The following is a 57,671-nucleotide window of genomic DNA, read 5'->3' as shown; positions in this document are numbered from 1 at the left end:
GTTGCAAAACGCCTTGATGTCGTTCTGCGCCACCTCGCGATCGTAGGTGTCGGTGGGCTTGTTGCGGCGTGCTCGGGCACCACTGAGGATGTCTCGGGCCAGCGCACAACGCGAGGCATTCGTGCCATGGTCGATGCCGTCCGAAACCGCCTTGGGTCCCTTGCGTTCGGGTGGGCCAGGGGGCCAAGGCGACTGCGTCGACGTGGGGAGGCCGGACCGGTCACGTGGGCGCCAGTCACTTGTGGGCGGCGTGAAGGTATTCGACGTGTCGGGTGGCGGGGAGACTTTCAGTTCCTCGGTCCTGGCGTCCCCTGCATCGGCCTTGCGCTCGGTGTAATGCGTCTGGCCTTTGGCGTCGACCCACTTGTAGATCTCGGCATGCCCCGGCGATGAGAGCAGCACGCACGTGAGCGTCGCAAGCACAGCGCGAACCAGATTTGAAATCTTCATGCGTTGCCCACTGTCAGGGGATGGGTCGAAAGGAGAAACGGATGCCAGGGCCAGTCGATGCAAGAGTGGCAATCGGTGCGACATGCGAAGAATCCTAACCCGCGCCTCACTCCGGCGTCTGCAATTCCGCCCACGCCGTCAACATCTTCACCTGCGTGCGCAGCCAGCTCGTCGGCATCGACTGCGTGCCCCACACCGCGATGCGGCCCGCGTGTTCGCCCATGAGCCAGAACTGCCGCACGGCCATGAAGGCGGCGATGGCGTCGACATCTGCCGAAGGCAACGGACGCGCGCTGCGGTAGCCCGCCAGGTAGCTGCGCCAGCGCGCCAGCGACGTCGCGTCGAGCGATCCGTCCACGGTGCGCGGGTGCATCGCCCACAGGTACACGCACAGGTCGTAGGCCAGCCAGCCGGGGCCTGCATCGTCGAAGTCGAAGAACGAGGCGACACGCACGCCCTCAAGACCCTCCGTCACGAAGTTGTTCATGCCGTGGCAATCGCCGTGCCCGTGAACGCGCGTCAGGGCCGGCATCGCGGCGATGCGGGCTTCGAGCGCGCGTGCGATGGCGCTGAACTCCGGGCGCAGCGCATCGGTCATGGTGGGCGCGGCGTGCAGGCGCTCCAGCGACGCGTGCAGCAGGTCGGACAGTTCCAGGGTGTAGCGGCTGGCGGGGCCGTGGTAGTCCTGGGCGGCTTCGTGCAGCAGCGCCAGGCCGCGGCCGGTGGCTTCGACGTCGGGCAGCACGTCGCCGGGCACGTCGCCGTCGAGGTGCTCGAACAGGATCAGCGGACGCTCGCCCTCGGGCAGGTCCATTGCGACAGCATGTGCGCCATTGCGTGCCGCCAGCGCGCCGGCCACCGGCACGCCCCTGGCTTTCAGGTGCACGAGCAGCGCCGTTTCGTAGCCGATGTTGGGGGCGCCGCGCGGGCGGTCGGCGCTCAGGCGCGCGACGGCGTGGCGGCCGTCGGCAAACTGCAGGCCGTAGACATGGTTGAAGCTGCGTCGCAGCAGCTCGCACGACCGGACCTCGCCGAAGTCGTAGGCCTGCGCCACCTTCTCTGCGATGGCGGCGCCCGTGGGCGTGGTCTGTGCGATCTGGGCAGAGCGGGCGGGCGTCGTCACGGGTGCGGCCTTTCGGGAGCGTGGGGCGCGCGATTCTGCCCTACCCTCCGCCGCCTCGCCGCATGCCCTCAACGCTCCAGATCGCGATCGAGCAAGGCGCCCCCGTCCCCCACCTGCCGCCACGCAGGCGCCAGCGCCTTGCGCGCCGCATTGAGCTCGGCCATCGAGATGTGCAGCTCCGCCATGGTCTGCACCAGCAGCTCGAGCAGCGCGGCGCGCTGGCGCAGCCGCACGGTCTCGGCGCGGCGCGCGCGTTGGGCCTGGCGCGCCGCGGCCTGGATGGCGCGGCCCGTGGGCGAGTCGTGCGAGGGATGGTGGTGGTCGTCCACGGACAGGCCGGATGCGGCGCGCATGGGCAGTGGCATCACGCGGCGGCGGGCACACCCTGGACGGCGGCGGTGGCAGCTGCAGCAGCGTCGGCATTCGCCGCATCGCCGCGCGTCTCGGCGGCGGGGCCGTAGTTGCGCAGGTGCAGGAAGAACTCGCCCATCATCTGCATCCACAGACGCACGGCGAAGGCCAGGTAGGCGGGGCTCACGCCGCCGGCCACGACCACGTCCATCTCGAGCACGACGAAGTCGCCGTGCTGCGCCACGCGCGCAAAGCGCTTGCTGCGGTGCCAGGCGGCGAGCACGGCCTCGGGCAGCGTGCCGCCCTGCACGCGCAGCGGGCAGCTCAGGGTGAAGTCGGTGTACTGGGTGGTGGTGACGGCGTTGCCCCACAGCACCTGGAAGCCGATGCCGTGGCTGGCGCTGTGCAGGCGCACCACGCCATCCTGTTCGATGGCGGTGACGGCGCCGCCGGCGGCCTTGATGGCGTCCGACACCTGGTCGGGCGTGACGGCGTCGAGCATGTCGAAGGGCACCGGCGTGGCGGCCTGGTCGTCGGCTTGCGGGGTCGTGGCGGTGGTGTTCATGGTGTGGTTGTTCTTTCAGGAAAAAGGGGGAATGGGTTCAGTTGGTTTTCTTGAGCGCGGCGTCGAGCGCGGCGCTGTCGATGCTCAGTTGCGCCGGCGGTGCCAGCTGGGCCATGTAGGCCTGCACGAGTTGCTGCTGCCGCTGCTGGCGCAGCGCGGCCTGCAGTTGCGGCTTCATCTCCTCGAGGCTGGCGGTGCGCGCGGGCTGGGTGTCGAGCAGCTTGACGATGTGAAAGCCGGCCTCGGCCTGCACCGGTTCGCTGACCTGGCCCTGCTTGAGCCTGGCCACGGTGTCGCGCAGCTCGGGCAGGATGCGCGCGAGCGGCAGCGTGTCGACCTCGCCGCCGCGTTCGGCACTGCGGCGGTCCTGCGAGCTGGCGCGCGCCACGGCGGCGAAGTCGCCGCTGCGGGCCTGCTTGGCGAGGCGGTTGGCTTCGTCGCGCACCTTGGCGATGGCGGCCGGGTCGCGCTCGGGCGTGGCCAGGTAGATCTGCGCCACGCGGTAGGCGGCCGGCAGGTTGAAGCCGGTCTTGCCCTGGTCGTAGGCGGCCTTCACCTCGGCGTCCGACGGGAAGCCCGCGGGCACCTGGCTCACGGATTCGAGGTAGCTGGTGGCGACGATGCGCGCGGTGATCTCGCGCGTGGCGGCGTCGATCTTGGCCTTCACGTCGGGCCGGTCGGCCCAGCCCTTGGCGCGGGCGTCGCGCAGCAGCGCTTCGCTCACGAGGCGCTGGCGCAGCCAGCCGTCGAGGCTCGCGCGGTCGGCCTTGACGGCGGCGCGTTCGGTCTCGGGCAAGGTCTGCAGCAGCTTCTCGATCTCGTCCTGGCCAATGGTCACTTCGCCGATGCGCGCGACCACGGCGGGGCCGGGCGCGGCGGGTTGCTGCGCGGCGGTCACGCCGACCGACGAGACGAGCAGCACGCCGGCTGCCGCGCGCAGGCGGCGGCCGAGCCCGGCTGCGGGGGTGGCTTGTGCGGGGTTCATTGGGGCTTTCCTTCCGTGGCGGATGCAGCAGCCGCAGGCGCCGGCGCGCTCACGGCGCGCACGTCGAAGCGGCTCTCGTAGAGCTTGTCGCCGTACTGCTGCGCGATCTGTTCGTACTTGACGCGGCTTTGCGCCGCGAAGGGCTGGCGCGAGGCGAGCACGCTGCCCACGTCCATGGTTTCGTAGGCGCGCAGCACTTCCTGCCCGACGGCATACAGCTGCGTGTTCTTCGCCTCGCACTGCGTGAGCGCGGTGCGCTGCAGCGCAGCCTCGCCGGCCAGGCGCTGGCGCTCGGCCTCGGAGGCGCGCGCCATCTTCAGCAGCTCGTCGTAGGCGCCGCGGAACTGCGCGATCTGCGCGCCCGCCTTCTCGCTCGCGGCCTGGGCCTGCTCGCGCAGCTGCGCGTTGCCGGCGCTGGCCTGGCCGCGCGCGTGGCGCTCGGACGCGAGCTGGGCCTGGCTGGCGGCCAGTTCCTTCTTCAGCGTCTCGAGCTCGGACGCGGGGGGCGCCGCGCCGGGTGCCGCGGGCGCCTTGCCCGCGGGCTGGCCGGCCTTGAGCGCGGCCAGCTCGTTCTGCGCCTGCTGCAGCTGGGTGGTGGTGGTGCGCAGCTGCGCGCGCAGCCGCTCCTCCATGCTCTGGCCCTGCGGCTGCTGGGCCTGCGCGACGCCGGCCGTGGCGGCCAGCGCGGCCAGGGCCAGCGCCGGGAAGATCGTTCGGGACACGGCGGACTCCTTCTTCTTAGAAACGCGCATTGAATTCGAGCTGCAGGGTGTCGATCGACAGCGGCGGGCCGTAGACCTCCTTGGTCGAGATCCAGCGGCCGGTGAACCACATGTTCTTGTCGATCGCGTACGAGCCGCCCAGGAAGTAGCCGCGCGCATTGGTGCCGCCGCCGTGGAAGCTCGAATCGTTGTAGCCGTCGGGCATGGCGTCGGGCTCGATGCGCTTGTAGCCCGCGAGCACGTTCCAGTCGCCGCGCGCGGCCGGTGCCGGCTTGCCGTAGGTGGCCTGCAGCATGTAGGCGTTGCCGCCGCTCTTGAAGTCGGACTGGGTGGTGCCGCCGGTCGGGCCGAAGTTGTTCACGATGGCGCCGCGGATGCCGCCGCGCTTCCAGATGTCGTTGGCGTCGTAGGCGGTATTGCGCACGAAGTTGGCATCCAGGCGCAGGTTGTTGCCGGCCACCTGGGTGTCCCAGCGCAGGTTCAGGTCGATCAGGCGGAACTTGGAGGCCAGGCCCACGTACTGCGGCTGCGGCGTGCCGGCCGGGTTGAGCGGGTCGAGCGAGATGTCGCGCAGCAGCATGAGCGTGTTGCCCTTCTGCATGAAGGCCGGGCGCGACCAGTCGGTGCTGCAGCCGTCGGCGCCCGCGTACAGCGCGCAGGGCTCGGAGACCTGGCCGCTGACGTTGCGGAAGTTGTAGTACGCCAGCGCGCCGCGCACGCGGTTGTCTTCGTTGATCTTCCAGTCGGCGCCCACCTGCGCGCCGAGCAGCCACTTGTTCTCGCTCTTCATCTTGCGCTGGCTGCGCGTGGGCGAACCGTCCGCCGAGTATTCGAGCGGAATGAGGCCCAAGGTGCCGAACAGCGACAGGTCGCGGTTCGAAGCGAGCTTCTTGTCGAACTGCGCGGCAATGCCGTCGAAGTTCAGGTCACTCGAATACAGCAGGTCGGTCGACATGAAGGGGTTGCCGAAGCGGCCGCCGGTCACGGTGAGCCAGTCGGTCGGCTTGTGCGAGATCCACATCTGGTCGAGCCACACGCTCTTCTTGCCCAGGCCGCCGCCCAGCGTGGTGGTGGTCGAGACGGGGCTCTCGTCGCTGCCCGAGGCCAGGCGCACGCCGGCCTTGGTGTTCTCCGACAGGTCGGCCAGCAGGCCCACGCGTGCGCGGGCGCGGAACAGGTTGCGGCGGTCCTGGCGCGTGTTCAGGATCGACGGCAGCGACAGGTTGGTGTTCGGGTTGACGTCGTAGCCGGCGCCCTGGTTGAGCGAGGGCCAGTTGATCTCGATGTCGCTGTTGTTGCCGGCGTAGCTGCGCGACTCGTTGCGCACGCGCACGTCGCCTTCGAAGCGGATGCGCTTGCTCCACTCGGGCGTCTCGTTGGGCGCGGCCCAGCCTTCGTCCTTGGCCTGGGCCATGACCTGTGCCTTGACCTCGTCGCGGATCTGGTCGCGCACGGTCTGCGAGATGTAGGGCACGCGCACGTCACCCGCTTCGAGGCGCATGCCGCCCGCGACGGTGGCCGATGCGGCGGTGGCCGAGGCCGTCGCCTGGCGCTGCGCCTGCTGCGCGGCGATGGCTTCGGTCTGGGCCTGGGCCAGCAGCGCTTCGCCCACGTCCTTGGCGAGCGTGCCGCTTTGAATGAGGCCGCGGATCAGCTTGACCATGGCCGATTCGCCCGCGGGCGCGGCGGCGGTCTGGGCCATGGCGGTGCCGGCCGACAGCACGAAGGCGGAGGCCACGGCCGCCGCGAGCGCGCACTGGCGCAGGGCCGGCATCGCGCCCCGGCGCGGGAGGGTGTTGTGCAGGGTGTTCATCGCTTCGTTCACTGGAGGAAAGGAGTCGGGCCGGGCATCGGCCGTACAGGTGTGGAAAGTCATGGCCGGCGGCCTCTCATCGACACGCGCATCGGAAAGCGCATCGAGGCCGGCGGACGTTCGTCGACGCGATCGAGCCCGCGCACCAGCGCCAGCACGGCCTCGTCGATGTCCTCGGTGCCGGTGCCGCGCACCAGCTGGGCGCGCGTGGTCTTGCCGTCGGCGCCGAGCCACAGGTCGATCTGGATGTCGTCGAACACCAGCTGGCGCGTGCGCGGATCGCGCGACAGCGCCTGCTGCAACATGCTCGACACGTAGCGCGCGTACGAGCCGCTGCCCAGGCCGCCGCCGGCGCCGGTGCCGCTCATGCCGCCGCCGCTGCCGGCCTGGATGCCGAAGGCGTCGTTGCCGGCCTGGCCGGCGCTGTCCATGGTCACCGGGTCGCCCAGGTCTTTCGAGGGGCTGGGCGGCGCGTCGTCCTTCGGCGCTTCCAGCGGCTCGACCGGCTTGGGCTCGGGCTCGACCACTTCGGGCTTGATCTTTTCCGGCTCGGGCTCGGGCAGCTTCTCGGGTTCGGGCGGCGGTGGCGGGGGCGGCGGCAGCATCAGCGTGGGCGCGTCGGCCACCACGCGCTTCTGGCTCGCGGTGTCGGACAGGAGCCGCCACACGAGCAGCGCCAGCGCCACGACGATCGCCAGGCCGATGACCACCCCGCCCCAGCGGCGCCACAGCGCGGCCGTTCCACCCGTGCCGCTGGAGCGCGGCGCGGGCGAGGCAGAAGAAATCGGGTCGCGAGGGTTCACGCTCCGGTCCTCACTTCTGCTTGCCGGTCACGAGGCCGATCTGGTTCAGCTCGATGCGGCGCAGCAGGTCGAGCACGTCGACCACCTTCGCGTACTGCACGCTGGCATCGCCGCGCACGATCACGGGAAAGTCGGGCGACAGCGCCTTCTCGGTGCGCAGGCGCTCCTCGAGCTCGGGCAGCGTGACCGGGTAGGCGTCCAGGAACACGTTGCCGGCGTTGTCGATCGTGATGGCCTTGGTCTTGGGCTTTTCCAGCGCCACCGAGGCGCTGGCCTTGGGCAGGTCGACCTTGATGCCCGGGATGCTGGCGTTGCTGGTGAGGATGAAGATCACCAGCACCACCAGCAGCACGTCGACGAAGGGCGTGATGTTGATGCCGCCCGTGCGCTTGCGCACGGCGAACTTCGCGGCTGTGTTTGCCATGGTGCGCGGTCCTCAGGCGCGGCGCGCCTGCACGGCCACCGGCAGCGAGCGGCCCTCGCCCTGCTCTTCGGCCAGGCGCGTGACGAACTCGTCGACGAACACGGCCATGTCGGCGCCGATGGCGTCCGAGCGCGAGGCCAGCCAGTTGTAGCCGAACAGCGCGGGGATCGCGACGCCCAGGCCGGCGGCGGTACACAGCAGCGCGGCAGCCATGCCGGGCGCCACCGAGTTGATGTCCACGGCGCCGGCCATGGCCGCCACCACGAACACCAGCATGATGCCGATCACGGTGCCGAACAGGCCCACGTACGGCGCGCCTTCGATGGTGGTCGACAGCCAGTTCATGCGCTTGGACATGCGCTCGGTCTCGCGCACCATCACGCCGTCCATCGCGGCGCGGATGGCGCCGATGGTGGAGGCCGACACCGCGTTCAGGTCGTAGCCGCGGTCATGGCGACGGCGCATCTCCTCGATGGCCACTTCGTACAGGCGCCACAGCGAGGAATCGGCACGCACCTCCTGCGGCACCGTGTTGTTGGTGGCCAGGCGGTCCAGCGGTGCGCCCGCGGCTTCGCGGAAGTGCTCGATGAAGGTGGCGTTGGCGCGCGAGGTGGCGCCGAAGTTGCGGCCCTTGCCGATCATGATGGCCCACGACAGCGCCATCATCAGGCCCAGCAGGCCGACCACGATCCACGCGTCCAGCGGCATCGCGGCCAGGATGAAGCCGAAGTGGCTCTTGCCGGCCTGCTGCTCGTCGGGGCCGAAAGCGGCCAGGCGCGACTCGGCGCCTTGCGACACGGCATCGGCCAGCAGCAGTGCGTCGGGGCGTGCGACCTTCGACAGGCGCACTTCGTCGATCGCGCCGGTGAATGGCGCAAAGCCGGCGACGGGTGCTGCACCCGGTGCAGCGGGTGCGGTGGTCGGTGCATCGGCACCGAGCGCGGCCGCGGTGTTCAGCGCGGGCAGCTTCGCGGCCAGCGACACGGCCGGACGGCCGCCCACATACAGCGCGACGCTGTCGCCCTCGGCCTTCACCGCCAGGTGCGACCACTGGCCGGCCTGCACCGGCTGGCCGGGCGTGCTGCGCTGGCCGTTCACCTGCACGAAAGGCACGCCCTGGTCGATGCCGACCACGAGCTCGCCGGCGCCGTCGCGGCGCGCATAGATCGCCTGGCGCGCGCCGAGCGAATCGGGCTTGATCCAGGCCGAGAAGGTCAGCGTGCCGCCGGCCGTCACGGCCAGCGAGGGCGTGGCGGGCAGCATCAGCGCGCCGTTGCCGAGCTGGGCGCCCTTGCCGATGACCGTGCCTTCGACGGGCACCGCCGCGGTCTGGCCGTTGTTGCCGTAGGCGGTGGTGTCGCGCGGCGGCACCGCGCCTTCGGCGAAGTGGTAGACCAGCGTGTAGTCGGGGTCGAAGCTGCGCTGGCCGTTGCCCGAGGCCGGGGCCTTGGGGTTGCCGTAGTACATCCAGAGCTTTTGCGGCGTGCCGGCCGAGACGTTGGGCACGTCGACCCAGATCAGCGCGATGCCCAGCAGCGGATCGAACTGCTCGATCTGGTGGTTGAGCACGGTCTTGTCGTCGCCCGCGACAAAGCGCAGGTCGGCGCCGGTCTCGCTCACGCCCTCGAACTTGAAGTTGCCCGTGTGCAGGCGCACCAGCACCGGCACGCGGCCGGCATCGCTGCCGATGGCGCCGGCCTGCGGGCCGCCGTCGATGGTGACGGGTTTGCGGTAGGCCCATTCGGCCTGCCACCAGGCATGGGCCAGGCCCGGCAGGAGCGTGCTCAGCAGCGTGAGCGCGATGAAAAGAAGTCGTCGCATGACAGGGTTCTCCGGAAAGCTCGTGGAATGAGAAAAAAATCGAAAAGAGGAATGGCTGTTGCCGTCGGTCGTTCGTTCGGTCAGTAGCTCGCGGTGATGCTGAAATTCACCTGCGTGTCGTGCTTCTTGGTGCGCGGCCCGTCGACCAGCGGATAGCCGATGTCGACGCGGCCCGAGAAATACGTGCCCACCTTGAAGGTCGTGCCCACGCCCACCGAATACAGCGAGAAGCGCTCGGCCTGCTCGGGCAGCGGGCTCTTCAGGCGCAGCCGCGCGGCGTCGGCGAAGGCGTACACGCGCCAGTTCTCGACGGTGCTGCCCAGGAAGGCGAGCGGCTTGCTGCGCAGCTCGACCGAGCCGACCACGCCGTAGTCGCCGGTGGCCTCGGCCGAGAGGTAGCCGCGCACCGAGTTCATGCCGCCCGCGGCGATCTGCTCGCTCGAGACGAGCGGCGAATCGGTCATCTGCGCGTTGACGCGGAAGGCCACCTGCGTGCCACCCTCGAAGCTGTGCGCGCCGTTGAGGTCGGTCTTGAGCACCATGAAGCTGGGCGAGGCCTTGTAGCGCTTGTAGTCGAAGGCCGCCCAGTCGCTGCCGTACTTGAACGAACTGCTCGTGCCCGCCACCAGCGACACGCCCACGCCGTACTGGCTCTTGTCGGTCTGGCGGAAGCCCGAGTACGACAGCGTGATCGGCGCGTACTTGAGCGGCACGGTGTCGCCGCTGCCCTTGAGCGTCAGCGCTTCCTTGTTGTTCTTGAAGTCGACGCCGACGCTGAAGGCATGCCACCAGTTGCCGGTGTTGGGCACGGTGTAGGTGGCCTTCAGGCCGATCGAGTGGCCCTTGCCCAGCACGGTGGTGCCGCCCACGGTGGCCACGTTGCTGTCGGACACGAAGGCGTTGGCCTCCAGGCTCCAGTTCGTGCCCTTGAGCGGCGCGTTGTACGAGGCCGAGAACACCTGCGTCTGATTCAGGTCCTGCGGCGCGCCGAAGAAGCTGATGGAGGCGCTGTGGCCCATCTGCCAGAGGTTGTCGTGGCCCAGCGAGGCGCTGGCGCGCAGCTTGCGCGTGTCGGCGCTGTAGTCGTTGTTCAGGCCCACGCTGGCGCGCCACGGGCTCTGGTCCTCGACCTTCAGGTCGACGTCCATCGTGCCCGGCATCGCACCCGGTCGCACCAGCGGCATCACCTGGCGCTTGGGGCTGCGGTTGAGCGCGGTGAGCTCGGCCTGGGCCTTGTTGAAGTCGGGCACGCCGCCCTCCTTCAGCGCCGGCACCTGGTCGCGCACGTCGAGCGGCGAGTTGTACTCGGCGCCCACCACGCGCACGCGGCCCACGCGGGTCTCGTTGACCTGCAGGAACACCACGCCCTGCGTGACCTGCTGTTCGGGCAGGTCGACATACACCGACTGGTAGCCCGCCGCCTGGTAGGCCGCGAGCAGCGCGTCGCGCGCGCCCTCCACGTCCTTGAGCGTGCGCTCGGGGCCGAGGAAGGGCGTGACCGCCTTCTCGATGGCGCGGGCGTCCAGCACGGTGTTGCCGCGCACGATGTATTCGGCGATGTCGACCTTGCGGGCCGGTTCGGTGGCCGCGGGCGCGGCCGGTGGGGTGGCCGAGGTCGCGGCCGGCGTGGAGACAGCGGCAGGTGCTTGTGCGAACGCTGCCGCCGGGGCACCGATCGCCATCACCGCCAGCCACACCGCTCTCCAGCAGGTCGGTGGGGCGTTCTTCTTCATGTCATGCATTTACAGCTCGGTTCTCAAGGATGAAGCTCGCGTGGCAGCGGCTCATGGTGGAGAGCCTTCATGTCGCTGCTGCGTACCGATACCTAGACGCACGGCGTGCGCGGCGACTGTCGTTTGTCACGAAAACTTCATCAAGAAATCGGCACGAGGTCCGGCGCGGCGGGTTTCGCGCACATAAGAAGAAGGGCCTCCGCATGGGAGGCCCTTCTGTTTTTTCCGCCTGCGCGGGTAGCGCAAAGGTTCAGCCGCTCAGCGTTTCAGCCCCCGCTGCTCGCCCGGCGTGAGCGACTGCATCTGCGCGGTGGTGAGCGCGCCCGCGCCGAGCACCTGCACCACGCCCTTGGGGTCGTAGGCCGCGCCAGTGCGCTCGCGGCCGGCACCGGCGCCACCGCCCTCGCCGCCCGCGGGTTCGTTGCCGAAGCCGAGCACGCGCACGGTGAACACCGAGGGCAGTGCCTGGCGCTGGGCCGCGCGGTCGCGCTGCACGGCGTCCTGCGCCGCGGTGGCGGCCTGCGAGGCGGCGGCGCTGGCGTTGGTGAGCGCGCCCACGTTCACCGCCGCCACCACCGGGACGCCGGTGGACTTGCCCTGCACCTGGATGTTCTCGGCATTGGCCACGCGCAGCGCCGCCAGGTTCACGTTGCCCGACACGCGGATGCCCGCCTCGCCCGCGTCGATGGTGCCCAGCGGCGCGATCAGGTCGATGTCGCCCGGCGGCACCTCGGGGATCGGGTTCAGCGTGGCGATGCCGGCGCCGGTGTTGGGCGTGGTCGGCGACAGGCTGACGTTGCCGGCGTCGTCGTACAGGCGCCGCTGCGGCGTGTAGACCACGGTCGACTTGGAGCCGCGACCGGCGTTGATGTCGCCCTGCGCCGACCAGGCCAGGATGCCACCGCCGAAGGTGGTGAAGATGCGGCTCTGGCCCAGCAGGATGCTGTCCAGCGAGTAGATCTGCACCTCGCCCGCGCCCTGCGTCAGCACGCCCGAGCCCTCGCCCGGCACGAAGCCGCCGTCCACCCCCACCAGCGTGCGCCCGCCCGGCACGAGGATGTTCACGTTGCCGCCGAAGTTGGTGTGGATGCCGGCATCGAGCGCGTCGTACACGCCGATGTCGCTGGGCCGGCCGGCGGCCGTCCAGGCGTCGCGCCGCAGGTAGCTCTTGCCGGCCTGCGGGCGCTTGGTGAACGGGTCCGAGCTGCTCGCGTAGTAGTTGGCGCTGCTGAACATGGTCAGGTCGCCCTGGTAGCGGCGCGCGCTGCCGTCGGTGCCCTGCGCGGGGAACAGCGTGGCGATGGCCTCGCGCCCGCGCAGGTAGCTGCCCCGGCGCGGACCGCCCTCTTCGTTGTACTCGCGCCCGCCGGCGCGCAGCTCGGCGAAGTACACGTTGCGCAGGTACACCTGCTGCTGCTCGGGCGGCAGCGCGGCGAAGAAGGCCTGCGCGTCCATGGTGGCGGCGTCGAAGTGGCGGCCCTGGCTGTTGCTGCCGCCGAAGCGCTCGCGCAGCCAGTTCACCAGGTGCAGGCCTTCGGCCAGGCCGAACTCGCGCACCAGGTCGCGGCGCGTGCTGCCGCCGCCTTCGCTGCGCTGGCCGTCGATCTCGGCCTGCTTGCGCTTCAGGTAGGCATCGGCGCCGGCCTCGTCGCCGCCGTAGCCGAACTGCTGCGACAGCCAGCCGGCCAGCGTGAGTTCGCCGCCATAGCTGTACAGCGCGGTGCCGGGCTGGTCGGCGAAGGGCTGGCCGCTCGCGGCGCGGCGCTTGGGGTCGAGGTAGCGCGCGGCGAAGCCGGCCCAGTCCGGCCCGTCGCGGCCCACGCCCACCGCCACCGAGATGCCGGCGCCGCTGCTGCGGTCGCCTGGCTTCACGTTGACGATGGCGCCCAGGCTCTTGAGCTCGCCCTTGTCGGCCATGTACAGCTCGCGCCCGGCGCTCAGTACCAGCTCGCCGGGGCCGGCGATGTGGAAGCTGCTGTTGCGGATGTCGCGCCCGGCCTCCACCACCGACACGTCGTCGGCGTGGCGGTGCACGATCAGGTTGCCGCGCGCCGAGGCGGCGTTCAGCGTCTGCGGCTGCGGCGGCAGTTCCGGTCGGCCGGGAAAATCGCGCCCGCGCCAGCCCGCGCCCTCCGACGGCACGAGATCGACCTCGCCCAGCGCGGTGCCGGCACCGACGATGTCGCGCCCGGCGCGGATCGCCACCGGGCCCGCCCCTTCGTACCAGAGCCCGTTCGGCGTCGCCACGCCGGTGTTGGAGCCGCGGTAGACGATCGAGCCGGTGCGCAGGCCCACGATGTCGCCCTCCAGCGCATAAAAGCGCGACGGCGGCTGGCCCGCCGGCGCCACGTCGGCCACGCTGGGCGAGGTGAGCGTGAACAGCGGAAAGCGCAGCCACGAATTCTGGCCGTCCAGTGCAATGGAGGGCAGCAGCGCGTCGGCGGCCGTGTTGTGGATCAGCTCGCGGCCGTACCAGAGTTCGCCGCCCAGCGCGGCGAAGCCCGGCTGGAACGGGTCCACCAGCCGCGACGGATCGGCGCCCGAGGGCGTGATGGTGTAGCCCGCCGCGTGAATGGAGTCGCGCGCCAGCAGCTCCAGCTGCGCGGTGCGCTTCACCGCGTACTGCGGGCCGACCGGCGACGGCGCCAGCGTGAGGCTCCAGGGCGACAGCACCGGCCCGTTGCTCGATTCGTCGCGCACGCCCGAGCTCGCGCTGCCGTAGTACAGGCTGCCGCTGGCCGCCAGCGCGCGCAGCACCGCCGGGTAGACGAAGCGGCCGTCGGTCGCCTGGTGGTTGGTGCGATCGCCCAGGTCGGTCCAGCCCAGCGTCGGCGTGAGGTTGCCGCCGGCGCTGAACAGGTCGATCGCGGTCGACGGCGTCCATAGCGAGAACCAGGTCCAGCCCTCGCCCGGGTGCTGCGTGCCGTTGGCGCTGAAGGGCGTGCCGTGCGTGAGCGTGGGCACGCGCCCCGGATCGGCCACGCCGCCGAGCACCAGGTCGCCGCGCGCGTCGAGCCGCACGCCGGCATCGCCGGGGATCAGCACCGGGCCGCCCGAGGCGATCGACGAGCCGGCGACGTAGGGGCTGAGCGCGCGCGAGTCCTTCGGGCCGGGCGTGCCGAAGTCCAGCTCGATGCCACCCACCGCGCCGCTTTCCAGCCGCAGCGCACCGCGCAGGTTGGCGAAGACCCCGTTCAGGTCCAGCCGCATGCGGTCGTAGCGCTGAAGGCTGCCGGCCTGCCAGGTGGTGCTGGCGGGCACTGCGCGCACCTCGGGCGCCGGGTTCAGCGTGCCGCCGATGCGCACGTCCAGGTCGCCGCCGCCGGTCAGCAGCAGCTCGCCCGCGCGCGTCACGCGGCCGGTGCTGCCCACGGCGAGATGCAGGCCCTGGCTGCGCGCCACGTAGGTGGCGCTGTGGTCGCCCATCTGCTCCATCATCCCGGCGTTGCCGCCGGTCTCGAACACCAGGTTGCCGCCGCCCAGCGTGCCGATGCCGGTGAAGCCGACCAGGTAGGGCCAGAGGCCGCCGAGGTCGTAGGTCGTGCCCTCGTGGCCCGCGACGTAGCTGCCGAAGTTGATCCACCACGCGGTGGGCACGCCCTCGGCGCCCGGCACCACGCTGCCGGTGCCCTGGCGCCACAGCCAGTTGCCGAGCATGGCGCTGGGCATCTGCTTGCGGAAGATGCCCAGTTCGTCGGTCGTGCGGCGCATGTTGCCGCGCACGCCGATGGTGTCGCCGCGCGCATCGCCCTGCACGCGCATGCGCAGGTTGCCGCCGTGGTCGGGGTACCAGGCGCGGTACAGGCTCTGGCTGTCGACGAACTGCTCGAAGATGTCGTAGCCGCCGTTGAGCACCGTGCCTTGCGGGCCCTTGGCGCGCGGCAGGTGGAAGTCGGCGTCGTCCGCGCGCGCCGCGGCGCGCGTGCCGGCGGTGTAGATGCCGTAGGGCGAGCGCTGCGTGAAGTCGTTGCCGGCCAGCAGGTCCAGGTCGCCGGTGCCGGTGCGCACCACGCTGAACAGCGGCTGGCGCACGGGGTAGGACTTGAAGTCCCAGACCTCGGGGGTCTCGGAAACCAGGTCGCAGTAGCCGATGTCGCACATGCCCCAGGACACCTCCTCCGGCGTGACGATGCTGCCCAAGCTGCCCCAGCCTTCGTCGGCCGCCTGCTGGTTCCAGGCCCACACCTTGCCGCCGGAGACCAGCTCCTTCGTGAAGGCGTTGCCGTAGTGCGTGTCGGCCAGCAGCAGGTCGCGCTGCGGCCCGCGCGGCTGCAGCGCGCGGCTGTCGGCGGCCTGCGTGTCGGCGCCGGCCACCAGGCGCATCGACCACGACTGCGAGCCCTCGGCCAGCATCGGCGCGATGGCGAAGTTGCGGCCCTGGTTGCCGTCGCCATCGGCCAGGCGCAGCCGGACCGACGCCGCGCCGCCGGGCAGCACGACCACCGTCTCGGCCGGGATGACGGCGCCGCGCTGCAGCGGCACCTCGCGCGCCAGCACTGGGCCGTTGTAGCGGTAGAACGGCGGCTGGTTGACGTCCAGCACGGCACCGTCGGGGAACGGCAGCGGCACGCCGACCGGCCACAGCATCGGGCCGACCTTGGCCGCGCCCGCCAGCCGCACGCCGGGGTCCAGCTGCATGTTCGCGCCCAGCACGAGCGGCTGCGCCAGCACGGTGCCGGCCGCATGAAGGACCTGGCCGGACGCATCGCGCACCGCGCCGCCGAGCACGGTGCCCGCGGGCAGCGTGTAGCCCTCGGTGAGCACCGCGCGCACCGGCAGCACGGTGCCGGCGGCCAGGCTCATGGCCTTGAGCGGCGCCTGGAAGTTGAGCGCGCGCCCGGGCTGCAGGAAGGTGTTCTCGGCCAGCGTGACCACGCCGCCGCGCGGCACCACCACGTCGCCGCCGAAGGGCACGCGCCCCTTCAGCAGCACCCAGCCGTCGTCGTCGCGCGTGGCCGGCAGCGCCGAGGTGTCGAAGCCGTCGTTGATGCTGCCGTGGATCTTCAGGTTGCCGCCCGCGCGCATCACCAGCGCGCCGGCCTCGCCCGAGCCGTAGACGCCGGTGCGCTGCGTGCGCGCGTTGAGGCTGTCGTAGCGGAAGGCCGAGAGGTCGAGGTCGCCGTCGATCTGCAGGTCGCCGTCGGGCGTCCGGCTCACGATCTGCACGCCGGGGCGCAGGTGGAAGGCGTCGCCGTACGCGCGCAGGCCGGCCAGCCGGCCGTCGACCAGTGCGCCGTTGGCCAGCACGTTGCGCATGAAGGCCGTGCTGTCCTCGTGCTTGGCCTGCAGGTAGGCCTGGTCGATGCGCTGGTAGGGCCGCCCGCTGATGTCCGGGTCGGTGCCCGTGGGCGCGTCGTCGTAGCGGAAGAAGCCGTTGACGGTGATCGTGCGCGCGCCCTCGATGCGCTGCGTGCCGCCGGCGTCGATGTCGATGTCGTTGCCGCGCGCGCCGCCCAGGCGGGGCGCGTTGAGTTCCACCGTGCCGAAGGCGCGCGGCGTGCCATCGGTGCCGGCGCGCAGGTCCATGCGCGCGCCGCTCTCCAGCACGAGGCGGCCCTTGCCGCTGTCGATCTCGATGGTGGCGCGGTTGGGCGCCTCGATGGCCTGGCCGTAGCTGTCCACGCGCAGCCGCGTGCCGTGCGCGTCGAGTAGCGCGTTGCTGGCAATGGTGACGCCGTCGCGCGCCGCCAGCCGGATGCTGCCGACCTGCACGCCACCGGCGTCCACAGTGCCGGCCACGGTGAGGCGGCCGCCGTCGACCGAGAGGTTGATCTCGCGCGCCTTCAGCTCGTCGCCCACCACCAGGTCGCCCTGCTTGAGCTGGAAGCTGCGCTCGCCGACCACGCCGCCGTCGGTCAGGCGGCGGTTCAGGCCGGCGAAGTCGGCCAGGCGCTGCGCGCGCACGTCGATGCGCCCCGCCGCGTAGGGCACCGCCGTGCCGCCCGCGTCGTACTCGCCGCTGCTGCCGCCCGCGATGCGGCCCAACAGCTCGACCTGGCCGGCGCCCGCGCCGAGCGCGGTGACGGCCAGCCGGCCGGCACGGTTGTTCTGCGCCGAGAGATCGATCTGCGCGCCCACCGCCTGGCGCACGTTGCCCGTGCGGCTTTCGATCTCCACGTCACCGCCCCAGCTGTACTTGTCGACGTCGAAGAAGCGCAGGCGCCGGCCGGCCAGGTCCAGCCGCGCGCCGTCGTGCAGCTGCACGTCGCCGTCGGCGCGCAGCACCAGCTTGCCGCTGGGCAGCACCACGGCGGTGTCGAGCATCACGCTGCGTCCGTCGATGGCGATCTCGGCGCCCAGCGCGCGCGATGCTTCGGCGTCGGTCATCGTGGCCGGCTGCATGCCTTGCGGCGCGGCCACGCGCACGTCGCCGCCGGCGGTGTAGCGCATCACCGAGCCGGCCTCGCCGGTCAACAGCGGCGTGTCGATGCGCAGCGCGCCGCCCGTGCGCACATGGCCCTTGGCCGTCTCGTCCCACGCGCCCTGCGACTGGTAGACCGAGAGCGAGCCCTTCTGGCGCGCCGTGACCTGCTCGCTCGCGTTGAGTTGCACCTCGCCGAAGCCCAGCACCAGCCGGTCCATGTCGTGCACGGTGTCCACGCGCATGTCGCGCGCGGCGCCCAGCTCGATGCGCCGGGCGTCGATCTGCAGCCGGCCGCTGCCGGTGCCCGCCCCGCCGGTGGCCACCAGGCCGGGTGGCGTGCGGGTGCCGTTCCACACCAGCACGTCGGTGTGGATGCGCGCCACGCTGTCGGCATCGCCCCAGCCGTAGATGGCGGGCGTGGTCAGCATCAGGCGCGTGATCGTCGACTGCCCGGTGGCGGGGTCGATGGTCGACAGCTGCGTCGAGCCGAAGAAGTTGACCGCGTCGCGCACGGTGAACACCAGGTTCTCCAGCGCCGGCGCGCCGGTGCTGGTGTCGCCGCGCAGCAGGCGGTCGAGCACGGACTGGTTCAGCGTCAGTCCCGGCGGCAGCGCACCGCGCGCAGCGGCGTCGCCCAGCGCGCGTTCGCCTCCGACGTTGATGCCGCCCAGCGCCAGCACCAGGTTGCGCGTGCCGTAGCGCGTGCTTTCGCCGAGCGTGAAGGCCTGGTCGGTGGCGGCGGTGATGGTGCCTTCGGAATACAGCCGCGCGCCGGCGCTGCAGCTGCCGCTGGAGGCGCACACGCCGATGTCGATGCGGCCGGGGCCCGTTTGGCCGCCGCTGGACGCGGACGGCGGCTGGATGTCGATCCAGCCGTTGGACACCGCCAGCACGCTGCGCAAGCCCGGCTCGTAGATGTAGCCGCGGCGCGAGTCCCAGGCCGCCGGCCCGCGGCCCAGCGTGTCGATGCCGGCGCCGGACTCGACGGTGATGCCCGAGTCGCGGCGGTCGGTGACCAGGAACACCTCGCCCGCGCGCAGCACCGCGCCCTCGCGCAGCACGATGCCCTCGGCGGCGCTGCTGAAGCCCAGGCGGTTGGCGTCCCTCAGCCGGTCGGCCGCTGTGGCGTCCTGCACGAAGGTGCCCGCCGGCGCGCCGCCGATGGCCAGCTGCGCGGCGCCGATGGCGTTGAGGTCGCGCGCATGCAGCGAGGTGCCCTTGAAGTCCGGCGTGGGCGCGGCGCCGTCGCCCAGCACCTCGAAGGAGCGCGCCGTTCCGCCGATCACCAGCGCCGTGCCGCCCATGCCGTCGCCCACCGTGGCGTAGCGCGCGGTGCCGGCGAAGCGCAGCGCGGGTTCGCCGGGCATCTCGCCCGCCGAGCCCTTCAGGCCGAACTGGAAGCGCAGCGCCTTGGCGTCGCGCTCCAGCAGCGGACGCGGCACGCCGTCGCGCAGCGCCTGCGCCACGGCGAAGTCGGCATAACCGGTCTCGTTGTACTGCGCGTAGGTGCGCAGCACGTCGCCCGGCGTGAACACCGCCTGCAGCGGCAGCGCGTCGTGGATGCCGGTGCCGGCCACGCCCAATTGCGCGGGCGCGGTGTAGGAGCCGTTGCGCATCGCCGTCGCGCTGCCCGGCGCGCCGACCTGCGCGGCCAGCCCGTTGAGCTCGACGCGGAAGGCGCCGGGCAGCAGCGCGTAGGTGGAGGGCATCAGCGTGTAGCGGCCCGGCGGCAGGCCGGGCACGCCGGTGCCGACGGTGATCTGCCGGCCCAGCGCCGGATCGCTCGCACCCTTCTCTGCGCCGAGCGGCGCCTGCAGCGGCTGCACGCCCGGCACGATGGCATAGACCGGGTTGGTGGCCAGGCCGGGCAGCACGAAGCCCTTGCGCTGCGCGCCCACCTGCACCAGCGGATGCATGCGCGCGTCGGTGGAGCCGCCGCGCCCGGCCAGGAAGGCGGTGCCGGTGAGCGTGCCGCCGCCCGACATGTCGAGCACCGCGCCCTCGCGCACGTCCACCGCGTGGCCGGACAGCGTGATGGCCGGGCCGACGCCGGGCACGCGGTAGGCCACGTCCTTGCCGTTGAAGAGATAGGTCAGCCCGTCCTGCGTGCCGCCGTAGGGCATCAGCAGCCCGTCGGCGCTGACCGAGGTCAGGCTGCCCGCATGCAGCTGCACGGTGCTGGTGGCGGTGTCGCCGAAGACGCTGCCCAGCGCGATGCCGCCCAGCGGCGCGCGCAGCACGCCGCGCTGCTCGATGTGGGCGGCGTGGAAGGTGAGCGAACCGAAGGCCGACTGCGGCATGGCCGGTGTGTCGCCCACGCGCTCGATCACCAGCCGGCGGTTCATGTCCATCTCGGCCTGGCGGGTGCCCCACTTGTCGATGACGTTGCGCTGGCCGACCTGCACCAGCCCGCTGTCGCCGGTGGCCGGGTAGATCTGCGCCGCCGCCAGCGTGAGGTCGCCCGGCACGTAGAACCTGGCGTTGTTCGACAGGCGCAGGTCGCCGCTGCTGCGCAGCAGCGTGCGGTCGAAGGCGTTGCGCTCCACGACCAGCTCCTCGGACACGTTGCGCACGATGGTGCCGCGCACGCCCTGCTGCACCATGCCCGCCAGATCGATGAGCTGCGCGTCCAGCCGCAGCGAACTGCCGGCCGACACCAGCGGCACGCCCAGCGTGCCGGCCCCCCCGCCCGCGTTGCGCGAGCCGAGCACCGGGTTGGGCAGGATGTAGTCGTCGATCTGGGTGCGCCCGCTGGCGGCCAGGCGGATGTAGGGCGCGGCCAGCGTCACGCGCGCATCGGGCGCGGACGCATCGGCCAGGGCCAGCGCGGTGGTGGTCAGGCGCAGGCTCTGACCCAGCGAGAGATCGACGCTGCCGTCGAAAGACAGCATGCCGTGGCTGAGCAGCGACAGGTTGTCGAAGCCGCCGTCGTGGATGCGGTCGACGCCGATGCGCGCCGTGCCGTAGGCCAGCGCGCCGTGCGCCTGGCCCGGGCGCAGGCCGGCGGCGTCGGCCACCGCGCTGCGGCCCTGCACCTGCGCCAGCAGCATCTCGCGCGGCACGCGCACCGCGTCGTCGACGTTCTCGCCCTTCAGGTTGTAGCGCGCCACCGTGCCGTAGAGGGGCGTGTCCAGGTTCAGCGCCAGCATGCCGCCGGCCGCGCCCGCGCCACCCGCCGCGGCGCGCATGTCGCCGTCCAGGAACAGGCCGCGGAAAGAACTGAGCGCAATGGTGCCGCCGTGGCTGGCGACCTCGGTCGGGCCACGGCCCGCCAGGTCGAGCGTTGCCGACGTGCCCGAGGCCTCCAGCCGCGCGCCGGGGCGCAGCACCACGAAGGCATCGGCCGCGTCCACCTGCGTGGCATCGAGCACATGGCGCGCGCCGATCTCGATGGTGCCGCCGTTGGCCACCTGGCCGTAGCGGTGGCCGCGCGCGTCGGTGGCCACCACCGGGCGCGCGGCAACGTCGATCAGCGCGTGCTCGCCGATCCAGTACGAGCGTGCGTTGGGCATGCCGTCGGCCAGGTTGCGCGCGTTGCCCGTGCCGTGCTCGCCCGGCAGCAGCGCGACGCGCCCGCCCCAGGCCGAGAGCGTGCCATCGACGGTGATCTGGTCGTTGCCGCGCAGCGTGAGCGTGCGGCCGGGGTCGAGCGCGATGTGGGCGCCCTCGCCCACCACCAGCGGCGCGCGCTGGTAGAGCGTGCCGGCCTCCAGCGTCAGGTCGGCGCCGGCGCGCTGGGTGAGCTTCTGCTTCACCGGATCGTCCTGGTACACCGGCGGCATCCACAGCGGCAGCGCGATGGACGGGTCGGCGCCGGTGGGCGCGAGCGCGCCGGCGACGGGGTCGAAGCGCTGCACCGGCATGCGCACCTCCACGCGCGCGCCATCGGCCACCGCCACGCCGTCCTGGCCGCGCACCGTGTACTGCGCGAAGCCGCTGTGGAACAGGTCGGTGTCCAGGCGCAGCAGCGGTTGCACCGCGACCGCGCGCGGCAGCGCGGTGCCGGCGACGATCGGCGTGCCCGCGGGCATCACGGTGTCGGCGGCGGCCACCGTGCCGGCCTTGTACGACGTGGTCTTGGGCGGGATCGGCAGGCCCGAGGGGAACACGTCCTTGGGCAGCACGTAGCCCTGGGCCAGCAGGGTGATGGCCGCCAGCACGCTGCCGGCCGGCACCGTCTGACCCGGCTCGTAGCCCTTGCCGTCGAGCAGGAACGCCTGCGTGCCCGGCGGCACCACCCAGTCGGCGCCGGTGACGACGGTGCGCGCGTTGCTGACGCCGGGTTGCACGCTCTCCTTGAGCGCCTCGCCCGGCAGCGCACGCGACACCGTGACGGCAAAGTCCATCGGAATCTCGCTGCCGGCCGCGATCACGTAGTCGCCGGCCAGCCGCAGGTGCACGGTGCTGCGGCGCCCCGCCGCGAGCTGCCCGTCGCCGCCGGCGGGCAGTTCGCCGATGCCGATGGCCGCGCCGTTGGCCAGCGTCAGCTTGCCGCCGCCCTTCACGCCGTGGCCGCGCACCTCGCCGTCCATGCGCAGCGTGCCCGGGCCCGCGCCTTCGTTGCCGGGCTGGGCCGCCATCAGCGTCACGTCGCCGCCGCGGCCGCCGCGCAGCTCGTTGCCGGCCAGCAGGGCCGCGCCGCCCGACACATCGACGAGGCTGCGCGCGCCGAGCACCACATCGCCGGTGCTGCGCAGCGTGACCTGCCCGCCGTCCACGTAAGGCAGGCCCTCGATGCGGTCGGGCGACTGCGCGATGTGGCTCCACAAGCCGCGCGCATCCAGCCGCACGCCCTCGCCCACCACCACGCGCGGCGCGTAGCCGACCGGCAGCACGTCGGCAATGGAGATGTCGACCCAGCTGCCGCCGTTGGCGCTGGCGAAGCGGCTGACCAGGTCGCCCAGCGCGATGCTGCCGCCGCGCGCGACCAGGTCGGCGTCCACCGCCACCGTGGGCGCGTGCAGCGCGATGCTGCCGCCGGGCGCGACGGCGAGCGCGGACGTCACCGCCACCGTGTCGTTCGCATAGGCGACGACGCCGCCCAGGCGCTGGCGCTGCAGCCACTGGCTGTCGATGCGCACATGGCCCGCGAGCTCCTTCGGCAGCGCCTCGCCGGCGGCCAGCGCATCCGCCAACGTACCGGGCGCATCGGCGAAGGTGACGCGGTCGACCCGCGCGGAAGGGTTGTCGCGCAGCAGGCCGGTGGCGGCGTCGTAGACCGGCGCCACGCCGCCGATGACCAGGCGCCCGGCCAGCGGGGCCGCGGTCTGCAGCTGGCGGTAGCTGTCCAGGCCCGCATCGCGCTTGCGCTGCTGGCGCTCGCCCTGGAACACGGTGGCGTCGATGTCGCCTTCGAGCACCGCGGCGCGCGTGCCGACCTGCACCTGGCCGGCATCGCGGCCCACGGTGTAGCCGTTCTCCAGCCGCTCGCGCGGCGCGATCAGCGGGTTGTAGAAGTAGCCGGTGGTGGTCTTGCCCCAGCGCGCGTGTTCGTCCTCGAAACCGCGGTACAGGCCGGTGTAGACGATGTCGGCCGGCGCGGTCGACAGGTTGTACAGGCGCCCGTCGGGGCCCTTGAGCCAGCTCTGCTGCAGCCGGCCGGTCTGCACGTCGAGCGTGCCGCCGGCCACGTTGATGCGCGAGCCGCGCTGCGTGACCAGCTCGCCGCCGGCGAAGGCCACCGTGCCGCCCGACGCGGCCCATTCGCCGACGGTGTGCCCGTCGGTGTTGAGGTAGCCGCCGACCTCCAGCAGGCCGCCGCCGGTGTACCAGCGCTCGCCGGCGTAGCCGTTGACGCCGGCCGCCACGCGCACGAGGTCGCGGCGGTCGATCCACATGTCCAGGTTGTTCAGGCGCTTGCCGTCGCGGTTGAGCGGCGCATCACGCTGCTCGTTGCCCTGCACGTTGATCTTCACGTTGTTGGACGCCATGGCCACGCCGACGCCGACCGCGCCGGCCACGTCGATGGCGGCGCCGCTGGCCACGCGCGTGCGGCGCGCGGCGCGCGCCTGCACCTGGCCGCCGGTGGCCAGGGTGAGCGAGCCGCCGTCGAAGTCGATGTCGCCGGCCGAGTCGATCTTCACCAGCGACTGGTCGCGGCGGTTGTAGCCGCCGTCGCTCAGGCGCATCGAGTCTTTCAGCAGGGTGTCGCGCTGCACGTCGAGCGCGGTGGCGCCGTCGTTCTCCAGCACGATCGCGCTGGTGCTCTGCGGCGCCAGCGTGACGCGCGCCTCGCCGGCCTCGCCCACCGCCCGCAGGTGCAGCGTGCCGCGCGTGTTGACGGAGCTGCTGGACAGCAGCACGCCCTGCTGCTCCACGGTCTTGCCGACCAGGGTCACGTCGCCGGTCGGCGCGGCGATCAGGCCGGTGTTGCGCACGCGGCCGGCGGCGCTGCCGGCCAGGCGCAGCGGATCGACCTCGTTGCCGCGCGTGCTCGAGTCGCTGTTGCCGTCGGTGCCCATGCCCTTGCGGATCACGAAGGCGTCGCCGGCGGCCAGCACGGTCTGGCCGTTGGCGGTCGTGATGCTGCCGTGGTTGTGCGCCTCGCGCCCGGCCAGCAGCACGTAGCCGCCACCCTCGGTCACGCTGGTGGGCCGGCGCGTGGCGATGCGCGCGCCGGGCTCCACCACCACGTCGGCGGTGGCCGCGCCGTGCGTGGCGCCGGTGGCGTGGAGCACCAGGTCGTTGGCCAGCACCGGCACCTGGGTGCTGCCGCGCGTTTCGCTGTACAGGCCCCGCTTGAACTGCGCGTCGCTCATGCCCACGGCCGCGGCCACGAGGTTGCGCGTGTCGACCTGGCTGCTGCCGCTGAACACGATGCCGTTGCGGTTCACGACCATCACCGTGCCGTCGGCCTGGATCTGCCCCTGGATCTGCGAAGGCCGCGCCTTCGGGTCGTTCACGCGGTTGAGCACCGACCAGCTGGCCTGCTGGTCGAACTTCACCGTGGTGTTGCGCCCGACGTTGAAGGTCTCCCAGTTGAGGATGGCCTTGTCGGCCGTCTGCTCGACCGTGACCACCGTGCGGCCCGCGGCCTGGCGCTGCGAATCGGTCGTGAGCGGGCGTGCGTTGTGCCAGCCGGCGGTGAGCGCGTTCGTGTCGACCTTCAGGCCGCCTTCGGCCAGGCCGTCGGGCACCGAGGGGTCGTGCTGCGCGGCGGCGCGCGCCGCGGCCTGCGCCGACTGCTGCGCCGCGATGGCGCGCGCCGCCAGGTTCAGGTTGCCGAGGGACTGCTGCAGCTGTTCGTTCGCACGCTGCTGCTGCGCCTGCGGCCCCGCGAGCATCGCAGCAGGCAGGCCGTTGGGCAGGCGGCCGGTGGCCAGCGCGGTGCTCTGCGCCATGTTCTTCTGCGCCATCCACGCGCCGCTGAACGCCTGCTGCGCCTGCGCGCCGTCGAACGCGGCGCCGCCGGCCAGCAGCAGCGCGATGGCGCGCACCAGCGGCGTGAACCGGACCTGCGCGAATGCGGCAGACGAATAAGAAGAAGAGGACGCGTTCGGCGGATTGCGCCGGGACACCGTGCGGCGGCTGCTGCGTTGCATGCGGACTTCCATGGGTTCGTGTTTCGTTGCTCGATCGGGGCCACGAAGCGCAAGGGCCCGTGGACTACCGAGCTATGACAGCGAAGGTCCGGCGCGACTGCACCATGTCACGAAATCTTCACGAACACGCGGATCGGCACGCTGCGACGCACTTCAGGCGCTGGCGGCGCCCAGCAGCACGATGCCGCCGGGCAGCTGCGTGAGTTCGGCGCCGTACACGTCGCGCACGAGGAAGGCCACGTCGTCCAGCCGGTCAATGGAGAAGCTGGCCTGCACGCGGCTGCGGCCCAGCGCCTCGTTCGTGAGGATGAGCCGGCCGTGGCGGTAGCGGTTGACCTCGGCCACCACCTGCGACAGCGGCACCTGGTCGAACACCAGCTGGCGGCGGCGCCAGGCGACGACGGGGCCGGTGTCCACGCCCGTCACGACACCGAGCCCCGCGGGGCCGTAGCGCAGCTGCCGGCCTGCGTCGAGCCGCGCCTGTTGCGTGCCCTGCGCCACGTCGACCTGGCCCGCCAGGCAGGTCACGCAGACCTCGCCGTCGAGGTGGCGGATGTTGAAGCGCGCGCGCGTCGCCGACACCGTGCCGCCGCCCGCCGCGACCGTGACGCGCGCCGAGGCCGGGCCGCCGGCCAGCACCTCGGCCTCGCCGGACACCAGCTCGATGGCTTCGCCTGCGCTCTCCGTCGCGCCGCGGCGCAGGTTGATGCGCGTCTGCGTGTTCATCTGCAGCACCACGCCGTCACCCATGGCGACCTCGCGCTGCTCGCCGGTGGCGGTGCGGTAGTCGTCGCCCCACTCGGCGACCGAGGGCCACAGCGCCAGCGGCGGCGACACCGCGAGGTAGGCGACCGACGCCGCGACCGCGCCCCCCAGGAAGGCACGGCGTCCGGGCACCGGCAAACGGCGGTGGGCCGCTTCGCGCGCTTCCTGCTGGCGCACGCGCTGCGCGGCCGGCGCCATGGCCTGCCACACCTGGCGCGCCTGCACGAAGGCCTGCGCGTGGTCACGGCTGCGCGCGCACCAGCGCCGGAAGGCCTGGGCGTCGTCTTCGGTGGCCTGTTGCGAGCCGAGCCGCACCACCCAGGCTTGCGCTTCGCGTTGCAGGGTCTGCTTCATGGCCTCGGTCGCCTGGGGTTCTTCAGCGGTCATCATGGGGAGACTGTTTTCCGGCGCCAGGACCGAAGCGCTGGATGAAATCCCGGCCCAGCCGCTCGCAGCAATGTTCCAGGCCGGCGCGCAATTCCTTCTCGACGGTGCGCGCCGACACGCCGTAGCGCGCCGCGATGTCCTTGTGCGGCATCTCGTCGACGCGCGCGGCCAGCACGATGGCGCGGCGGCGGCGCGGCAGCTCGGCCAGCGCGCGCTCGAGCGCCTCGAGTTCGTTGCGCGCCTCGGCGCCGCGCGCAGGGTCGGCGGCCTCGTCGGCCATGTCGTACAACGCCTCGACCTCGCCCACGCTCAGCAGCCGCGAATTGCTCTTGCGCTGGTCTTCCGCGACGTTGAGCGCGATGCGGAACAGGTAGGCCGAGGGGTAGCGCACGGCGCTGCGCACGGTCGAGTTCTCCACGCGCAGGTAGGCCTCCTGCAGCGCGTCGTTGGCGAGGTCTTCCGAACCGAGGCGGTGGTGCAGGTGCTTGCGGAACTGCGCATAGCGCGCGAGGAACAGCGCACGCAGCGAGGCCTTGATTGATTCGGACATGCGACTCAGCCTGCGCGCGCGCGCAGGTACGGCCGGCAGTCGCGCGCCGGGTCGGGGCGCGGGGTCAGCAGCAGCGTGACGGGTTGCGGCAGCGCGGCCGGCGGCGGCGTGTCCAGCCCGAGCGTGCGCAGGCTGGCGAGCACCGTGGCGTCGCGCGCCGGCACGCCGCTGCCCTCGAGCAGGCGGGCCTCGGTGACGGCGCCCGCCGGGTCGATCCACAACTGGACCGCGAGCCGGTAGCGGCCGAAGGCGTCGGGCTGGGCGATGCACAGCACGCGCGTGACCGCCCCCTGCAGCACGGCCGCGTAGGCCTGCAAGGCCGGGACGTTGCCGGCCGTGGGGGCACCCGCCGGCGCGCGTTCGTCGGGGACGGCGGTCGCCGACGGTGCCGGCACGAGCGTGAACGCGCTGGCGCCGGTGTAGCGCGCCACCAGCCCGGTGCCCACGAGCATCCGCTGCAGCGCGTCGCGCGGTGCGAAGTCGCCCTGCACCGGCGACGCCTCGCGGCCGTCGGTGAGGCGGCTGGTGACGAGCACCGAATGCCCGGTGAGGTGGCCGAAGACGGCGAGGGAGCGCGCCAGCGGCTGCGCCGGCAGATCGAAATGCAGCGCCGGCGCGTCGCTCGCCATGTCGTCGGCTGCCGCGGCGTGGGCGGCGCACATCACCAGCGCCATGACCAGGCACCAGGACAGTGTCAGGCCACCGCCCGATGCGGAAGTACGTGTCATGTGACGGAGGATCAACAGCAGCAACGAAGGGTCTGGAAAGCGGCCGTCCGCCGTGCGGCCCGGGTGAGCGTGCGGGCGAGACTAGCGACCGCGCATGACCGACATGTGACGTTTCGTTCACACTTCCGACCTCGCGAGATTCCGTCTTCTTCCTGACTTGCACGGGGCCCAGACTGCCCGGTTGGCCGTGGTCGCGGCACGGCGTTTCTTCTTCTTTTTTCCTGGGGTGCAACGATGCGCGTCGGTGTGTGGCTGTTCGGCGTGATGCTCTCGGTGATCGGCACTGGCGCGTCGGCGCAGACACCGCCTTCCGGCGGCGGCGAGGCCGACGGCAGCTGCGTCGAAGTGGTGGTGAACGGCGAGCGCACGCCCGCCTACGACTGCCTGACCCGCAAGCTCGCACCCACCCTGCCGGCACGCGGGCCGGACGACGCGGCGCCCGGGCTGGCTTCGGAAGCGATCACGCAGCGGCCGGGCAATCAGTTGGGCTTGTTCAACCGCGCGGCGACCGGGCACCGCATGGGCAACACCTTCGGCACCTCGGTGTATCCGCAGCGTCCGCCGCCGGCGGTGTACACCTCGCCGCTGCTGCCGCCCCGGCCCTGAGCGAGGCCATGCGGGAAAAGAGGCCGGGCGTTCAGAGTTGCTGGGTCACCAGCACCACGAACCCAGCCAGCGAAATGGCGGCGCCCATGGCTTTCCTGAAGGTCTTCAACATGTCGTGTGCTCCATCGGTGAGATCCGTGAGCCTCGATGGTGCGCCGCTTGCGGGCGCAGCGGGTTTGGCAATCCCGATGGCCGGGATAGAAAAACTTCAACCGCAGGTGCGGCGGGTGCGGGTGAACCCGGTCAGCTCGCCCGTGCGCCGGTCCGGGCTTCGGCGAGCGACAGGCGCTCGCGGGCGAACTGGCTGGCCCGCAGGCGCACGCGCGCGACCGCGGCGTCCAGCGAGGGCTGCTGCATGAAGACGAGCACGCCGCGCTTGAGCCCACGCAGGCGGAGTTCGGCCACGCCGGCATAGCGGCCGCCGGTGGTCTGGCGGATGTCGATCTCGCTGGACCAACCGTCGGAAAGTTCGACGAAAAGATGTTGCTGTGTGGCGCTCATGTCAGTGAGGAGCTTAGGGCTACTGCCGGCGCCGCCCTAGGACATAGTTCCTAGGTATTAGCATTTAATTTCGTTTAATAACAATTTCACGCGCTTCGCGCAAAGGGACACCATGTGTGAACATCCGCATGACTTTCGGCACTCGCGCCGAAACAGCGTGCCATCTAGGATGGAGCGGCCGTGATCCGTCTCCCTCTTTCTGCGCATCCTCCCGACCGGCCTGCCCCGCAGGTCGACACCGTCCGCCCCGATTTCCGCGCCGCCGCATGAAGGACGAGATCCACTCCGCCGAGCACCTCTACACCATCGAAGTCGAGGGCCGCAACGTCACGGTGCGCGACGTGATGGTGGCGGCATTCACCTACCGCATCAAACTCGAGGAACTGCTCGGCTCGCCCCGGCAGGTCGCGCACTGCTACCGGCTCTGGCGCCGGCTCGAGCGGCTCGACGAGCCCCCCATGACCCGCCTGGACATCAAGTACGCCACCGCCTGGCGCGACGCGCATGCGCAGGCCTGGCAGGTGGCGCAGGTGTTTCTCACCGACCCGCACACCAAGACCTTCGTGCTGCGGCTCGCCGCGCCCTAGAACGCCTCAGCGCATGTGCGCCATGTCGCGGATGTCGGAGCGCAGCGCACTGCGGTCGGCGCCCACGAGCGGCAGGTTGACCAGCAGCTCGAGCCGGCGGCGCAGCGAGTACAGCACCTGCAGCGCGCCATGCGCCGCGTCGTCCGGGCCGGTGTTGGCGCCAGCCACGTCGGGGTAAGGCCACAGCGCCGCATCGGGCTGGCCGGGCCAGCGCGGCTGCAGCGGTTCGAGCGCGGGGTCGAGCGTGATGACGACATCGGCGTTGTGCGATCCCGCGCGCGCCAGCAGGTCCCAGCTGCGCGGCGGCGAGGTCGGCAAGGCCATGCCGGCGCTGCCCAGCGCCTCGACGGCCGCGGGGTGCACGTCCGCCGCCAGCCGCCCCGGCTGCCCGCACGAGCGCACCGAAAAGCGCTTCGCATCGAGGTGGGCAAGACAGGCCTCGGCCAGCACGCTGCGCAGCGAATTGCGCCGCGAGACAAAGACAACCTCGATCCGTTTCTGCATGGTCAAACGACTATAGCCACGCCGTGTGGCAGGTGGGTGCCGAGGCACAGGGACCCTTTTGCAGACGCCTGTTTACCCCGGACCTGCAGACATGACAAATAAGTGTAAACACTCGTAAACCTTGCGGGATGGGTCGGCGTTAGAACCGCATGACAACCGACCCCTCCCTCGTTGTGCTTGCTTTCCTGGTCGGTCTTGCCGCGGGCGTGACGCTCATGAGCATGCTGGCGGTCCTGCGTTCCGACCAGGACATGCCGCACTCCGAGCACACCCGGCTGTAAGGCAGACCGCGGGCATCGCCTGCCGGCACGTGGCCGGCCGGCGCAAGCGGGCGCGCTTGTTCAGAACCCCGACTGCTCGATCAGCACCGAGGTCGCCGCATGGACCCAGCGGCGGGCCAGGCTCTCGCGGGTGCCTTCGAAATGCGCACGCACCTCGCGCACCCCGTCGACCGGCGCGTCGTCTTCTCCCTCCACCGTCACGCGGAACCAGGCTTCGGCCGGACGCAGGTCTTTCTTCTGCGCGGTCGGGTTGAGCGCGATCGGCCCGCCGTGGTCCTGCGCCAGCAGCAGGTGCGGCAGCCGGCGCACCGGGCTGTTGTCGATGGCGCGCACCTGTCCTTCGAGCTTGCGCGTGCGGCCCTTGACGAGGATCACCGCGCGGCTGCCAGCCGCCAGGCGCTGGCGGTCGTGCTCGGGCACCAGCGCTTCCACGCGCCAGCGCCGGCCGTCGACCACCATCGCCATCAGTTGCGACGGCGCCACCCACGTGCCGGACTGCAGCAGTGGATCGACGTCGCGCAGCGTGCCGCCGTGCGCCGCCACCAGCCGCAAGCGCAGCAGCTCGGCGTCGCGCGCGCGGCGTTCGGTGTCCCAGCGGCTGGCCTGCTGCTCGGCCAGCACCTGCTGCGCCGCCGGGCGTTCCTCCAGGCCCATGGCGCCGCGCGCCGCGCGCGCGTAGGCGCTGGACATCACGCGCGCCTTCTCGCGCTCCTCGGTCTGGCCGGGCGCTTCGAGCGTGACCAGCGACTGCCCCGCCGCCACGGCCGCGCCATCGTTCGCTTCCATCGCCGCCAGCCGCGCCGCATACGGTGAGAACACGGGCTGCTCGACGCCGGCCCGGATCACGCCCGGCGCCGAGATGCCGCCGTGCCACGGCACCAGCAGCACGGCCGCCACGAGTGCGAACAGCAGCACCGCCACGATGCGCCGCCGCGGCCTGATCTCGTCGCGCCGCGCGTGCCACACGCGCAACTCGGCCATCACCGGCCGCACCACGAACACGCCCATCTCGACGATGAAAAGGAACACACCCAGCGCCTTGAAAAACGCGTGGTAAACGACGACCGCGATGCCGATGAACAGCACGAGCCGGTAGACCCAGGTGGCGAACGCGAAGGCGATGAGAAAGCGCCGGAAGCCGGGCGTCAGCGTCTCGGGCGACGGATCGTCGAAGCCCAGCAGCCAGCGCCGCAGCGCGCGCCTCGCCTGCTGTCCCGCGCGCTCGTGCAGGCCCGGAAAATCCAGCGCATCGGTCAGCATGTAGTAGCCGTCGAAGCGCATGAAGGGGCTGGCGTTCACCGCGAGCGTCAGCACCCAGGCCGTGGTCGCCAAAAAGAACAGCGCGTTGCGCAGGTCGCCGTCGGGCATGAAGGCCCACAGCAGCGTCGACCACGCGGCCAGCACCAGCTCGGCGCAGATGCCGGCCGACGCAATGGCCAGGCGGTGCCGCGAGCGCGCCAGTTTCCAGCTCTCGCCGGTGTCGGTGTAGGCCATCGGCCACATCACGAGCAGCGCGACGCCCATGTGCCCCACGCGCACGCCGTGGCGCGTGGACATGAGCGCGTGCCCCATCTCGTGCAGCAGCTTCGACACCACGAGCGCGCCCGCAAAACCCAGCACGCCCTCCCAGCTGATGGCGCCGCGCAACTGGGCCGCCACCGTGTCCCACTGCCGCGCCGCCAGCAGCACGCCGACACCGGCGGCGAGCGCGCTGAGCGCCACGAACCAGCGGCTGTAGAGCCACTCGACCCAGGGCAGCATCTTCTCGAGCAGCCGCGCCGGCCGCACCAGCGGAATGCGCACGAACAGGTAGTTGTTGAGCAGCCAGCGCCAGGCCGGCATCGGCGGCTTGCGGCGCACGGTGCGCAGCAGCTGGTGCTGTTCGAGAAAGCCCTGGAAGCGCGCCACGTCGTCGGCGTCGGGCGCCAGCGGGGTGTCGCGTTCGATCGCCTGCGCGATGCGCGCGGCATCGGCCATCGGCCAGCGCTGCAGGATCTCGAACTCCAGCCAGCCGATGCGAAAGAACAGGTTGCGCACCGGGTCGCACACATGCCAGGCCGGCGAGCCGTCGCCGTTGGCGCCGGCCGGATGGATCTGCAGTTCCTCGCGCAGCGCCGGCCACGGCGGCGGCGCTGCGGCCCCCGCGGGGGCGCCGCGGCCTGCGGGCGCCGTGCCGCTCAGCACCCGCACCACTCCCGCGCCGCCGCGAACGGCCGGCGCAGCAGCAGGTAGCCGAGCACGGTCCACTCGCCCGACACGCGCGCCGTGCCGCGCAGGCCGATGCGCGCCACGCCCGAGGGCTCGCTCAGGTGGCCGCGCAACTGGTAGCTGGCCACGCCGTTGGGCGCCTCGACCGCCTGGTAGCCGGCGTGGTCGAGCCGGGCCGACACCGGGTCCAGCGGCGCCACGCGCAGGAACAGGGTCATGGGCGCGCCCGGTGCGAGGTTGACCGCCTCGCTCACCGGCGCCCAGGCCTGCACGCCAAGCGCGGCCGGGTCGGCCAGCAGCCCGACACGCTCGCCGGTCTGCACCGGACGGCCGGCCCAGTCGTCGGGGTCGGAGTACACGAACACGCCCGCCGCCGGCGCCTTGATCTGCAGCTGCGCCACTTCGCGCTGCAGCGCGCTCACCTCCACCTCGCGCTCGCGCAGCTTGCCTTCGGCCAGGCTCAGCTCGGCCTTGGCCGACTGCGACTCGATGGCCCGCTGCGAGGCCTGGTGCAGCTCCAGCCGCGCGGTCGACAGCGCCGCGCGCGCCACGGCCAGCCGGTTGTCCAGCGTGGTGTCGTCGAGCTCGGCGATGGTCTGGTCGGCCACCACCGGCGTGTTGGGCGGCACGGTCATGCGGCGGATCACGCCGTCGCGCGGCGAGGCGATCACCTGGCTGCGCGTGGAGATCACCTCGGCCTGCAGCAGCGCGTACTCGCGCACCGGCACCAGCAGCGCGAGCGGCAGCAGCGCCAGCGCCCAGCGCAGCGGCTTGCGCGCCCAGGCTTCCTGCAGCAGCGTGCCGATGGAGCGGCGGCGCCCGGTCAGCGCCCACCACGCATGGCCGTACATCGCGCTCGCTTGCAGCAGCAGGAACTCGGGCGCCTTGGCGTCGAACTCGGTGGGCCACGGCGCCTCGCGCGCCAGGAACAGCGCGGCGCGCGCGCGGCCGTCGGGGTCGGCCATGGGCAGCACCCACACCTGGTCGGGCAGCCAGTCGGCCCACGAGGCGGCGAGCGCGGGCGGCAGCATGCCGGGCGACAACGCCAGCACGCGCGCGGCGGCCGGCAGTTCGTCCAGCCGCGCCTTCAGGTGGTCGGCCACCGAGGCCAGCCACAGCGCATAGGGCGAGTCGGACTCGACATCGGCCAGCCCCGAATGCGCCACCAGCCGCGTGCGGCGCGCGCCGAAGAAGCCGACCAGCGCGGCCTGCCGGTACGGCGCGAGCGCGTGGGTCTCGTTGCAGATCAGAAAGGCCAGGTCGGCCGGACGCTGCGCCGCGCGCACCTTGGCGGCCAGCGCATGGAACGCGAGATCGGTCACGACGCTCCGCCCTTGCCGCGCGCGGCGCTCATCCCCTGCCGACCGGCGCGCGCACCTGCCCGCTCATGCCCGGCAGCACCTGGCCGGCCGCGTCGCCCGCGAGTTCGGCCTCGATCTCGATGGTCTGGCTCACCGCGTCCACGCGGCCCGACACGCGCGTGACCTTCAGCACCACGGCGGCGCCGGTCTCGTCGACCGTGGCGTCCAGGCGCTGGCCGGTCTTCAACCACGCGAGCCATTGCGAGGGCACGTTCATGCGCGCCTTCAGCGGGCCGTTGCCCACCAGCTCGACCACCGGCGCGCCGGGGTTCACGCCCTGCCCCACCTTCACATGCACGCGCGCCACCTTGCCGGCGAACGGCGCCACGAAATTGCACTGTGCGATCTGCGCGTCGAAGATGCGGACCTGGCTCTGCGCCTTGTTCACGTTGGCCGCCGCCAGCTCGACCTCGATCTCGGCCGCCGACTGCAGGCCCTGCAGCTTCAGCTTGCCCACGTACTGCACCTTGGCGGCCTCGTGCTCGGCCCGTGCGGCGGCGCGGCGCGCCTGGATCTCGTCGCATTCGTAGGCGGCCAGCACCTGGCCCGCGCGCACCGTGTCGCCCAGGCTCACCGGCACCTTCGCGAAGCGGCCCGGCGCCGAGGCCGAGAGCACGCTTTCCTGCGCGGCCACCACGAGAAAACGCACCGGCGCCAGGTTGCCCGGCGCACCCGCCGGGGCGGCGCGCGGCGCGGGTGCCGGCTGGGCGCCGGCCTGCAGGGCACCGCCCAGGGCGCAGGCCAGGAGCACGCCGACGCGAAGCACGGAGAAGGACGACGGTTTCAAGGGCGGGCTCGCTTTCACTTCTGCGTCACCGTGGCACCCGTGCGCGCCAGGCGCCGCACGTCCGTGATCACCGACAGCGTCGCCGCCTCGGCAAAGGCGCTCACGGCACTCTCCGTGGTCACGGCCGGCACGTAGCTCGCGTAGTTTTGCGACAGCAGCTCGCGCCCGCCCGGCTCGGCCAGCGTGAGCCGCCACTGGGCGCGCGTGGTGCCGCGCTGCTGCGGCACGTTGCGCTGGAAGGCCAGCGTGAGCACGAGCGCATCGGCAGCACCCGACGACACCAGCTCGTTGCGCGTGACGATGCGCTCGACCGCGCTGCGCACCGCCGCTTCGCTCACGCCCGACGGCAGGTCGCGCACGCGCACGTTCACCGGCCGGTTGCGCACCGGGATCAGCGCCGCTTCGAGGAACACCGCCTTCTCGCCTTCGGCCATGCTCTGCTCGATGGCCTTGGCGACGGTCTTGATGTCGGTGCTGGCCACCGTGGCCGGCATCAGGTCGATGCCGACCGAGTTGAGCACCCGGCCGTACGAGGTCTGCGTGGCCGCATAGGCCGTGGCGAGCTGGAAACGCGACACCAGCGCGCGCGCATCGACGCGCAGCGCCTCGAGTTCGCTCTCGAGCTGGTTGCTGGCACCGGCGCGCGCCACGCTGGCCATGCGCTGGTCGACGCGGCTGGATTCGGCCGCCAGCTCCTGGTCGACCACCGCCAGCTTGTAGCGCTCGGCCGACACGCGCACCTGCGTGACCACCGCCATGGTCAGCGCCAGGCGGCGCGCCTCGTCGGTCTTCTTGCGCGCGTCGTTGGTGCGGTTGATGGCCGGGATGGCCGCCAGCCGGAACAGGTCCATCGACAGGCTCACGCCCGCGTCGCTCCAGTTGCTGTTGTAGAGGAAGGAGTTGGAGTCGTAGCGCGCCCCGGCGTACAGGTTGAGGCTGGGGAACAGCGAGGCGATCTGCTTCTTGGTCTCGGCGATGCCGATGCGCGCCTTGTAGTCTTCCTCGCGCAGCTCGGCACGGTTTTCCAGCGCGGCGACCTCGAGCTTGTCGATGTCCAGCGTGACCGGCGCGCGCCCGTCCTGCGGCCCTTCGACCAGCGTGAAGTCGACGCCCGGCGGCAGGCTCATGAGCGCGGCCAGCTCGCGCTTGGCGAACTGCATTTCCTGGCGCTTGGCGTTGACCAGCGACATCGCGTCGAGCAGCGCACGCTGGTAGGCCAGGCCCTGCGCGGGCGGCAGCACGCCGGCGCGCTCGGCCTCGCGCGACTTCTTCAACGCGTCCTCGATGCGCACGGCCAGCCGGTCGGCATCGCCGATGAGCTGCTGCGCACCGATGGCACGCCAGTAGGCGCTGCGCACGTCCTGCGCGATGTTCTGCAGGATCTTGCGGCGGCGCTCCTCCGCGATGTTGACCTCGTCGGCCGCCTGCTTGGCGCGGAAGTAGCTGATGCCGAAGTCGAGCGCGTTCCACGACAGCGTGGCACGGCCGTAGTAGTGCGAGCGCTGCTCCGAAGTCGAGGGCCGCAGGCTCACCACGCGGTCCTCGATGCCGATGCTGGTGCCGCCCGAGTCGTTGCTGCGGTCGTTGTAGCCGGCGTCGGCCACCAGCTTGGGCAGCATGTCGGCGGCCGACACGTCGAGCAGGCCGCGCGCCAGGGCCGACTCCATGAGCTTCAGGCGGTAGTCGGCGTTGTACTTGAGCGCGCGCGCCAGCACCTCCGAATAGGTCATCGGCGTGGCGACCGTGGCCTGGTCCTTGTACAGCTGCTTCTGGTCGTGGCGCACGCGCACCACGATCTCGTCGCGCGTGAGCTGCACGGGCGTCATGCTGCAGCCGGCCAGCATCAGCGCGGCCGCGGCGGCGGTCCACGACAGGGGGAAACGGAAGGTCGACGCGGGTTGCTTGTGAATGTCGGTCATGGTGCTCGATGGGTAGGACATGGTTCGATGGCTCCGGCGTTTTTCTCTGCGTCGATCAACTCGTGGGCACGCGCACGGTGGGCGTGGCGCGCTGCGGATGCCGCAGCAGCTCGCGCACCGCGTCGCGCTCCGCGGCGGCCGCGGCCACGCGGCTGGAGAACGAGCGCGCCGTGTCGGTGGCCGCCGGCGCGGCGGCACCGGCCGCCGGCGCCGCATCGGCCTGCGCAGCCTCGGTGGACGGATGCGCCGCATCGGCGCGCGGCACCACGATGCGCCCGCCGTCGCGCGCCGGCGCCTCCTGCGGCGCTTGCTGTTGCGGCGCCGAGAAGCTGTCGAAGTCGCCGAACAGCGGGCTCGCGCCGTCGACCAGCTTGCCGGCCGTGACGCCGCGCAAAGCGAGCGTCTGCTCCACGTCGCGCACCATGCGCAGCGAGAAGGCCACGCCGTCGCGGCTCACGTGCTCGGCGTAGTCCACGCCCTGCGGCTCGCCCCACAGGTCGGTGGGACGGTCTTCGCCGAAGAGGCGGTCGCCGCCCAGCGCGCGCGCGGCGATCGCGCCCGACAGCATCTGGCTCAGGCGCTGCGATTCCTGCACCGCGATCTGCACGAACAGCGCCGGCGTCATCGACTGGTCGATGCGGCGGCTGGTGTCGCCGAAGTCGGCCGGGAACACCTGGTCGCCCGCGAGCGGCCGGTGCTGCGAGGTGCCGTTGATCGTGACGACCAGCTTCGCCGTGCTGGTGCTGCCGTCGGCGTCGGTGATGACGTAGTCGAACACCTCGGTCAGCGTCTGGCCGTCGCCCAGCGAGGCCACGCGCACGTTGCTGGCGTTCACCGAATAGCTATAGCTGCCGTCGGCGTTCAGGCGCAGGTTGCCGTAGCGCCCTGCCGTCGAGCCGCCGATGGTGCCGGCCACGCCTTCGAAAGAGACGCCCGTGACCGGCGTCGGCGTGCCGTCCGCGCCGAGGCGGTCGGCCACGTCGTTCGCGCCCATGCCGTCGCCGCCGAACACGTTGCCGGTCGCCGTGGCGCCGGGGCGCGCAGTGCCGATGGCGGTGGCGTCGTTGCGTGCCGTGGGCACGTCGTCGATCACCAGCACGCGCAGCGTGCCCTGCGTGGTGTCGCCGTCGCGGTCGGTCACCTGCAACGCGATGTCGTCGGTGACCTGCCCGCCCGCATGGCTCTGCGCGGCGCCCAGCACGTAGGTGTAGCGCACGGTGCCCGTGGCCGCATCGAAGCCGGTGAGCGTGATGCGCCCGCGGTCGGTGGCGATGGTGACCGGGCTGGTGCCGAGCGCGGCCAGCTGCGCCGGCGTGAGCGTGGTGCCGTGCACCGCGATGCTGCCCAGGCCGTCGGGCGCCGCGACGAAGAAGCTGCCCGAGACGGTCTCGCTCGCGTCGCCCGGCTCGACCAGGCCGCGCTCGTACACGGTGGCCTGCCCGGCCGTGTCGGGGCCGTTGTTGTCGCCGATCACCAGCGTCACGCCGTCGTTGGCGCCGTGGATGGTGAGGGTCAGCGTGGCCGTGCTGGTGTCGCCGTCGTTGTCGGTGAGCGTGTAGCTCACCACCTCGGTCAGTGTGTCGCCCACGACCAGCGCCTGCACGCGCGGGTCGGCGTTGTTCAGCGTGTAGGTGTAGCTGCCGTCGGCGTTCAGCACGATGCGCCCGTAGGTGGTGGTGATCGGCACGCCCACCGTGCCGGCCACGCCGCCGAAGCTCACGCCCGTCACGGGCACGCCGTTGGCGTCGTCGGCGCCGAGGGTGTCGTTGGCCTTCACGTCGCCGCCCACCGTGTTCGGCACGCCGTCCTCGGTGATGGCATGGGTGTCGTTCACGGCCTCGGGCACGTCGTCCACGATGCGCACGGTGAGCGTGCCCGTGGCCGTGTCGCCGCCGGCGTCGGTCACGAGCAGCGCAATGTCTTCCGTGCTCTCGGTGGCGTTCGGCTGCGCCACCTGCCCGTCCAGCGTGTAGGTGTAGGCCAGCTCGCCCGTCGTCGGCACGCCGCCCACCGAACTGGTGGGCGTGAAGCCGGTGAGCACCAGCGTGCCGCGCGGCGTGTCGATGGTGACCGGTGTCGTGCCCAGGTTCGCCAGCTCGGCCAGCGTCAGCGTGCGCCCGCCCACGGTGACGCTGCGCATGCCGTCGCTCGCCGAGACCACGATCGTGCCGGTGGTGCGCTCGCGGGTGTCGGGGCCGGCCGGGCCGTCGACCAGCCCACGCTCGTGCACCTCCGCCTGCCCCGTGGCCGCACCGTTGCCGTCCACGGCGCCGATGGCCGGATCGCCGTCCAGCCGGCCATGGATGGTGATCGTCAGCGTGGCGGTGCTGATGTCGCCGTCGGCATCGGTGATCGTGTAGCGCACCGTCTCGGTCAGCTGCTCGTTGGTCTTGAGCGCGTTGACGGCGGCGTTGTCGTTGTCCAGCGTGTAGGTGTAGCTGCCGTCGGCGTTCAGCACGATGGCGCCGTACGTGGTCGTGAGCGACACGCCCACCGTGCCGGCCGCGCCGCCGAAGCTCACGCCCGTCACCGGCACGCCGTTGCCGTTGTCCGCGCCGTCGCGGTCGTTGGCCTTCACGTTGCCGCTCACCGTGTCGGGCACCGCGTCCTCGGTGATGGCGGCCGTGTCGTCGGTGGCCTGCGGCGTGTCGTTGATGATGAGCACGGTGAGCGTGCCGTTGGCCACGTCGCCGTCGCGGTCGGTCACCGACAGCGCGATCTGCTCGGTCACTTCGGTCAGCACGCCGCCGGAGCGATGGCTCTGCGCAGCGCCCAGCGTGTAGGTGTAGCTGACCGCGCCGCCGGTCACGATGCCGTTGGACAGCGTGGTGCCGCTGAAGCCCGTCAGCTGGATCTGGCCGTCGGGCGTGGTGATCGTGATCGGCGCGCCCGGCGTGAGCGCCTGCAGCTGCGCCAGCGTCACCACCGTGCCGCCGACGTTGATGCTGGCCACGCCGTCCGCCGCGGTGATGTTGAAGCTGCTGGCGGCACGCTCGCCCGTGTCGGTGATGCTCACCAGGCCCGACTCGAACACCGTGACCTGCCCGGTCGCCGCGCCGTTGGCGTCGGTGACGGTGAGGCCCGGCAGGTCGTTGGCGCCGCGGATGGTGATCGTGAGCGTGGCGGTGCTGGTGTCGCCGTCGGCATCGGTGATCGTGTAGCGCACCTGCTCGGTCAGCATCTCGCCCACCGACAACGCCTGCACGCGCGGGTCGGCGTTGTTCAGCGTGTAGGTGTAGCTGCCGTCGGCGTTCAGCACGATGGCGCCATACGTGGTCGTGATCGACGCGCCCACCGTGCCGGCCGCGCCGCCGAAGCTCACGCCCGTCACCGGCGCGACGTTGCGGTCGTCCGCGCCGATGGTGTCGTTGCTCGCCACGTTGCCCGACACCGTGTTCGGCGCGGCGTCTTCGGTGATGGCGGCCGTGTCGTCGGTGGCCTGCGGCACGTCGTCCACGATGCGCACGGTGAGCGTGCCCGTGGCCGTGGCGCCGCCGGCGTCGGTCACCTTCAGGTCGATGGCTTCGGTGCTCTCGGTCGCGTTCGGCTGCGACACCTGCGCGCGCAGCGTGTAGGTGTAGGCCAGGTTGCCCGCCGTCGGCACGCCGCCCACCGAGGTGGTGGCCGTGAAGCCCGTCAGCGTGATCGTGCCCAGCGGCGTCGTGATGACGACCGGCGTGGTGCCCAGGTTGGCCAGCTCGGCCAGCGTCAGCGTGCGGTTGCCCACGGTGACGGTCTGCAGGCCGTCGGCCGCCGACACCGTGACGACGCCGCTGCCGTTCTCGCGCGCATCGGGACCGCCCAGGCCGTCGACCAGGCCGCGCTCGTAGACCTCGGTCTGGCCCGTGGCCGCGCCGTTGCCGTCCACCGGCACGATCTCGGGGCTGGCGTCGGTGCGGCCGTGGATGGTGATCGTCAGCGTGGTGGTCGAGGTGTCGCCGTCCGCGTCGGTGAGGGTGTAGCTCACCGTGTCCGTGAGCGTCTCGCCGTCCTTCAGCGCGTTGACGCGCGGGTCGCTGTTGTCCAGCGTGTAGCTGTAGCTGCCGTCGGCGTTCAGCACGATGGAACCGTATTCCGTGTCCAGCGCGCTGCCGACCGTGCCGGCCGTGCCGCCGAAGCTCACGCCCGTCACCGGCACGGCGGTGTCCGCGCCCTCGCGGTCGTTGGTCTTCACGTTGCCGCTCACGGGGTTCGGCGCGGCGTCTTCGGTGACGCTGTTCGTGTCGGGGTTCGCGGTGGGCACGTCGTTCACGATCAGCACCGTGAGCGTGCCGCTGGCCACGTCGCCGTCGCGGTCGGTCACGCTCAGCGCCACCGCCTCGGTCACTTCGCCCGCGCTGTGGTTCTGCGCCGAGGTCAGCGTGTAGGTGTAGCTGACCGTGCCGCCGGTCACGACGCCGTTGGCCAGCGTGGTGCCGCTGAAGCCCGTGAGGCGGATCTGGCCGTCGGGCGTGTTGATCGTGATCGGTGCGCCCGGCGTGAGTGCCTGCAGCTGCGCCAGCGTCACCATCGTGCCGCCCACGTTGATGCTCGCCACGCCGTCGGCCGCCGCGATATTGAAGCCCGCGCCCGCCGTCTCGCTGGTGTCGCCCACGCTCGTCAGGCCCGACTCGTGCACCGTCACCTGGCCGGTCGCGTTGCCGTTGGCGTCGGTCACCGTGATGCCCGGCACGTCGTTGTTGGCGCCGCGGATCGTGATGGTGATCTGCGCGGTGTCGGTGCCGCCGGCGCCGTCGGAGATGGTGTACGTGAACAGGTCGGTGAGCGTCTCGCCGACGATCAGCGCCTGCACGCGCGGGTCCGTGTTGTTCAACGCATAGGTGTAGCTGCCGTCGGCGTTCAGCACGATGCTGCCGTAGGTGCCGGTGAGCGGGTTGCCCAGCGTGCCGAACGAGCCCGCACCGAGCTCGGGGCCGGTGCGGATGCTGGTGACGCTCAGCTGTGCGGTGGTGTTGTCAGGGTCGGAGTCGGCCTCGCCCGGAATGCGCCCGGTGATGACATTGCTGCCGACCGACACCGTGTCTTCGTCGATGCTGTGCGTGTCGTCCACCGCGATCGGCGGGTCGTTCACGGCGGTGATGGTCAGCGTGCCGGTGAGCACGTTGCTGTTCAGCGGCTGCGGGCCGCCCGCGTTGCCGCCGGGCTGCACGTTGTTGCCGTCGTTGAGCACGATGGTGTAGACGCGCTCGTTGTCGGTGCCGAAAGCGGTCGGGTTGTCGCTGCTGCTGCGGTAGGACAGCTGGTCGAGCACCGCGCGCACCTCGGCCACGGTGGTGTCGGCGTCGAACTGCACCACCAGCGGCGCGCCGTTGCCGCCCGAGACGCTGACGCCCGCGGGCAGCACGCCGTTGACGAACAGCTGGTCGCCCGGCTGGTAGCCGTCCAGGCTCACGGTGAGCGAGCCCGCGCCGAACACGCTGGCGGCCAGGCCAGGCGTGGTCGCCAGGTCGAGGTCGCCGACCGTGCCGCCGCTGACCAGCGCCACGGGCGGAATGCTGACGCCGGTGCCGGTCTGGTTGTTCTCCACCGCGGTCGCGCCGGTGGTGCCGCCGATCACCGGCGCGTCGTTGCGCGGCGCGATGGTGGTCGACACGTTGCGCAGCACCGACCACTGGCTGGTGGCGTCGTTGACGGTGGCGCTGATGTCGCCACTGCCCGCCGCCACCGGCGCATCGGACACGCGCACGACCAGCCCGCCGGGCGTGCCGTTGAAGTCGGCCGCCGGCACGAAGCGCAGCTGCGCGCTGGTGGGCAGCAGCAAGGCGCTGGTGTCGGAGGCGCCCGTCGGCACGGCGAGCCAGTCGGTGCCGTTCAGGCTGTACTCCCACGCGCCCTGCGCGGCGTTGGCGTTGGCGTTGTTGCCCACGATGGCGATGCCGCCGAACGAGGTCGATGCATCGCCGCCGCCGCTGATGGCCGTCTGGTTGTCGATCGCGTCGCCGTAGCCGCCGCCCAGCAGCGTGTCGACGCGCACACCGGCACCCGTCACGTCCTCGACGCCGGCGGGCACGGTCGCATCGGTGGCGGTCGGCCGGTCGTTCACGTTGATCACCGTGGTGCTGAGCACGATGGTGCCGCCGCTGTAGACGGTGCTGCCGCCGTTGTTGGCACCCGCCACGTTGACCGTCGAGCCCGAGGTGGGATCGGCCGTGGCGCTGTCGTTGTTGGTGTCGGTCTCGACCAGCCGCACGGTCAGCGTCGTGGGCGTGCCGTGGAAGTTCGCGGCGGGCACGAAGCGCAGCTGCGCGTCCGCACCGAGCACCAGGGCGTTGGCGTTGGTGCGCGCGCCCACGTCGGTCCAGGCCCCGCCTGGGAGCAGGTACTGCCAGCTGCCCTGCGCGGCGTTCGGGGTGTGGGCGGAAATCGCGACCCCGAAGAAGGTGTCGGACGAGCTGCCGCCGGTGCCACCGTTGCCGCTGTTGTCGATCTGGTCGGCGCCGTCGCGGTAGTGGCTGCTGAACAGCGTGTCCACCCGCGTGCCTGCGGCGCTGGTGCCCACGTCTTCGTTGACGGGCGGCAGGGTTTCGGTACTGCCGCTCACCACGGGCGCATCGTTGACCGGTGCCACCGTGAAGACGAAGGTGCGTGTGGTGACCAGGTGGTTGCTGACGCCGTCCTCGTAGGCGAAGGTGCCGGTCGTGCTGTTGTCGCCGGGCGCCAGGGCCCCCGGGCGCCCGCCGGTGTTGCCCTCGTCGTCCACCACGACGGTCACGGTGAACGCGCCGTTCCAGTCGGCCGCCGTTGCCACGCCCGGTGCGTTGGGCAGTGCGACGGAAATGGCGTTGATGCGGCTGTTGATCTCGGCCAGCGTGCCGGTGATGGTGATGCTGGGGCCACCGGTCGCACTGACTATGCCGCCGCTGCCGCCCACGCCGCTGATGACGAATCCGTTGGGCACCGACACCGTGGCCGTCAGCACGCTGGTGGCGCCCGCGTCCTGGTCGGTGACCGTGAGGCCGGTCAGCGTGACGCTGCCGTTGCCTTCGTTCACCGTCGGGTTGCCGGCCGCGATGTGGGCCGGGTCGTTGATCGACGACGGGAACAGCGTGCGGTAGGCCGAGGCCACGTTGGCCGTCAGCCCGGCGGGGATCAGCGCATAGGGATCGACGTTGGTGGTGGGCACCGCCACCGTGCCGCCGCCCGTGTTGTTGTTGTCGCCGCCGTTGGCGCCGCCCGCCAGCGCGCCGCTGCTGTTCTCGCGCAGGCGGTCGTCCACGACGACTTCGACACGGAAGTTCTGGTCGGTGTTGGCCAGGCCGCCGCCCAGCGCCACCTGCAGGCCGTCGAGGTAGGCCTGCACCTGCGCGCGTGTGCCGCGGATGACGAGCGCGCTGCCGGTGCCGTCGTAGGTGCTGTCGATGGTCACGCCCGAGCCGGCTGCATTGGCCGAGGTGATGGTGATGACGTCGCTGCCGCCGTCCTGGTAGAACGACGCGCCCAGCGGTGCGCCCGCGCCGTTGGTGATGCGCACGGTGACCTGAAGGAAGTCGGCCTCGCCGGGCGCGATGCCGCCGCCGTCGCCGTCGATGTCCAGGTCGCCCACGACGAAGCCCGGCACGGCCGACGGCGTGTCGCCGCCGGTCAGGTTCAGCGGCGTGTTCGGGTTGATGCCCGGCGTGAGCCCGGCCGTCGGCGCGTCGTTGACCGCCACGATGGTCAGCGCCATCGTCATGTCGGGCGGGTTGTTCGACACGCTGCCGCCGCCGGTGTCGCCGCCGATCTGCGAGCCGGTGTCGTCGAAGGAGACGAGGAGCGTCACGTCGCCGGCGTCGGCGCCGTTGAGGTCGTGATTGACGTCCGCCGCGCTGCGGTAGGTCAGGCCCGTGGCGGCGCCGCTGGTGATCAGTTCCTGGATGTCGCTGGCACGCCCGGTGAGCGTGAGCGCGCCGGTGTTGTCGCCGGCGATGGTCACGATGCGCCCGCTGGGCAGCGTGAAACTCGTCTGGCCTCCGGTGCCGCCGATGCCCAGCGTGCCGTTGGGCACGGTCAGCCGCAGCGTGATCGGCGTGCCGAAGGCGGCCGACTCGGGGTCGGACACCACGAAGCCCGTGCCGATGTAGGTCGGCTGGTCTTCATAGACCGTGTGCACGGGCGGCACGACCAGCACGCCCGGGTCGTTCTCGCTGGACGCGCGCACCAGCACCGAGGCTGCCGCGAGGTTGCCCGTGATGTCGCCGGTGGTGGGCACGGCGTCGGCGTACCAGTCGTACTCGGTGGTCGGGATCGCGATGTTCGGCCCGCCCGGCACGCTCGGCTCGTTCTGCGGTCCGCCGTTGGCGCCGGGCTGCAGCACGCCGGTGGCGGTGTCGCGCAGGCGGTCGTCGACGATCACCTGCAGCCGGTAGGCCTGGTCGCGGTCGGTGTCGAAGGTGAGCGTGAGGCCCGCCAGCGCGGCGTTCACCTGCGCGCGCGTGCCGCGCAGCATGAGGAAGTCGCCGTTGCCGTTCTTGTCGGCATCGACGGTCACGCCGCCCATCGAGGTCGAGCCGATGGTGGCGCCCGCGTAGGCCGCGGCAGTCAACGGGTTGCCGTTGGCGTCCAGCAGCCGCACCGTCACCTGGACGAAGTCGGTCTCGCCCTGGATCACCGCGTCCAGGTCGGTGTCGCCCACGTGGAAGCCGGGCACGGGGTTGTGCGCCGGATTGCTGCTGTCGATGTCGATCGGCCCGGCCGGCGCGGTCACCGTGGGCGCGTCGTTCAGCGGCGTGACGTAGATCCAGAACTGGCCGCCGGCCTGTTCCTTGTCGCCGTCGCTCAGCGTGAAGGTGAAGCGGTCGCTCGGCGGATCGCCGTTGGCTTCGGTGTGGCCGTCGGATTCGTCGCCCGAATTGAAATAGTAGATGCGCCCGGCGTTCACGTCGGCCTGCGTGAACGAGGAGCCCACGCCCAGCGCCACGAAATTGACGCCGTCGGTCGAGTACATGACGCGCCCGTGCGTGGTGACGGAGGTGATCGTGTACTGCAGCTGCGTGAGCGTGCTGTCAGGGTCGAAGGCCCTGAGCATGCCCGGCGTGATCTGGCCACGCCCGCCCTCGGCCACGGTCAGCGGCTGGTTGGCGGTGCCGGGCGGGTCGGGCTGCGTCGGGTCGGGCGCGATCACCGGCGCGTCGTTGACGTTGGTGATCTGGATGCCGACGGTGACAGGGTTCGACGCAGCGCCCCAGCGGTCCACGGCATGCACGTTGAACTGGGTGGTGCGCACCTCGGAACCGTCGCTCACGAAGCGCAGGCCCGTGGTGCCGGCGCTGCCGGTGATGAGCGAGGCGTCGATGCGCTGCCCCACGGCCACGGCCACCCAGGCGGCGCCGTTCCAGTACTGCAGCTGGCCGCCGGTGGGCAGGCTGTCGAACTCGAACTGCATCGCGCCCGGCCCGCTGCCGGCGTTGTTGAAGGCGTAGTTCGGGTCGCCGTTCAGCAGCGTGGCCGAGCCTTCGAGATAGCTTTCGCTCGCGGCGTCGTCGGCGTCGACGACGCGGATCTGGCCGGTCGTGAGGTAGGCGGTCTCGCCTTCGCGGATGACCGTGTTCGACGAGCCGGTGGCCACGGGCACGTCGTTGACCGGCGTGATGAAGAACGAGAAGCTGGTGTTCCAGACGTTGCGCACGCCGCCCACGGCGACGCCGGCCGTCACCGAGAGCGACACGGCCGATTCGAAGTCTTCCACATCGCCGTCGTGCTGGAAGCGGATGCGCCCGGCGTTCAGGTCTTCCTGCGTGAAGGTCTCGTAGGTGTCGATGTCGACCCACGTCGCGCCATCGAAGCGCTGCAGCACGCCGTTGCGCACCGGCCCCGTGGTGCCGGTGTAGTCGGTGACCGTGTAGATCACCTGCGACGGCGGCACGCCTTCGACCACGTAGCTCAGGCCGGGCACGGTGTTGAAGTCGGAGCCGGTGCCGCCCAGCACCACCGAGCCGCCTTCGCTGAGTGTGCCGCGCGTGGCGCCGTTCTGGTCGGTGCCCGCGTGGTTGGAGCCCGAGGTGGTGACGGTGCCGTCGATGGTCTGCAGCGGATCGCCATTGCCCGCCGGGGTTTCGACGAGGTTGATCGTGAACTCGTAGGTCTTCAGCGTGCCGTCGGGGTTGCGGTCGGCGCCTTCGCGGATCACGGTGTTGCCGTTGGCGTCCCAGGTCGGGCCGAGCGTGTTGTCGACCACCTGGAAGCTGAAGGTGTCGGTGTCGCCCGCCGCCGCGCCCTGCGTCTGCACGTACTGCACGCGGCCCGAACGCACGTCTTCCATGGTGAAGGTGCCGCCCGGCGGCAGGATCTTTCCGTCGAGCAGCAGGTAGCCCTGGTTCAGGCCGTTCATCGAGGTGACGGCAAAGGTCAGGTTGTCGTCGCTCGAATCGACGTCGGTCGCGCCGAGCATGCCGGGCGTGAGCGTGACGGTGTAGCCGCCGCCCGCCGGGTCGACGGTCGCCTCGAGCGTGCTGCCGGGGTCGAGCACCGGGTCGTCGTTGGCCGGGCGCACGTTGATGGCGATGGTGCCCGAGGTGGACGACGGCGTGCCCGTGCCGCCGCCGGCGTCGCTCACCGTGACGCCGAAGCCGTCGGTGAACGGGTAGCTCTGTCCGTTGTTGTCGCGCTGGCCGTTGTTGCCGTAGGTGAGGCCGCCGCGGTCGTCGTAGCCGAACACGAAGCCGGCATCGATGTCGGCCTGCGTGATGGCGCGGTTGGTGACGTTCTGGGGCACGCCGCCGATCAGCACCGTGCCCGTGAAGTACAGCGTGCCGTCGGTGGGCAGGCTGGTCAGCCGCACCGTGAGGTCGCCGCTGGCGTCGTCGCCGCCGCCGTCGGCGACGATGAAGTTGCCCACGACCGAGGCCGGGTTGCCGCCGGTATCGATGGCGTTGGGCGGCTGCCCTTCGAACACGCTGCCCCCGCCCGAGACCACGGGCGGCTGGTTCAGCGGCGTGACGTTCAGCGTGATGGTGGCGTGGTCGGAGCCGGCCAGCGGCGTGGCGCCGTCGTTGACGACGATGACGAAGCTGTCGGCCAGGTTCTGGTCCGCGCCGGTGGCCGTGTGCACGTAGGCGACGCGGCCCGCGAGCACGTCGGCCTGCGTGAAGACCGAGCCCACGCCGATGCGCTCGCCGTTGAGCGTGAGGTAGCCGTGCGTGGTGTTGGTCGCGATGCCGTAGACGATCTGGCCGGTGTTCTGCGAGCCGATCGTGACCTCGGGGTCGACGGCGTTGAGCGTGGTGCCGGTCAGCAGCGTGGTGCCACCCTCGGAGACCGTCTGCGCCGCGTCGGCCACCGTGGTCGGGTCGTTCGACGGCGTGATCGTCACGTCGAGCGCGCGGTTGGCGGTGAGCGCCGGCGTTTCCGAATCGGTGATCGACACCAGGATGCGTGTGGTGGCCGTGGCGTTGCCCAGTTCGGTGTCGGCGGCGGTGAACACCAGCTGGTTGATCCAGGCGTTGGCGTCGGCCACGCTGCCGACGAAGCGGTAGCCGCCGGGCACGGTGGTGACGCCGCTCATGCTGGCGCTGGACAGCGCGCCCAGCGCGGGGTTCTCGACGGTCACGTCGACCGTGACGTTGCCCGCGCCGTCGTCCGTGAGCGTCCAGCCGCTGAGCGTGGCGCGGTCGGCGCCCGGCGCGTTGAGCGCGCTGGGTTCGCTGACCGTGAGGCGCGGCGTGGTCGTCGAAACCGTGGGCGCGGCCAGCAGGCCGTCGTAGTCGGCGGCGGCGAAGGCGCGCGACTCGATGAGGCCGGTCGCGACCTCGAGCGACCAGTCGCCCTGGCGCGACGCCGCGCCGGTGGCGTCGCTCGACGCCGCCACGTCGGCACCCGTGGCGCGGCCCAGGGCCTGCACGAAGCGTTGCCCGTCGGCGCCCACGTCGCACCCGTAGAGCAGGATGTCGCCGTCCGCACCCAGGCTCGCGCCGATCGCCTGCCAGGCGCCGGCCGTACGCGCCAGGCCCGCGACGTCGAGGGTTTCGTTGCCCAGCGTGATCTCGCCAGCGCTGCCGTGGCTGAGGATGTGCAGCGCCGTGAGGCCGCTGCGCCCTTCGAGCGCCTGGCGCAGCTGTTCGACGCCGGACGAGCCGGTGTCCAGCAGGATCAGGCCGGCGCCCTGCGGCACCGAAGCCGCGAGCTGCTGCCAATTGGCAACGTTCTTGTCGACGACGTAGACCTCGCTGGACGAGGCCGGGGCCGGGCCGGGCCCGGATCGCGCATCCGCTTCGGGCGTGCTTTCGCGCCCATGCGGCACGGCAACGGGCGCTGCCGCGTCGGCGGCATGCGGCGCATCCCCGTGCGGGCCCTGCGGCGCGTCCGCCGGTGCCGCCGCGGCGGCCTCCACAAAAGCGGCGCCATCAAATAGCTGCCGGCTTTCCAGCGCAAATCGATGAGGGCGTGGGCGAAGGAATTGGGGCGATTGAGACCTTGGCATGGCTCAAAGTGTGACGACAAATATGCAAATGTGTCCACTATTAACGTTCTATCTTTTCGAGCCAACACCGTCAAAAAATCGCAAAAACAACGGCTTCCTTTGCTTTTCCCCTCAATCTGAAATTAATTGTTACTCACACGTCGCGATCCATTCACTTGCTCATATGGAAGGCATATCCATCGCCGTATTCATCTCCGCTCAAGGCGATCTTCCCTCGACAGCCAGGCGATCGAAGCCTTTGCGAATTCCGTCCGATTGAATTACCCGATTTATTTCCAATTTTCAACTACGGGATTCCGTAGAAAATCGGGGCGGGAATTCCCTATTCCTTGACGGCAAAGAACTCGCTGCTCATGAATGGCGCGCCAACGCCTCAATTCATCGCAGCCGATTCACAACTGAAAGAGCATGTGCATGCCATCCTGCAATGAGAACCTTTGCCATAAGAATTAATTGATGCAATGCACAAGCCGAGGGTCCGGCCGCAATTCGATCAACCGGGAACCGGGCCACATCCGGCCATGTCCAGCCGGCTGCCGCGCAACGCGAGGAGCGGGTCTGCGGCACGGGGTTGTAACCATGTGCGTGACCGCCGAAGAGACACGGCAGGCCGCTCGGCCGACTCCGGAAATGGACCGCAGCGCGCCTTCAGGAAACTTCGCGCGGCCTCGTCGCTTCGATGTAATTCGAAAGAATCAACAACATCCGCTTGCAGATGCGAGGCCGGTCGAGCACCCGGTTAGACGGGCCATCGCGCCCCCTGCGTACGCCTGCGCACCTTCGAATGCTTAACCCGGCAATATTTAACGATTCAAGATGATTGTTACGTTTTTGGAGCATCTGCAGACCCCCGATTCCTGCCTTCGCGGGGGTCTGTTGCACAGGGCGCGGTGATACTGTTCCGGCCCCGAATCTTGCGTTCCTGGTGTGCGCACTGCGCGCCGGAGGACACGAGGCGTGGCACATCATCCAACTCGCTCATGTAAGAAAAAATGAACAAACTGCTCGCACTCATCTTCGTGGCTGCCGCCATCACCGCTTGCTCGAAGCAAGAGTCCACGCCCGCAGCGCCGGCCGCTCCCGCAGCACCTGCTGCCACCGCACCGGCCACGCCGGCACCCGCACCGGCCGCCAGCGCACCGGCTGCTGCCGCGCCCGCTGCCACCACGACGGCATCGGCCGACGTGCCCAAGGAATGCCAGGAATACCTGGACAAGGTGAGTGCCTGCGTGGGCAAGCAAAGCGGCGCCGCCGCCGACGCCCTGAAGTCCAGCCTCGAGCAGACCAAGGCCACCTGGGCCAGCTACGGCGCCAACGCCGCCCAACTCGGCGCTGCATGCAAGGCTGCTTCCGACGCCTTCGCCGCACAAGCCACGGCCATGAAGTGCTGATGCACTGAGTCGCTGACGCCGGCGAGGTTGCCCTCGCCGTGCGACGCGACACACCTCCTCGTCACCGACGAGGAGGCGCCGCTCCCACAACAACGGTCGGCGCAAAACGGTCCCTGTCAGACCGCAAGAATCCTTCCCATGACAGACCTCCTCACCAACCTCACTTGGCATGCCCTCTCGGGCCCGCATGCGTCTTTTGCCGCCGGCACATCGACCGCACGCCGCTACGCCACAGGCTTCTCCCCCATCGTCGGTTTTGCCGACGCACTGCACCCCGACCTCGACGCGCTGCTGCCCTACTGCACGCCGGACGAGCACTTCTATGCCATCGGCTGGTCGGGCCCCGCGCCGTCCACCTGGCAGGTCGACATGGAATCGGTCATCGTCAAGATGATCTGGGACGCGCCTGTGCCCGTGGCCGACACGCTTCCTGATGTCGTTCGGCTGGGCGCGACAGATGTCGAACAGGTGCTCGCCCTCGCCGCCCTCACGCGCCCCGGGCCCTTCTCCACGCGGACCATCGAACTCGGCGAGTACTTCGGCTGCTTCGACGACAACGGCCGTCTCGTGGCGATGGCCGGCGAACGCATGGCCGCCAGCACGCTGCGCGAGATCAGCGGTGTCTGCACGCACCCCGATGCCCAGGGCAAGGGCTATGCGAAGCGGCTCGTCACGCGCCTGGTGGCGCAGCAAATGCAGCGCGGCGAAGTGCCGGTGCTGCATGTGATGCAGGGCAACGCGGGTGCGCGGCGCATCTATGAACGCATGGGTTTTCGCGTGCACAGCGAACCGGTGGTTCGCGTGATCTCTCGGCGCTGAGCGGCGCCGCGCCTGCGGCCCGGATCAGGCCGCCGCCACCCCACGCTCGCTCGTGATCTCGGCGCCTTCGCGCATCGTCTTGGTGACGGGCGTGTTGGCCACCACCTCGAGCAGCCGGCTCCACTGCGCATCGGTCAGCGGTGCGCTGGCGTGCAGCACGCGGTGGATGTGCGCCTTGCCGTCCGCGTCTTTCGTGAAGCTCAGCTCGGCCTTGAACTCGCCGAGCTCCCACCCCTTGCGCTGGGCGTACATCCGCAGCGTGATCGCGGTGCAGGCGGACAGCGCGGCCAGGTAGTAGTCATAGGGCGCCGGCCCCGCGCCCTGCCCGCCCAGCGACGCCGGCTCGTCCGCCACGAGCTGGAACTTGCCGACCTGGATGCGGTGGTTGAAATTGACGTCGGTGGAGACGATCGTTGCGGTGTGGCCCATGGGTGTGCTCCTGTTGACAAGCAAGCATTCTGGCGCTGCCGAGCGCCTGAAAACATCAGCGCCAACGGGGTTGATCCAGACGCTCATAATGCTCGCCGGGCGGCCATGCCAGGGGTCGCCAGCCACCCGGCACAAGCGGGTGCGCCGCCTTCCTGCCTGGCATCGACGGAACGACACCATGAGCGCTTTGCACATGTTTCTACCGGTCTCCGAGCCCGCGCGCAGCGAGGCGCTGGCGCTTTTCATCAAGACACACCACGTGCCACGCCACCTCGTGAGAGGCACCTCGCGCAAGATGCCGGACGACTGCGGGCCCCCCGCGCCGGTCCACACCCCGCAGGAACAACCGCAGGCCGCATCCGCCCAGCCATCGGCCGCATCGGCCTAGGGCGGACAGACCGCAAGGAAGACGACCCTCGTCGCGCCGGCCGCGCGCGGCGCGTGTTCGTGCGCCCTTCTTGGCTCGCCTCCGGCGGCCGGTGGGCCTCTCGTGCCACATCGTCGCGAGGCGGCCCGTCTTTCCATTCGCCTACACCGAAAACCCGGGATAAAACCCACCTTCATCGGTCACACTGGCGACATCGACAAAAGAATGCGCGAGTTGTCGCGACATACTGCACGAATGCAAAAAAATCACATGGAAACGAGCCGCCCCACGATGCGCTCGTTCCGCAGTCAGCCATGACGGAGTTGAGGGTCAGCTGGGAGCACACGTTCCCCGACGACGGGACGAAGCTGGTCATCCATTCGAACTGGGTTTCCAACACCCCCGCCACGCAGGCCTACCTCGAGGCCCTGATCGCGCGGGTCGGGCAGATGGACCCGGCGCCCCACTGCGTTTTCGAGAAACGCCAGGCCGTCCCTTCGCGCTCGTTGCCGCCGGATCTCGGCACCTTCACCTCGGCCGAGTTCTGGCAGGTGGCCGAGCTGCTGCACCTGCAGGCCACCCCCTCCCTCGCCGCCGCGCGGCTGGTGCTGGTCGAGGGCATGCGTCCGGCCAAGGCGGCGAGGCAGCTCAACACGAGCCCGCAGGCGTTGACGAACACGTTGCGCAAGATCCGCACGGAGCGCGCGACCTCGTCGCGGCTGGGCAGGCTGCCCGCCGACCGGCCGCCATCCGAAGGCACCGCGCCGCAGGAGCCCTGAGCGGCCGACCGGCGCGCCCTCCCCGGCTTGCATCGGCACGGTCAATCCCGTACGCTGGCCCGGCGTCGATGCGCAGCACCCGAGCCCTTGCGGGCCGCCGGGCCGGCCTTGCGGACGCGCAAAGGAGTCCCGCCATGCCAAGCCGATCGAACGGCCTCGCGGCCGAAATGGAAGCAGTGCGAACGCTGGCGCTGGTGGGCGCGGCGGCCGCCGGCAAGACCTCCCTGGCCGAGGCCCTGTTGTTCAAGGCGGGCGCCGTTGGGGCGTGCGGCAGCGTCGAGCGCGGCAGCACCGTCAGCGACCACGACCCGCTCGAGCGCCGCATGCTGCATTCGCTCAACGCCTCGGTGATGCACCTCACGCACGCCGCCACACGCATCCACCTCATCGACACGCCCGGCGGCCCCGACTTTCTCGGCCAGAGCCTGCCGGCGCTGGAGGCGGTCGAGACGGTGGCGGTGGTCATCAATGCCGCCACCGGCATCGAACCGATGGCGGTGCGCATGATGGAGTACGCGGCCTCGCGCCACCTCGCCCGCGTGATCGTCGTCAACAAGATCGACTCGCAGGGCGTCTCGCTGTCGGGCCTGCTGGCCGACATCCAGGCCACCTTCGGCCGCGAATGCCTGCCGCTGAACGTGCCCGACGGGGTCAACAGGCAGGTGATCGACTGCTTCTTCAACCGCTTCGGACGCTCCGACTTCGGCCCCGTCGAAGCGGCGCACCGCGCGCTGGTGGAACAGGTGGTCGAGGTCGATGCGGCGTTTGTCGACCGCTACCTCGAGGAAGGCGACGTGGACCCGTCCGAGCTGCACGCGCCGCTCGAGCAGGCGCTGCGCGAAGGCCACCTGATCCCGGTGTGCTTCACCTCGTCGCGCAGCGGTGCCGGCGTGGCCGAGCTGCTGGACGTGATCGTCAAGCTCCTGCCCGACCCGACCGAGGCCAACCCGCCGGAGTTCCTCGTCGGCGAAGGCGCGCAGGCCCAGCCCATGCAGGCCCGGCCTGACCCGTCGCTGCACGTGCTGGCGCATGTGTTCAAGGTCACCATCGACCCCTATGTCGGCAAGATGGGCATCTTTCGCGTGCACCAGGGCACGGTCACGCGCGACAGCCTTCTCTACATCGGCGACGGCCGCAAGCCGTTCAAGGTCGGGCACCTGTTCATGCTTCAGGGCAAGGACCACGTCGAGGTGTCGCACGCGGTGCCGGGCGACATCGTGGCGGTGGCCAAGGTCGACGAGATCCATTTCGATGCCGTGCTGCACGATGCGGCCGAAGACAGCCATGTGCACCTCGCGCCGCTGCCGTTCCCGGTGCCCGTGTACGGCCTGGCCGTGGAGCCCAAGCGCCACGGCGACGAGCAGCGCGCCTGGGAAATCCTCGGCAAGCTCGCGGCCGAAGACCCGTGCCTGCGCATCGAGCATGTGGCCGCGACCAACGAGACGGTGCTCTACGGCCTCGGCGAGCTGCACCTGCGCCTCGTGCTCGAGCGCCTGCGCGAGGTGTACCGCTTCGAGGTCCAGACGCGGCCGCCACGCATCGCCTACCGCGAGACCGTGACCGCGCCGGCCGAGGGCCATCATCGCCACAAGAAGCAGACCGGCGGCGCCGGCCAGTTCGCCGAAGTCTTCCTTCGCATCGAGCCGCTGGCGCGCGGCGCGGGGTTCGAGTTCGCCGACGAGGTCCGGGGCGGCGCCATTCCGAACCAGTTCATCCCCGCGGTCGAGAAAGGCGTGCGCGAGGTGCTGGCGTACGGCGCGATCGCCGGCTACCCCGTGGTCGACGTGCGCGTGGTGGTGTACGACGGCAAGCACCACAGCGTGGACAGCAAGGACATCGCCTTCGCGACCGCCGGCCGCAAGGCCTTCATGGCGGCGATCCGCGAGGCGCAACCGGCCGTGCTCGAGCCGATCGTGCAGATCGAGATCGCCGTGCCCGAGCATGCCGTGGGCGACGTCACGAGCGACCTGTCGGCGCGGCGCGGCCTGGTCACCGGCACCTCGGGCCTGGGCGCCGGCACGGTGGCCATCGGCGGACAGGTGCCCGAGGTCGAGCTGGCCAACTACCAGTCGCGCCTCAATGCGATGACCAGCGGCCAGGGGCGCTACACCATCGCGTTGTCGCACTACGAGGCCGTGCCGCCGACCGTGCAGCGCACGCTGATGGGGCAGTACCGGGTGCGCGACGACGACTAGGAGTGCACCGGGAGCATGACGCTGCCATGGCCTAATGGCCGGCATCCGCCATTCATCCCGCACGGGCTCCCCGATGAAGAAACTGCTGCCGCTGGTCCTGTCCACCCTGTTCGCCCTGCCCGCTTCCCAGGCCCACGCCGCACCGCGCCAGCCGTACACCCCGGACCAGGCGCGGGCGCTGCTCGCGCAACTCGGTGCGCACGTGATGGTCATCAATTCCGACCAGACCCTGATCCGGAAAAAACCGGCGAGCACGTTCGACGTGCTGACCTACTACCCACTGCCCAAGGCCAAGGTCGACGAATACAAGCGCAACGGCCACATCGTCAACACGAACGACGACATCGCCGACGCTGCCACCTACCGGATCAAGGACTACGCGCTGACGAACGAGAAGAACGAAAAGCTGCGCCTGAAGGACGACGGCGGTGCGCCGTCGCTGCAGGACTTTGCGCTCTGGACCTACGACAACGCCCTGAGCAGCCAGCGAGGCTTCTACGTGAAGGTGGACAAGCCCTTCGAGCGCGTCAAGGGGCACCTCACGGTGGTGTTCGAGATGCCCGGAAACCTCCGGCACGAGACGCGGGTGCCGGTCGACCTGTCCATCACGGACAAGGACCCGCGACCCGGCACCTGATCCTGCGGTCGCTTCACGGCGATCCTGGCTCGAAGAGCTCGCGCTGCGACGTCGTCAAGGCCGCGAAGCTGTCTCCCATGGGCTGAAGAATGGCATCGGCGATCGGCTGCAGCTGCCGGGTGAGGTAGTGCTCGTAGTCGATGCGCGAATGGCGGGTTTCCAGCGGCTCCGGCCCGTTGCGGGTCATGACATACTGGATCCAGCCGCCCTTCTGGTACTGCTGGGTCCGGCCGACCCGGACGTTGTGCTCGTCGGCGATGCGCGCGGCCCGCACCTGCGGCGGCACGTTGACCAGGTAGTCGTCGAGCCGGTGGCGCAGGCGCTTGCGGTAGATGAGCAGGTCGTCCTTGGCGCCCGCCAGCGTCGCCTTCGCATAGTCGGTCACGAAGGCCTTGTAGGGCTCGCCCTGGAAGATGCGCGACAGCAGGCCCTCCTGGAACTGGCGCGCCAGCGGGGTCCAGTCGCTGCGCGCCATCTCGAGGCCGCGGTACACCATCTCCTCCTTGCCCGCGGCATCCACGCTGAGGCCGGCATAGCGCTTCTTGCTGCCGACCTCCGAGCCGCGGATGGTGGGCATGAAGAACTTCTTGTAGTGGGTGTCGACCTCGATCTCGAGAAAGCTCTCCAGGCCCTGCTCCTCGCGCAGCGTGCGCGCCCACCAGTCGTTGATGTCGCCCGCCAGGCGGGCCGCGACGGCATGCGCCTCCTCGTTGGTGTGGGTGCGCCGGAGCCAGATGAAGATCGAGTCGGTGTCGCCATAGATCGCCTCGTAGCCCCGCTGCTCCACGAACTCGCGCGTGAGCTTCATCATCTCGTGCCCGCGCAGGGTCACGGCGGACACCAGCTTCGGGTTGAAGAACCGGCACTCGGACGCGCCCAGCACGCCGGCGAAGGAGTTCATGAGCAGCTTCAGCGCCTGCGACAGCGGCTCGTTCTTCGCCCGCTTGGCTTCGTCCCGCGCGTGCCAGAGCGTGGTCACGATCTGCGGCAGGCAGTGCCTGTCGCGCGAGAAGACGGTCTCCTGCGGTCCGTGGATGAGCCCGGTCGGATCGCTCGCGTTCGAGCCCTCGACGAGGCCCACCGGATCGACCAGGAAGGTGCGGATGATCGAGGGGTAGAGGCTCTTGTAGTCCAGCACCACGACCGAGTCGTAGAAGCCCGGCTTCGAGTCCATCACGTAGCCGCCCGGATAGGCCTTGCTCGCAATCTCGCCCACGTTCGGCGCCACGTAGCCCAGGCGATGCATCCGCGGCAGGTAGTGGTGGCTGAATGCGGCAATGGAGCCGCCGAAGTGATCGGCCTGCAGGCCGGTGACCTGGGCACGCTCCATCATGAACTGCAGCAGCTTCGCCTTCTCGAAGATGCGCAGGACCAGCTCGCAGTCGCGGATGTTGTACAGCGCGAGCGCGGGCTTGTCGTGCTGGTAGCGCCGCTCGATCTCCGCCATCTTGTCGTACTCGTCGCCGATGGCCTTGCCTTCGCCCAGCAGCGTCTGCGAGACGTTCTCGAGGCTGAACGACGGAAAGCTCCACACCGCGGCCCGGAGCGCCTCGATGCCATCGAGGACGATCCGCCCCGGCGCGGGCGCGAACAGGTAGCCCTGCTTGCCCGGATGCGTGCGCCACTCGATGGGCCGGCGCTCCCGCCCCAGCAGCAGCGGCACGCCGCAGTCGTTGGCGGTCTTCTGCAGCACGCGCAGGTCGAACTGGACCACGTTCCAGCCGATGAGGACGTCGGGGTCGTTGCGCTCGAACCAGTCGTTGAGCTGCTCGATCATCGCCTTGCGGGTCGGGCAGTAGACGAGCGCGAAGTCCATGGGGTCGCCCGGCTCGGGCGGCGGCTCGCCGAGCATGAAGACGATGCGCTCCGGCGTGCCGTCCAGCGCAATGGAGTAGAGCCCTTCATGCTGGCTCGTCTCGATGTCCAGCGACACGACCTTGAGTACCGGCCGGAATTCGGGCGCTGGGCTGAGCTTGCAGTCGACCAGCGTGGCGCCCTCGGCGCGCCCGCCTTCCACCCGCACACCGGCGGTGATGAAGCGCTCCATCAGGTAGCGGTCGTGCGGGCGCACGTCGGCTTCGAGCAAGGGGATGCCCTGCGCCTGCAGGGCGCGCGCCAACCGGCCGATCTGGCGAAAGTGCGTCGCATAGACGCCGAGCACGGCTTCCTGCTGGAAATTCTGGAGTTCCAGCTCACGCAGCTGCACGCCCGACATGGCCGCGAGGTGGACTTCCACCGCTGCCCTGTGCCGGGCGGCGACGAAAGCGATGCTGCTGCGGGAGGTCAGCACCACTTTCCTCGGCCCTGCCTCGGTGGCCAGCCAGTACTCGATCTCCGTGCCGGTCGGTGCATCACGCCAGTGGCGCGTGAGGATGAAGCCCTGGAGGTCGGTGGAGGTCACGGGCGTTCGAAGATCGGGTCGAGGGAGAAGGCGGACTGGGGATCAGGAGATTCTCGCCCGGCCGCGTGCGAGCTGCAGCCGGCGTGGTGGCTTGCCATCCGCAAGGGGGCGCATCCGCCCCGCCCCCTCAAAGCACCCCAGCCTCATCCCCCTGCACACCATCGTCCAGCACCGGCACCTCGCTGGCCACCAGCGGTTGGCCGATGGGCGCGCCGGCCTTCCCCACCTGGACCGCCGCCATGTCGGCGTCGTTGGGGTACTGCCCCGCAATCCAGTAGTCGAACACCCGCCGGACGATCGGCGCCGCGTGCGCCGCGCCGAAGCCCGCGTTCTCGACGATCGCGGCCACCGCGATGGTCGGGTCTTCGGCCGGGGCGAAC

General features: G+C 71.0%; 34 protein-coding genes (2 of these 34 cut by a window edge). 9 read left to right on the top strand and 25 right to left on the bottom strand.

Annotation, left to right across the window (positions count from 1 at the left end; translation table 11 throughout):
- The 15 genes from AC07XP_RS00655 to AC07XP_RS00585 form a co-directional block, all read right to left on the bottom strand.
- Positions 1-450, bottom strand: the 5' portion of a protein-coding gene (locus AC07XP_RS00655; protein WP_493191929.1) for a DUF4124 domain-containing protein. It extends 9 nt beyond the left edge of the window; the window shows 450 of its 459 coding nt (coding positions 1-450); the start codon lies at positions 448-450; its stop codon lies beyond the left edge, outside the window.
- Between the two features lie 106 nt (positions 451-556).
- Positions 557-1,573: a phosphotransferase enzyme family protein gene (locus AC07XP_RS00650; RefSeq protein WP_495263473.1), complete on the bottom strand. Its 1,017-nt coding sequence runs from the start codon at positions 1,571-1,573 to the stop codon at positions 557-559.
- A 68-nt stretch (positions 1,574-1,641) separates the two neighbouring features.
- The gene (locus AC07XP_RS00645) at positions 1,642-1,926 is read right to left on the bottom strand and encodes a hypothetical protein (RefSeq protein WP_235944056.1); all 285 of its coding nucleotides are present in this window, start codon (positions 1,924-1,926) and stop codon (positions 1,642-1,644) included.
- Between the two features lie 11 nt (positions 1,927-1,937).
- Complete coding sequence (locus AC07XP_RS00640) at positions 1,938-2,489, bottom strand: YbjN domain-containing protein (protein ID WP_390343089.1); 552 nt, start codon at positions 2,487-2,489, stop codon at positions 1,938-1,940.
- Positions 2,490-2,526: 37 nt separating this feature from the next.
- The gene (locus AC07XP_RS00635) at positions 2,527-3,474 is read right to left on the bottom strand and encodes a peptidylprolyl isomerase (protein ID WP_495263472.1); all 948 of its coding nucleotides are present in this window, start codon (positions 3,472-3,474) and stop codon (positions 2,527-2,529) included.
- On the bottom strand, positions 3,471-4,196 hold the full coding sequence (locus AC07XP_RS00630; protein ID WP_495263471.1) for a hypothetical protein: 726 nt from the start codon (positions 4,194-4,196) through the stop codon (positions 3,471-3,473). Before AC07XP_RS00630 ends, AC07XP_RS00635 begins: the two co-directional genes overlap by 4 nt.
- Positions 4,197-4,212: 16 nt before the next feature.
- Positions 4,213-6,072, bottom strand: coding sequence for a putative porin (locus AC07XP_RS00625; protein WP_495263470.1), 1,860 nt, complete (start codon positions 6,070-6,072; stop codon positions 4,213-4,215).
- Positions 6,069-6,812, bottom strand: coding sequence for an energy transducer TonB (locus AC07XP_RS00620; RefSeq protein WP_492735083.1), 744 nt, complete (start codon positions 6,810-6,812; stop codon positions 6,069-6,071). The genes AC07XP_RS00625 and AC07XP_RS00620 overlap by 4 nt, the downstream gene beginning before the upstream one ends.
- Positions 6,813-6,822: 10 nt before the next feature.
- The gene (locus AC07XP_RS00615) at positions 6,823-7,236 is read right to left on the bottom strand and encodes an ExbD/TolR family protein (protein ID WP_062474100.1); all 414 of its coding nucleotides are present in this window, start codon (positions 7,234-7,236) and stop codon (positions 6,823-6,825) included.
- 12 nt (positions 7,237-7,248) lie between these two features.
- Entirely contained in the window at positions 7,249-9,057 is a 1,809-nt protein-coding gene (locus AC07XP_RS00610) for a DUF2341 domain-containing protein (protein ID WP_369646543.1), read from the bottom strand.
- Between the two features lie 80 nt (positions 9,058-9,137).
- Positions 9,138-10,790, bottom strand: coding sequence for a ShlB/FhaC/HecB family hemolysin secretion/activation protein (locus AC07XP_RS00605; RefSeq protein WP_495263469.1), 1,653 nt, complete (start codon positions 10,788-10,790; stop codon positions 9,138-9,140).
- A gap of 258 nt (positions 10,791-11,048) precedes the next feature.
- Positions 11,049-24,695 (bottom strand): filamentous hemagglutinin family protein, encoded by a 13,647-nt coding sequence (locus AC07XP_RS00600; RefSeq protein ID WP_495263468.1) that lies wholly within the window; start codon positions 24,693-24,695, stop codon positions 11,049-11,051.
- A 153-nt stretch (positions 24,696-24,848) separates the two neighbouring features.
- On the bottom strand, positions 24,849-25,850 hold the full coding sequence (locus tag AC07XP_RS00595; protein WP_495263467.1) for a FecR family protein: 1,002 nt from the start codon (positions 25,848-25,850) through the stop codon (positions 24,849-24,851).
- Positions 25,837-26,397, bottom strand: coding sequence for an RNA polymerase sigma factor (locus AC07XP_RS00590; protein WP_095745876.1), 561 nt, complete (start codon positions 26,395-26,397; stop codon positions 25,837-25,839). Before AC07XP_RS00590 ends, AC07XP_RS00595 begins: the two co-directional genes overlap by 14 nt.
- Before the next feature lie 5 nt (positions 26,398-26,402).
- A complete protein-coding gene (locus AC07XP_RS00585) occupies positions 26,403-27,125 on the bottom strand; it encodes a secretin and TonB N-terminal domain-containing protein (protein WP_495263466.1) in 723 nt (240 codons plus the stop codon).
- 234 nt (positions 27,126-27,359) lie between these two features.
- Between AC07XP_RS00585 and AC07XP_RS00580 the strand changes: the two genes are divergently transcribed.
- On the top strand, positions 27,360-27,731 hold the full coding sequence (locus AC07XP_RS00580; protein ID WP_495263465.1) for a hypothetical protein: 372 nt from the start codon (positions 27,360-27,362) through the stop codon (positions 27,729-27,731).
- Between the two features lie 243 nt (positions 27,732-27,974).
- Here the strand turns inward: AC07XP_RS00580 and AC07XP_RS00575 are convergent, their stop codons facing one another.
- A complete protein-coding gene (locus AC07XP_RS00575) occupies positions 27,975-28,232 on the bottom strand; it encodes a hypothetical protein (RefSeq protein ID WP_062482654.1) in 258 nt (85 codons plus the stop codon).
- A 266-nt stretch (positions 28,233-28,498) separates the two neighbouring features.
- Here AC07XP_RS00575 and AC07XP_RS00570 point away from each other — a divergent pair, with 266 nt between their 5' ends.
- On the top strand, positions 28,499-28,819 hold the full coding sequence (locus tag AC07XP_RS00570) for a hypothetical protein (protein WP_062482657.1): 321 nt from the start codon (positions 28,499-28,501) through the stop codon (positions 28,817-28,819).
- 6 nt (positions 28,820-28,825) lie between these two features.
- Here AC07XP_RS00570 and AC07XP_RS00565 read toward each other — a convergent pair whose 3' ends face one another.
- The gene (locus AC07XP_RS00565) at positions 28,826-29,323 is read right to left on the bottom strand and encodes an arsenate-mycothiol transferase ArsC (protein ID WP_062482660.1); all 498 of its coding nucleotides are present in this window, start codon (positions 29,321-29,323) and stop codon (positions 28,826-28,828) included.
- 149 nt (positions 29,324-29,472) lie between these two features.
- Between AC07XP_RS00565 and AC07XP_RS00560 the strand changes: the two genes are divergently transcribed.
- Entirely contained in the window at positions 29,473-29,604 is a 132-nt protein-coding gene (locus AC07XP_RS00560) for a hypothetical protein (RefSeq protein ID WP_255221250.1), read from the top strand.
- Between the two features lie 60 nt (positions 29,605-29,664).
- Here the strand turns inward: AC07XP_RS00560 and AC07XP_RS00555 are convergent, their stop codons facing one another.
- The 5 genes from AC07XP_RS00555 to AC07XP_RS00535 are packed head-to-tail and all read right to left on the bottom strand — an operon-like array spanning position 29,665 to position 48,183.
- Positions 29,665-31,788: a site-2 protease family protein gene (locus AC07XP_RS00555; RefSeq protein ID WP_495263464.1), complete on the bottom strand. Its 2,124-nt coding sequence runs from the start codon at positions 31,786-31,788 to the stop codon at positions 29,665-29,667.
- On the bottom strand, positions 31,782-33,134 hold the full coding sequence (locus AC07XP_RS00550; protein WP_495263463.1) for an efflux RND transporter periplasmic adaptor subunit: 1,353 nt from the start codon (positions 33,132-33,134) through the stop codon (positions 31,782-31,784). Before AC07XP_RS00550 ends, AC07XP_RS00555 begins: the two co-directional genes overlap by 7 nt.
- 28 nt (positions 33,135-33,162) lie before the next feature.
- Entirely contained in the window at positions 33,163-33,960 is a 798-nt protein-coding gene (locus AC07XP_RS00545) for an efflux RND transporter periplasmic adaptor subunit (RefSeq protein ID WP_159271345.1), read from the bottom strand.
- Between the two features lie 14 nt (positions 33,961-33,974).
- Entirely contained in the window at positions 33,975-35,900 is a 1,926-nt protein-coding gene (locus AC07XP_RS00540; RefSeq protein WP_495263462.1) for a TolC family protein, read from the bottom strand.
- 34 nt (positions 35,901-35,934) lie between these two features.
- Complete coding sequence (locus AC07XP_RS00535; RefSeq protein WP_495263461.1) at positions 35,935-48,183, bottom strand: cadherin-like domain-containing protein; 12,249 nt, start codon at positions 48,181-48,183, stop codon at positions 35,935-35,937.
- Positions 48,184-49,265: 1,082 nt separating this feature from the next.
- Between AC07XP_RS00535 and AC07XP_RS00530 the strand changes: the two genes are divergently transcribed.
- Together AC07XP_RS00530 and AC07XP_RS00525 are read left to right on the top strand one after the other, a co-directional pair.
- The gene (locus AC07XP_RS00530; RefSeq protein ID WP_095745880.1) at positions 49,266-49,664 is read left to right on the top strand and encodes a hypothetical protein; all 399 of its coding nucleotides are present in this window, start codon (positions 49,266-49,268) and stop codon (positions 49,662-49,664) included.
- 138 nt (positions 49,665-49,802) lie between these two features.
- On the top strand, positions 49,803-50,483 hold the full coding sequence (locus AC07XP_RS00525) for a GNAT family N-acetyltransferase (protein ID WP_495263460.1): 681 nt from the start codon (positions 49,803-49,805) through the stop codon (positions 50,481-50,483).
- 24 nt (positions 50,484-50,507) lie between these two features.
- Here the strand turns inward: AC07XP_RS00525 and AC07XP_RS00520 are convergent, their stop codons facing one another.
- Entirely contained in the window at positions 50,508-50,912 is a 405-nt protein-coding gene (locus tag AC07XP_RS00520; protein WP_307693297.1) for an OsmC family protein, read from the bottom strand.
- Between the two features lie 178 nt (positions 50,913-51,090).
- Here AC07XP_RS00520 and AC07XP_RS00515 point away from each other — a divergent pair, with 178 nt between their 5' ends.
- The 4 genes from AC07XP_RS00515 to AC07XP_RS00500 all read left to right on the top strand — a co-directional run bounded on the left by AC07XP_RS00515 (position 51,091) and on the right by AC07XP_RS00500 (position 54,890).
- Entirely contained in the window at positions 51,091-51,300 is a 210-nt protein-coding gene (locus AC07XP_RS00515) for a hypothetical protein (protein WP_495263459.1), read from the top strand.
- A 293-nt stretch (positions 51,301-51,593) separates the two neighbouring features.
- The gene (locus AC07XP_RS00510) at positions 51,594-52,058 is read left to right on the top strand and encodes a hypothetical protein (protein ID WP_307585351.1); all 465 of its coding nucleotides are present in this window, start codon (positions 51,594-51,596) and stop codon (positions 52,056-52,058) included.
- 134 nt (positions 52,059-52,192) lie between these two features.
- Complete coding sequence (gene fusA / locus AC07XP_RS00505) at positions 52,193-54,253, top strand: elongation factor G (protein ID WP_495263458.1); 2,061 nt, start codon at positions 52,193-52,195, stop codon at positions 54,251-54,253.
- Between the two features lie 73 nt (positions 54,254-54,326).
- Positions 54,327-54,890 carry a hypothetical protein gene (locus tag AC07XP_RS00500; protein ID WP_495263457.1) on the top strand — a complete coding sequence of 188 codons (564 nt, stop codon included), beginning with the start codon at positions 54,327-54,329 and terminating at the stop codon, positions 54,888-54,890.
- A 13-nt stretch (positions 54,891-54,903) separates the two neighbouring features.
- On the opposite strand, the gene AC07XP_RS00495 is transcribed toward AC07XP_RS00500, so the two are convergent.
- Together AC07XP_RS00495 and mrdA are read right to left on the bottom strand one after the other, a co-directional pair.
- Positions 54,904-57,291 (bottom strand): DNA polymerase II, encoded by a 2,388-nt coding sequence (locus tag AC07XP_RS00495; protein ID WP_495263456.1) that lies wholly within the window; start codon positions 57,289-57,291, stop codon positions 54,904-54,906.
- 127 nt (positions 57,292-57,418) lie between these two features.
- A protein-coding gene (mrdA, locus tag AC07XP_RS00490; protein WP_495263455.1) for a penicillin-binding protein 2 crosses the window boundary here: on the bottom strand, positions 57,419-57,671 show its 3' end. 1,724 nt of this gene lie beyond the right edge of the window; the window shows 253 of its 1,977 coding nt (coding positions 1,725-1,977); its start codon lies off the right edge, out of view — the gene reads right to left on this strand; its stop codon occupies positions 57,419-57,421.

Source organism: Variovorax sp. GW531-E2, from assembly GCF_059423125.1.
Note: the sequence above shows the minus strand (reverse complement) of the source record. Positions and strands in the feature narration are given on the sequence as shown.

Bases quoted from the DNA above. Each gene is read 5' to 3' on its own strand.
- AC07XP_RS00645 (WP_235944056.1), bottom strand. From the start codon at position 1,926: ATGCGCGCCGCATCCGGCCTGTCCGTGGACGACCACCACCATCCCTCG.
- AC07XP_RS00640 (WP_390343089.1), bottom strand. From the start codon at position 2,489: ATGAACACCACCGCCACGACCCCGCAAGCCGACGACCAGGCCGCCACG.
- AC07XP_RS00635 (WP_495263472.1), bottom strand. From the start codon at position 3,474: ATGAACCCCGCACAAGCCACCCCCGCAGCCGGGCTCGGCCGCCGCCTG.
- AC07XP_RS00625 (WP_495263470.1), bottom strand. From the start codon at position 6,072: ATGACTTTCCACACCTGTACGGCCGATGCCCGGCCCGACTCCTTTCCT.
- AC07XP_RS00615 (WP_062474100.1), bottom strand. From the start codon at position 7,236: ATGGCAAACACAGCCGCGAAGTTCGCCGTGCGCAAGCGCACGGGCGGC.
- AC07XP_RS00610 (WP_369646543.1), bottom strand. From the start codon at position 9,057: ATGCGACGACTTCTTTTCATCGCGCTCACGCTGCTGAGCACGCTCCTG.
- AC07XP_RS00605 (WP_495263469.1), bottom strand. From the start codon at position 10,790: ATGAAGAAGAACGCCCCACCGACCTGCTGGAGAGCGGTGTGGCTGGCG.
- AC07XP_RS00600 (WP_495263468.1), bottom strand. From the start codon at position 24,695: ATGCAACGCAGCAGCCGCCGCACGGTGTCCCGGCGCAATCCGCCGAAC.
- AC07XP_RS00595 (WP_495263467.1), bottom strand. From the start codon at position 25,850: ATGATGACCGCTGAAGAACCCCAGGCGACCGAGGCCATGAAGCAGACC.
- AC07XP_RS00590 (WP_095745876.1), bottom strand. From the start codon at position 26,397: ATGTCCGAATCAATCAAGGCCTCGCTGCGTGCGCTGTTCCTCGCGCGC.
- AC07XP_RS00585 (WP_495263466.1), bottom strand. From the start codon at position 27,125: ATGACACGTACTTCCGCATCGGGCGGTGGCCTGACACTGTCCTGGTGC.
- AC07XP_RS00580 (WP_495263465.1), top strand. From the start codon at position 27,360: ATGCGCGTCGGTGTGTGGCTGTTCGGCGTGATGCTCTCGGTGATCGGC.
- AC07XP_RS00575 (WP_062482654.1), bottom strand. From the start codon at position 28,232: ATGAGCGCCACACAGCAACATCTTTTCGTCGAACTTTCCGACGGTTGG.
- AC07XP_RS00570 (WP_062482657.1), top strand. From the start codon at position 28,499: ATGAAGGACGAGATCCACTCCGCCGAGCACCTCTACACCATCGAAGTC.
- AC07XP_RS00565 (WP_062482660.1), bottom strand. From the start codon at position 29,323: ATGCAGAAACGGATCGAGGTTGTCTTTGTCTCGCGGCGCAATTCGCTG.
- AC07XP_RS00560 (WP_255221250.1), top strand. From the start codon at position 29,473: ATGACAACCGACCCCTCCCTCGTTGTGCTTGCTTTCCTGGTCGGTCTT.
- AC07XP_RS00540 (WP_495263462.1), bottom strand. From the start codon at position 35,900: ATGTCCTACCCATCGAGCACCATGACCGACATTCACAAGCAACCCGCG.
- AC07XP_RS00530 (WP_095745880.1), top strand. From the start codon at position 49,266: ATGAACAAACTGCTCGCACTCATCTTCGTGGCTGCCGCCATCACCGCT.
- AC07XP_RS00525 (WP_495263460.1), top strand. From the start codon at position 49,803: ATGACAGACCTCCTCACCAACCTCACTTGGCATGCCCTCTCGGGCCCG.
- AC07XP_RS00520 (WP_307693297.1), bottom strand. From the start codon at position 50,912: ATGGGCCACACCGCAACGATCGTCTCCACCGACGTCAATTTCAACCAC.
- AC07XP_RS00515 (WP_495263459.1), top strand. From the start codon at position 51,091: ATGAGCGCTTTGCACATGTTTCTACCGGTCTCCGAGCCCGCGCGCAGC.
- AC07XP_RS00510 (WP_307585351.1), top strand. From the start codon at position 51,594: ATGACGGAGTTGAGGGTCAGCTGGGAGCACACGTTCCCCGACGACGGG.
- fusA (WP_495263458.1), top strand. From the start codon at position 52,193: ATGCCAAGCCGATCGAACGGCCTCGCGGCCGAAATGGAAGCAGTGCGA.
- AC07XP_RS00500 (WP_495263457.1), top strand. From the start codon at position 54,327: ATGAAGAAACTGCTGCCGCTGGTCCTGTCCACCCTGTTCGCCCTGCCC.